Genomic DNA, 57,671 nt, shown 5'->3' on the forward strand with positions numbered 1-57,671 from the left:
CGTATCCACCGTCCACTTCCGGTCCTTTTTGATACGGTAGCGGCGGATATAATCGCTGTCCTGGCTGAACTTGTAATACTTTTCCGTCGCATGCTCCGGGGAAACGGCATAGTCCTCCCAGAAGCTTTTCTGTACCTGAGCCGGGCGGGGCATCAGGCAGTTCATCAGCTTTGTGTCAAAAAGATCCCGGTGTACCACGCTGTCCTCAATGATCCCGCGGCTGCATGCTTCGTCCAGGAGTTCCTTTAAAACATCCTCCAGAACAATCTTGGACAGATCGCAGGTGCTGTCCTCATAATCATTCTCCTGAAAGAGGTCCAGAAGAAGATTCGTTGTATAGATCCGTTCACATTCCGGGGTCAGCCCGGTGTTAATTCCGTATTGAACCAGCTTTTTGATATTTTCATATAATTTCATCATACCGTTCTCCAATCTGTAAGTTATTTCAGTTCGCCTGCGCCTTCCCCGATATCTACGGTATAAAATTCCGCCTCGTGTCCCACCTTTTCCTTGTAGGAAGCTCCGATGGAACGGATGAAATCATCTACCGCGTCATTTTCCACAATGCTCACGGTGCAGCCGCCGAAGCCGCCTCCGGTAATTCTGGATCCGATCACGCCGGGAATCTTCCAGGCCAGATCTACCAGAATATCGATCTCCTCACAGGAAACCTCATAGTCATCCCGCAGGGATACATGAGACTGGTTCATCAGCTCTCCGAACCGCGCGATGTTGTCCGCCTTCAATGCGGCAACCGCCTCAATGGTGCGCTGGTTCTCCGCAACCGCATGCCTTGCCCTCTTTTCCAGGATCGGATCGGTCAGAACATGCTTATATTTCTCAAATTCCTCTACGGTCAGGTCGCCCAGCGTCTTGATGTCCGCAACCGTCTTCAATGCGGCAAGCGCGTCCGTACATTCCTGACGGCGGTCGTTGTACGCAGAATCCACCAGGCTGTGCTTCACCTTGCTGTTCACAATGACGATCCGCGCATCTTTTAGCTTGACAGGCGCATACTCATAATGCAGGGTGCTGGTATCCAGGAAGATAGCATTGTCCTTCTTTCCCATGGCCACCGCAAACTGATCCATGATCCCGCAGTTGCAGCCGTTGAAATGATTTTCCGAATACTGACCGATCAGCGCGATATCTACCATACTCAGATCGGTGATGTGATACAGGCTGCTGAGGATCACGCCGGTCAGCACCTCCAGAGACGCAGAGGACGAAAGTCCGCTTCCGTTGGGAATGTTGCCCCAGATCACCATATCAAAGCCGGTATCCAGCGTATGGCCCTTTTCCTGAAATGCCCACACCACGCCGAGAGGATAATTTGCCCAGCCGTAAGCATCTTTATTGATCAATTCATCCAGAGAAGCTTCTACAACCCCGAAACGATCCAGATTCATCGAGTAAAAATGGATTTTGCGGTCCGTACGCTTCCGCGCAATGCCGTATGTACCAATCGTCAGCGCGCATGGAAATACATGTCCTCCGTTATAATCCGTATGCTCTCCGATCAGATTGACACGCCCCGGAGAAAAATAAAAGCCGACTCCGTCCGCATTTCCAAAGAGTTCCGCAAATTTTTTCAGCAATTTTTCTTTCATGATCATCAAAGTCCTCACTTTCTGGTTTGTTTCCTCAGATTTTATTATAGATGTCCCTACTGTTGAAATCCATATAAAATCCGTGCAAAAATATGCAATTATGTTGCTTTCCGATTGGATGTTTTCTTATGTTCCGTTCTCTTCTTATGCGCTGTCGCTTTTTTCCTTTGGACGGCCCGCTTCTGCTCCGGCGCCTTCTTTTTCACGCTGTAGCCGAAGGTGCCCAGCTTTTTCCCGGCCGCCAGATATTCCCCGTGGGAATACACCAGCAGTCCGGCACGGTTCAGCTCCAGGCGTCCGCTTTTGTCCAGATAAGCTTCGTCTGCATGGACCGCCTTCACTTCCGCCAGAAACATATGGTGGCTGCCCAGCTCCTTCACCTCCGTTACCCGGCATTCCAGATTCACCGGGGATTCCCGGATCAGGGGCGCAAAGTCAAGCGCCTCTGCCTTCCCACTGTGGAGCCTTGTCTCCTTCCACTTGTCCACGTCCCGGCCCGACCGGACGCCGCAGTAATCCGCGGCCCATGCCAGTTTCTCCGTGGTCAGGTTGATGACAAATTCCCCGGTTTCCCGCAGCATTCCGTAAGAATAGCGCTCCGGACGCACGGAGATATATGCCATGGCAGGATTGGTGCAGACAGTCCCGGTCCAGGCTATGGTCAGTATATTGGTGTTTCCTTTTGTATCCCCTGTGCTCACCATCACAGCCGGAAGAGGATACAGCATATTCCCCGGCTTCCATATTTGCTTGCCCATAAATCCATTCCTTCTATAATATAGAATACACCCCCCTGGCGGATACCCAGGGTACTGTATGAACAGTAACGTTCTGTTTATGTATCACTACTGCTGCAGCGCTTCCACCAGAGCGGGTACCAGCTGCTTTTTCCTGGATACGACTCCCTTTAAATGCAGCTCCTCCATCTCCGCGCGCAGGTCGAAGGCGTTGATCAGCTTCTCTCTGGCTTCCGGCCCGGCGCAGAGTAGCTCGGAGGATTCCGTGATAATGTTAGTCAGCATGAAAAAGATCATATTCAGACTGTGGTTGGTCCTTGCCTTTTCCAGATGCGGCATGACCTTTTCCTTGATCTCCGAGAGCTCCTCTTCGCTCATGGAGTTCACCTGCCCCACACCGAATACCATGTCGTTGACCGTAAACTGCTTGAAATCCAAAAAGCAGATCTCCTCCGCCGTCTTTCCTTTCAGGTTGCTGCCTGCGCGGAACATGGCCTGGGCCAGCATCTCGATATCTACCTCTGCCAGCTCCGCAAGCTGCCTTGCGGACTGCTCATCCAGCGGAGTGCAGGTGGGAGACCGAAACATCAGGGTATCCGAAATAATGGCCGCGCACAGAAGCCCGGCAATGGTAGCGGATACCTTCACGCCATTCTCCTGGTACATCTGGTACACGATGGTTGCCGTACATCCTACCGGCTGGTTACGGAAAAAGACCGGCCCCATGGTCTCAATGCTGCTCAGTCTGTGGTGGTCAATGATCTCCAGCACATCCGCCTGTTCGATCCCGTTGACTGCCTGGCTCTTTTCATTGTGGTCCACCAGGATCACCTGCTTCTTCCGGCAGTTTAAAAGTCTCCGTCTGGAAATGAATCCAAGGAATTTGCCCTTATTGTCCAGCACCGGAAAATCGCGGAAACGGTTCCTCATCATGACTTCCTTGACATCATCCACATAATCCCGCATCTTAAAGGAGACCAGCCCGTCCTTGCCGCTCATAAAATGCCGGATCGGAATGCTCTGGTTGATCAGCCTCGCCACGGTAAATGTGTCCTGTTCCGTGGTGATGATCACGATCTCCTTCTCTTTGGCCTGCTCCAGGATACCTTCGTCCAGCTCCGCTCCGGTGGAAACGATCATACAGCTGACCCCCATGTCAATGGCCATCTGCTGTACCTCCTTCCGGTTGCCCAGGATCACCAGGTCTTCCGGCTCCACAAACTCCGCCATCAGCTTCCGGCTGGAGGCCACGATCCCCACCTTACCGTTGGACATATAGCTGTGCGGATTTCCCGTGACGATCTCCCCCTCAATGCAGGTGGCGATGTTGCGGTACTGGGTCCGGGAGGTTGCAAGGATCGTGCTGTCATACACATCCATGTAGGAGGTTGCGATATCTCCGATGGTGATCAACCCCTCCAGCTTGCCGTCCCTCGTCACCGGAAGGGTTTTCAGATTCTCCTCCTTCATCCTGGCCCATGCGGACTTGATGGAGACCGAACCGCGCATCCCTTCCACCTCGCGCATGGCCACATCCTTCACCTGCACCCGCAGGTCTGTCAGCAGTGCGGGGGCCTTTACGTTGAAATAATCCAGCACATACTGGGTCTCTTCATTCAGCTGCCCTGCCCGCCTCGCGTTATGCCGCTCTCCGGTCAGCTCCGTCCGAAGCTGGGCATAGGCGATGGCAGAACAGACGGAGTCCGTATCCGGGTTCTTGTGCCCTACCACATAGATCTTGTTGTTGATTACACCTTTTTCCATAAATTGTACCAAGCCTTTCTATTACTTTTCACAGCCTTTATCTAACAGTGTAACATTATTTTTGAATTTCGTCACTTGAATTTGCAAGATTAGTTGTTTTTTTAGTCAAACATATGTTATACTTGTGCCATAGATATTACAAATTATAGAAAGATACGTTGAGGTGTAACCATGAATGAAGAATTAAAAACCGAAGAAATGACCCCTGAAAATGTACAGCCCGAGGAAGCCGTGAACGGCGGTGCTGCCGAAGAGGCAGCTCAGGCCGCAGAAGCACCTGCCGAGAGCATGGCAGACTATGAGGAACATCTGGATGATGCCAACCCCTGGAATCTGGTCAAGAAGTATATGGAAGAGAAGACCGTCCTCCCGGTAAAGATAGAAGGTGTTGTTAACGGCGGCGTCATCGCCATGGTGGAAGGCCTGCGCGGATTCGTCCCCGCTTCCAAGCTGTCCCTGTCCTATGTGGAGGATCTGGAGGACTACCTGCTCAAGGAGATCGAGGTCCATGTCATCGACGCAGACCAGGCGAACAACCGCCTTGTACTCTCCGCCCGTGATATTTTAAGGGCAAAAGAAAAGAAAGCGCGCCAGGATCAGATCGCCAGCGTCAAGGTAGGCACGGTCATGGACGGTGTTGTGGAGACGCTGCAGAATTACGGTGCGTTCATCAAGCTGGAGAACAATCTTTCCGGCTTGGTACATGTATCCCAGATTTCCCAAAAGCGGGTAAAGACTCCGTCCGATGTGCTGAAGGTGGGCGACGAGGTCAAGGTCAAGGTCATCGGGATCAAGGAAGGCAAGATCAGCCTGAGCATGAAGGCCCTGGAGACCGCCGCGGAGGATGTTTCGGAAAAGGTCGAGATTCCAAAGTCCGAGAATATCGGAACCAGCCTTGGAGATCTGTTCAAAAACCTGAAGCTGTAATGCAGCGGAGTTCTGTTTGATCCATCAAAGGCAGTATGAAAAAAAGTCCTTATGGAGCATGTTTCTCAGCTCCATAAGGACTTCTTCATATTCTAACGCTCTGTCTCACTGTGCCCGCAATGACCGCCGCAGTATTTGCAATCTCCGCCGCAGTGGATGGATTTCCCATTTTTCTTATCGCAGATCATGCTTCGGATGATCAGTGCCACAATCCCAGCCAGGATCAGACCGACCAAAACAGTTCCCATATGCATCCTCTCCTATGATTTTAATCCAATTTACAATGCAGAAAACCTGTCGCCGACAGATTTTCCGCATACGCTGCTGTCCGAAACAGACAGCAGCCAATCCTGTGCTTCTATCCTTGTACTTCTATCTTGCTCCCGCTGCCTTCCGCAGATTCACATGCAGCGAAACGCTTTCCCGGTACGGTCTAAAAAGCAGATAGACAAAACCTGCCGTCAGGACAAATGCGATGATCGTAAAGATTCCGAAGCCTCCGCCTGTCACGAGCATACCGATCTGGTATACGCAGAGCGCCACAGCATAAGCCAGCAGGCACTGGTAACCGATTGCGAACCAGAACCATTTTGCGTTGTTCATCTCCCGCTTGATGGCTCCCATTGCCGCAAAGCAGGGAGCGCAGAGCAGATTGAACACCAGGAAGGAATATCCTGCAAGGGCGGACATGCTTCCCGCAAGGGTGCTCCAAATCTCCGCGCCGTCTTCCGCCACCTCTTCCAGTCCATAGAGGATCCCGAATGTTCCGACTACATTTTCCTTGGCTACCAGCCCTGTGATGGCTGCCACTGCCGCTCTCCAGTCTCCCCATCCCAGAGGTACGAAGATCCACGCGAACAGGTTTCCGATAGAAGCCAGAATGCTGTGATCCAGTTCCATGCCGTCCAGCATCCTAAACTGCCCGTCTACCCATCCAAAGTATGATGCAAACCATACTGCGATCGCAGAAAGCAGGATGATGGTTCCGGCCTTTTTAATGAAGGACCAGCCACGCTCCCACATGCTCCGCAGCACATTGCCCGGGGTGGGCATATGATAGGCCGGAAGTTCCATCACGAAGGGTGCCGGATCTCCCGCGAACATCCTTGTCTTTTTCAAAATGATCCCGGAGCAGATTACAGCCGCAACCCCGAGAAAGTACGCACTCGGCGCTACCCAGGCTGCCCCGCCGAACAACGCCCCGGCGATCAGGGCAATGATCGGCATCTTTGCCCCGCAGGGAATAAATGTGGTGGTAATGACCGTCATCTTCCGGTCCCGGTCATTTTCAATGGTACGGGAAGCCATGATTCCCGGAACCCCGCAGCCCGATCCGATCAGCATAGGGATGAAGGATTTTCCAGAAAGGCCGAATTTGCGGAAGATCCGGTCCATGATAAAGGCAACCCTTGCCATGTACCCGCAGCTTTCCAGAAATGCCAGAAATAAAAACAATACCAGCATCTGGGGAACGAATCCAAGGACGCCGCCTACACCGGCCACGATCCCGTCCAGGATCAGCCCCTGCAGCCAGTCCGCGCAGTTCAAAGCCGTCAGCACACCTTCGATCGCAGGCGGGATAATCTCACCGAACAGCACATCATTCGTCCAGTCTGTCACAAATGCTCCCACGGTTGTAACCGACACATAGTATACCGCAAACATGATCAGGCCGAAGATCGGAAGCGCCAGAAAACGGTTGGTCACAATACGGTCAATCTTATCGGAAGTCGTCAGCTCGCCGCCCGCCGCATGCTTGGTACAGCATTCCCCGATAATGGAAGAAATATACGTATACCGCTCATTGGTGATAATGCTTTCCGTATCATCATCCATCTCTTCTTCAATCTGCGCGATCTCAGCGGAAATATCCGGTACGCTTTGCATCTGCTCTACTATTTTATCATCTTTTTCCAGTAATTTCACTGCAAAAAATCGTTTTTGCGCATCCGGCACTTCGGCTCCCAGTTTGCTTTCTACCGAAGAAAGCACCGCCTCCACATTTTGCGCAAAGGCATGTACCGGCACAGACGGCTTCTTCGCGGATGCTACGAGGACCGCCCTGTCTGCCGCGGCCTGGATTCCGCTGCCTTTCAGCGCGGAGATTTCCACCACCTCACAGCCCAGTTTCTTTGCCAGCTTTTCCACATGGATCCTGTCGCCGTTCTTCTCCACCAGATCCATCATGTTGACTGCCATAACCACCGGGATCCCCAGCTCCATCAGCTGCGTGCTCAGATACAGGTTCCGTTCGATATTGGTCCCGTCCACGATATTCAGGATCGCATCCGGCTTTTCATTGATCAGATAATTTCTCGCGACCACTTCCTCCAGGGTATAGGGAGATAAAGAGTAGATTCCCGGAAGATCCATGATGATCACATCTTTTTTCCCTTTCAGTTTTCCTTCCTTCTTCTCTACCGTAACCCCAGGCCAGTTTCCGACAAACTGGTTGGATCCGGTCAACGCATTAAATAATGTGGTCTTTCCGCTGTTCGGATTTCCCGCCAAAGCAATTTTAATCGCCATTGTTTCCTTCCTCCTACTGATTCTCTAATAAATGATTTAGCGACAGCTATCTTTGTACAGTTTTATCTATTGAAAATTAGTATTAACTAACCACTGTTCAAAAAATAAGACTACTCCACAACGATCATCTCCGCGTCCGCCTTGCGGACAGATAATTCATATCCCCTTACTGTAATCTCCACCGGATCTCCCAAGGGGGCAACCTTTCTTACAAAAACCTGAACTCCCTTTGTAATCCCCATGTCCATGATCCGTCTCTTGACCGGCCCTTCTCCGGTCAGCTTCGCGACTTTTACAGTCTGGCCGCATGGAACTTCTCTCAATGTCATGACCTCTTCTCCTCCTGATCTCTTTTTTCATACAATCCTTTACACGGCTTTCATACAACCATGATCTTGTTTGCCATATCTCTGCCGATCGCCACGCGGGAATCCTTCACATTCACGATCATATTGCCGTCTGTTACCGATACGACTGTCACCTCCGCTCCGGCTACAAACCCAAGGTTCTCAATGAAACGTCTCGTATCTTCCTTTCCGCCGATCCTGTGTATCCTGTTCGGCACCCCCTGCTTCACCATTGATAAAGGCATCATCACTCATCTTCTTTCTGTAATGGATTAATCTGATCACTTACATTGGTTAGTATAATCTAACATTTGATAGTTGTCAAGCACTTTTTTGATTTTTCCAGTGATTCATCAAGCAAAGCCTGTAAGCAACTGCCTGCTGATTTCTACATGTCTGTAAATAAAAAAGCATTTCCTGATATTGGAAATGCTTTTTCAAAATACTGATTCAAAATAATACAAAGGAGTTTTCCGGAAACGCAGAAAAAGCTTCTCCGGAAAAAGCCGAAAATCGGACTCGAACCGACGCCCCCTTCATTACGAGTGAAGTGCTCTACCAACTGAGCTATTTCGGCAAGGCTCAACAAACGAACCTTTACTATTATAACTACTTTTTATACAAATTTCAACTACTTTTTTCAAAAATTCTGAAAAAATCAAAATATCTTGTTACTGTGAGTGCCCGGTCAAGGTATGAACAATAACAATGACTTTTCATAGCATCTCGAATCTTCCGCAGTTCCGCTCAGGCATGAGAACCGGATTCAGCCTTTTCATCCAGATGGACCGTAAGCTGGTTGTATGGGATCACGATTCCTTCCTCATCAAAGGTCAGCTTGATCCGCTCCAGCAGATCCCACCGTGTGGTCCAGTACTCGTCTGTTTTCACCCATCCCCGGATGCCAAGCACCACCGAGCTCTCGCCAAGGGAATCCACGAATACGTAAAGGTTCTCATCCTGCATAATGCTGGGAATTTCCTTGAGCATCTGTTCCAGCAGCTGCTTTGCCTTTTTCAGGTCGGAATCGTAGGAGATTCCGATCCGCAGATCCAGCTGCCGCTCAGCCTTTGCCGTCACATTGGTCAGGCTGTTGTTTGCCAGGATCCCATTGGGGATCACAATGGTTTTATTGTCCACCGTGGTCAGCTTTGTATAAAAGGTCTGGATTTCCTTGACTGTTCCCTCATCCTTGTTGGTGTCTTCGATGATATAGTCTCCCACCACAAAGGGCTTGAGCAGCAAAATCAGCACGCCGCCCGCAAAGTTGGACAGCGTCTGCTGCAGCGACAGGGAGATTCCCACGCCTGCCGACGCAAACAGCATAGAGATCGATGAGATCTCAATCCCCAGATTGGCCGCGACAATCAAAATCAGAACGATATAAAGGGATATTTTCAAAAAAGAATCCGTAAACTGGGTCAATCCCGCATCCGCGCTTGACCGATTCAGAGAATTCCGGATCCGTTTGCGGATCCATTTGATCAAAAGCCGTCCCACGGAAAAGATCAGGACTGCAATCAGCAGCCGGATTCCAAATTCGATAAAATTAGGAATGTGTTCCTGGATAAAAACAACGAAATCATTCATCTGTGTCTGTACCTTTTCTGCCGATTGTTCGGCTGATTCCTGCAGGATCTCCACCGTAGAGTCCACAACTGTAGAATCCATAGTCCGCCTCCCTTCTGCCAGGTACCATCCGCAGCCGCAAAGCGGCATAATTCCTCTTGCGGCTGTTCGCGTCATATGATACTGAATGACATATCTGTCGCTCAGTACAATGCCAAAAATGCTGCCAGGCTCCCCCGCTCATTTCCGGCCGTCCGGTGGGAATATAATATCTCGCTGTTGCAGTGCGTACATACATTCGTCACTGCCGTATGCTCCGGAAGGATCCCGGCCTCCGCAAAGATGATCTCATTCGCCTTCCACAGATCCAGCTGGTATTTTCCGTTTTCCTTCTGATAGAACAGGTCTTTCCAATACTTTTCCGCAAAGCTTTCCCGGAACCGCTCGATCACATCCCCGCTGACCTCATAACAGTCCCTGCAGACAGAAGGGCCCACAGCAGCCAGGATATCGCAAGGTTCACAGCCGTACTGCTGCTGCATCAGCTCTACCGTCACTCTGCCGATCTTTCCCACGGTGCCCCGCCATCCGGAGTGGCTCAGCCCGATCACCTTTTTGACCGGATCTACAAAAAACAGCGGCACACAGTCGGCGTAAAATGTGACCAGACAGATTCCCGGAATATTCGTCACCAGGCCGTCCACCCCTTCCAGCTTCCCGTTTGCCTCCAGCTGAAAGCCCCCGGAAGCACTGCGGCCAGGATTTTCGGATGCCCGTTTGCTGTATTCCATGGAACAGGTCATCCCCATCCCCCGGTCCTCCTCTGTCACCACCCATACATTGGTGGTGTGGGTCTGCCGGGACAGGACCATATCCTCACAACGCACCCCCATGGAAGCCGCGATCCGCCGGAAATTTTCCTGCACCGCTTCTTCCCGGTCCCCCCGGTGGAAGCCCAGATTCAGGGAGGAAAAGCAGCCTTCGCTGACTCCCCCAAGGCGGGTGGAGAACCCATGCCTCACGACACCTGTATCCGCCAGCAGCGGATATTCCAAAAATGGAGTTTCCTTCTCTACTTCTCTGAATATTTTATTCTGATTCTGATATCTTATACCTAAACTCATCCGGTTTCCTTTCTTTTATGAACCGCCCTCAAAGGCATTTTTGATCAGCGTGATCCGGGAACCTTCGATTCCGATCACATCATACCTGCAGGGAATGTCTCCCAGCCGTTTTTCCATCATATAATACCGGGCGCACCGGGAGATCCGGTACTGCTTCCTTGCATCCACAGCTTCCAGAGGATTCCCCCAGCTCCCGCTTCTGCGGTACTTGACCTCGCAGAACACTAGGCAGTCCCCATCCTGCGCGATCAGGTCGATCTCCCCGACACGGCACCTGTAGTTGTACTGGAGGATCACATACCCCTGCTGCTCCAGATAGTATCCCGCCGCCTGTTCATAGGCCGCTCCCGTTTTTCGCTTGTTTTGTGCCATAATCCCCCTGTCTGAAAATCATTCCTGCGTCCATGCCGTTCCCGATACAAACGCGTTCTGATAAAGCGCGCGTTCTGATAACATGCTTTTCATACGATCCCTTTGATAAATGTGTTCCGGTGGACCGGGCACGGGCCGTATGTTTTCAATGCTTCTATATGGGCAGCCGTACCGTATCCCTTATGTACCGCAAACCCATACTGAGGATACATGTTGTCGTACTCTGTCATCAGCCGGTCCCTGGTCACCTTTGCCAGGATGCTGGCCGCGGCGATGGAGACACTCCTGGCATCTCCCTTGATGATAGGCACCTGCTCCAGGTCAAGCTCCGGGATCGTCACCGCGTCATTCAGCAATACCTCCGGCACGATCCCCAGCTTCCCGACCGCCAGACGCATAGCTTCATACGTCGCCTGCAGGATATTGATCTCATCGATCCGGGACGCCTCGACCAGCCCGATGCCTGCGGCAACGGCCTTTTCCAGGATCTCATCATATAATGCTTCCCGGCGTTTTGGGGACAGCTTCTTGGAATCGTTCAGATACAGGATCTCGCAGTCCTTTGGAAGAATCACCGCCGCGGCCGCCACCGGGCCTGCCAGCGGGCCTCTCCCAGCCTCATCAATCCCGCAGATATATGTACAATGTGCATACTGCCGTTCAAATTCCCGCATTGCCTCCATCCGTTTCCGCTCCGCAGAGAGCTTTTCCTCCTGCTTACGGTATTTTTCCAGAAGGCTTTTTACCCCGGCCCTTGTGTCGGAGGCATATTGCTCCAGAAGCCTGCTTCGTTCCTCTTTTTGTGCCTGTTCCAGTTCTTTTCTGATTTCTGCGATCTTCTTATTCATGCTTGATCGCTCCAAACCGCTCAAAAGGCCAGATTCGAATCCAGGCCCTGCCCAGCAGATTCTCCCGCCGAATCACTCCCACGCTGGGATCCCTGCTGTCGGAGCTGTGGTTCCGGTTGTCTCCAAGGACAAAATATTGATCCTCTTCCAGCATCAGCGGCTCCGCGGCAATCCCCGGGTTCTCCATCAGTTCATTTCCATAATGCTCGTCAAGCTGCTCCCCGTCGATATACACATAACCGTCAATCACCTGCACGGTCTCTCCCGGCAGTCCGATGATCCGCTTGATATAATAGGTATTTTCCCTGTACTGGTATGGAAATACGACGATCTCAAACCGCTTCGGATCCCGGAACCGATAAGAAAGCTTATCTACCAGCAGATTGTCGTTATTGTACAGTGTCGTCTCCATGGACTGTCCGTCCACACGGGTGCGCTGTCCCACATAGGTGATGATCACATAGGAAAACACCAATACGAACAGCAGGTACAGCAGCCAGCTCCCCAGCTCCCGCAATATACTTTTCTCATTACTTTCCTCTTTCATATCCTGAATCTCCTCTTTCCGATTCCTTTTCACTTTCGTATTCTTTCCCCCGGCAGGCTTTTACATATCCGTTCCCGACCTGCTGATCCGCGTCCCGCGGTTCAGGCAAATTCTTCCGGATATTCCAGCGTGATCCTTCCAAGCCTGCCGTTCCGGAAATCATCCAGCAATAGCTTTGACGCCTTCTCCAGATCCAATTCATTCCCCTTCAAAAGGCAGTGCCGGCTTTCTGCCACGCCCCGCAGATCTTCAAATCCATCTTCGGATTCCTTGATCCCATACTTTTCTGCCAGGATACCCGGATAGCTTTTCACCAAAAACTGCATCAGTTCCGCCGAAAGCTCCTCCGACTGCAGGATCTCATCCTTGATGGAACCGATAAATGCCAGACGCAGCCCCACGGTCTGATCCTCAAACCTGGGCCACAGAATCCCCGGCGTATCTAACAGCTCCACGTTCTTATTCAGCCGGATCCACTGCTTTCCTTTGGTCACCCCCGGCTTATTCCCGGTCTTTGCGCAGGCTTTTCCAGCCAGGGCATTGATGAATGTGGACTTGCCCACATTGGGGATACCGACCACCATGGCACGCACCGGCCGGTTCAGGATACCGCGCTTTCTGTCTCGCTCCGTCTTTTCCCGGCAGGCCTCCTGGATCACCTCCTGGATGGACTTCATTCCGCCGCCCTTTTTCGAATTGACCTTTACCGCAGAAAATCCTTTTTTCTGAAAATATTCGATCCAGGCCGTGTTCCATTTCTCCTCCGCCAGATCCGCTTTATTCAGCAGGATCAGTCTTGCCTTATTCTTTCCCAGCTCATCAATGTCCGGATTCCGGCTGCTTAAGGGAATCCTGGCATCCACCAGTTCGATGATAAGATCGATCAGCTTGATATTTTCCTGCATCATCCGTTTCGCTTTTGTCATATGACCCGGATACCACTGAAAATGCATGTTCTTTCCTCCTAAATCTGTGCCGCCTGTAACCGCTTCAATCCCTGATCCTTCCGAAATTGTCTCCCGGGCTGATCACGAACCACACCTTTCCGAAAATGTCGCCGCGCTTTACATTTCCCACATCTGCCGTCCGGCTGTCGTCGCTTCCCTCGTGATTATCCCCTATCACGAAGTACTCGTTACTCCCCAGCTCGACAGGCTCCGCGGCAAGTCCGGCGGAGGACAGATCAGAAACATAGATTCCTTCCGTATGCTCCTCCCCGTCAATGTAAATGCTGCCGTTTTTGATCTGGATCGTCTCCCCGGGAAGGGCAGCCACCCGCTTGATCAGATAGTGCGCATTTTCATTTCCGGCCGGCTTGAATACGATGATATCCCCCCGCTTCGGCTTGACCGCATTGTAGATGAGGCGGTCCACCAGCACCACGTCCCCGTTTTTCAGGATGGGGCTCATGGAATCTCCCGCGTTGCTGACCCGCTGCCCGTAGAACAGCACCAGCGAATACGCCAGAAGGCAGGCAGCTCCGATCTCCAGCAGGAGAAGAAACGATTTTTTAACGCGTTCTTTATCGATGTGTATCCCTTCATTCGGGAAATGCAGCTTCGGCTTGCGCTGTGCCTGCTGCTTTGTCCTTTGTCTCCTTCTTTTTTTCCGGATCTCTCTTTTCTTCATTCAATCCTGCCCTCCGTCCTTTTTTCCGTCCCGAAAAGCCGGCTTGCATATATATAGAAAAGGGACAAACTACAAGCTCTGTAATTGTCCCTCACTCTTCCTTACTATTTTACTAACTCTTTTACCTTTGCTCTCTTGCCGACACGGCCGCGCAGGTAGTTCAGCTTTGCTCTCCTTACCTTACCTCTGCGGATCACTTCCACCTTCTCAACATGAGGAGAATGAAGCGGCCAAGTCTTCTCTACGCCGACACCGTTGGAATTCTTTCTCACTGTAAATGTCTCTCTGACACCGCCGCCCTGTCTTTTGAGCACGGTTCCTTCGAACACCTGGATCCTTTCGCGGTTTCCTTCCTTGATCTTTGCGTATACCTTTACCGTATCGCCGACGTGAAACTCGGGAGCATTCTCTTTTAACTGCTCAGCTTCAATATTTTTGATAATATCGTTCATTGTGTGACCTCCTGTTTATTTGACGTTCTTAACACTCCTTTTGGGAAAATTCTCTTTTGATTTCTGTCTCCCTGTGCCAGAGGACCATCGCTCTTCTTTTCACAACTATTGTATGTTATCACATTTTTTCGCAACTTGCAAGCATTTCCGTCACATTTTTCCAATCCAGACTTTTTCCTGTTCCGTCAAAGCACAGCGTTCCAGCAGGTCGGGCCGCCGCTCCTTTGTGCGGAGGATGGACTGCTCCCGCTTCCATTTCAGGATATTGGCGTGATGTCCGGATAAAAGCACCTCCGGTACCCGTTTTCCATGCCACACCTCCGGCCGGGAATACTGGGGATGCTCCAGCAGATTGTCCTGGAACGATTCCGATTCCGCAGACACATCGTTGTGGAGCACTCCCGGCACCAGACGGGAGATCGTATCCACCATGACCATGGCCGGGAGCTCGCCGCCGGTCAGCACATAATCCCCAATGGACACCTGGTCGGTCACGATCTCTTCCAGCACCCGCTCGTCGATCCCCTCATAGTGTCCACAGAGAAAGATCAGGTCCTCTTCCTTTGCCAGCTCATCTGCCATGCACTGATTGAATACCGCTCCCTGGGGAGAAAGGTACACCACTCTGGGCTTCCTCTCCTGCTCCCCGCACCCCTGCCGCCGCGTCCGGATCTCCGCCGCCGCCGCCTCGTATGCCAGGTATACCGGCTCTGCCTGCATCAGCATACCGGCTCCACCTCCGTAGGGGTAATCATCCACACTCTGATGCTTATTAAACGCATAGTCCCGGATATTGACGGTTCGGATAGATAGCAGCCCCCGTCCGGCAGCCCGTCCGATGATGCTGGTATTCAGTCCCTGTGATACCATGTCAGGAAATAATGTCAGTATATAAAAATTCATTCTTTCAGCCCTTCCAATAAATGTACCCGCATGCTTCCCGCTTCCACATCCACGTCCAGGATACAGTCCCGGATCGCGGGGATGAGTACTTCCCCTGATGTTTCAAACTGCACTGCATAGACTTCATTGGCACCGGTCTCGATCACGTCTTTGAGGATTCCCTTCTCCCCGTCATCTGTCACCACATCCATGCCCAGCAGGTCGGCAATATAGTACTCGTCCTTCTCCAGCTTTGCGGCATCCTTCCGGGCTACAAGAAGCTGCCGCCCTTTATATTTTTCCACCTCGTTGATATCATCAATCCCCCGGAACCTTACGATGACAAACTGCTTGGAAAACCGGACGCTCTGAATCTCCAGAGAAACCTGTTCCTTTTCCGAAGCCAGTATCACTTCTTTCAGCTTCCGAAAACGCTGCGGATCACTGGTGGTCGGAAATACCTTGACCTCACCGCGGATCCCGTGTGTGGAGGTAATAACCCCCACTTGAAAAAACTGCTCCATGCCACACTCCTGTTTTATAAAAAAGGGGCTGTCGGAAAACAGCCGTATAACCGCAAGATACTGCTGTGATTTATCATACCGCATAACAATATCTTTTGAGAAATCTGTATTTTCCGACAACCCCCAACTTTACTGCGCTCCTATTGGATAATGTCCACAACCACTCGTTTGTCATCCCTGGCCGCAGCCGCCTTGACAACGGAACGGATCGCCTTGGCAATACGTCCCTGCTTGCCGATGACCTTTCCCATGTCACCGTCCGCAACACGGACCTCCAGGACAGTCGTCCTGCCGTCCTGTCTTTCCGTAACGGTAACGCCGTCCGGGTTGTCCACCAATGCTTTGATGATTACTTCTACTAATTCTTTCATGCGCGCGTACCTCCGCGGATCAGATTCTTTGTCTCTGTTCAGTACAGATTCGATTATTTTTCAATTCCTGCCAGTTTGAACAGCTTGCCTACAACCTCTGTCGGCTGCGCGCCGTTGTTCAGCCACTTCTTGGCCGCGTCTTCATTCACCTTGAACAGGCTGGGCTCCTGGTTCGGGTCGTAGGTTCCGATCTCCTCAATGAACTTGCCGTCTCTCGGGGATCTGGAATCCGCTACAACGATTCTATAAAAAGGAGCCTTCTTCTTTCCCATTCTCTTTAACCTGATCTTTACTGCCATTGTCTTGCACCTCATTCTTTCTTGTTTTTATTTTTGTTTGTCATATTCTTTTTCGATCCGCCGGTCAATTTGACTGCCGGATCATTTATGTGTTAAAAAGGAAGCCGAAACCTGCCTTTTTTACCACCGCCCATAAGTCCCGGAAGCTTCTTCATCATCTTCCGGGTTTCGTTGAACTGCTTCACCATGCGGTTCACCTCTGAGATATCCACTCCGGCGCCCTTTGCGATCCTATGCTTTCTCGGAAGATTGATGAGATCCGGATTGCGCCGTTCCTCCGGCGTCATGGAATAGATCATGGCCTCCATCCTGGCCATCCGCTTCTCATTCTCTTCGGAATCCAGATCCGGCATTTTCGACCTGCCGCCCATGGCTCCTCCCAGCCCCGGCATCATGCTCATGACACCGGAAAGTCCGCCCATTTTCTTCATCTGGTTCATGCTTTCCAGATAGTCCTCATAATCAAACTGGGCTTTCTTCATCTTTTCCGTCATCTTCCGGGCCTTTTCCTCGTCCAGCTCTGCCCCCGCCTTTTCGATCAGCGTCAGGACATCGCCCATGCCCAGGATCCGGGATGCCATCCGATCCGGATAAAACTGCTCCAGGTCAGAAAGCTTCTCGCCCATACCCACATAGAGGATAGGCCTTCCGGTCACGGCCTTGATGGACAGCGCGGCGCCGCCTCGGGTATCGCCGTCCAGCTTGGTGACGATTACGCCATCAATCCCTATCTTTTCATGGAAGCTTTTTGCTACGTTGACCGCATCCTGCCCGGTCATGGCGTCTACCACCAAGATCGTCTGGTGTACGGTGACTGCTTCCTTGATCTCCTGAAGTTCGGCCATCATATCTTCATCGATATGGAGCCGGCCGGCCGTATCCAGAATGATGATGTTGTTGCCGTTCTTTGCTCCATGCTCCAGCGCCGCCTTCGCGATATCCGCAGGCTTCACCTTGTCGCCCATGGAAAAGACCTCTACGCCCTGCTTCTCTCCGTTGATCTGCAGCTGCTTGATAGCGGCGGGCCTGTATACATCGCATGCCACCAGAAGCGGCTTTTTGCCCTTCAGCTTGAACTTGCCCGCAAGCTTTGCCGTGGTAGTCGTCTTACCTGCGCCCTGGAGGCCTGCCATCATGATCACAGTCGCGGCACTCCCCGGCTGCAGCCGGATCTCGGTGGTCTCCGAGCCCATCAGGGACACCAGCTCTTCATTCACGATCTTGATGACCATCTGGCCCGGATTCAGTCCGTTCATCACGTCCTGCCCGATGGCCCTCTCCTGGACATCCTTGACGAATCCCTTGACCACCTTGAAGTTGACATCCGCCTCCAGAAGCGCCATCTTGACTTCCTTTAAGGCCGCCTTTACATCCTCCTCGGTGAGCCGTCCCTTGCTGCGGAGATTTTTAAATACGTTTTGAAGTTTTTCCGTTAAGCTGTCAAATGCCATTGTCCAACTCCTCTGTCATCCTGTCGGATGAACATTTCTATACATGATCAGTCACTGAAATCTTCTGTGTTCCTGCGGTTTCCAGGTTATTGTATGGATCGCGCGGTACATGCAGCATCCTTTTTCCTGACGGGCATGCGGCAATCCTACAGCACTTCCAGGATCGAATCAGAAAGCTCCCGGAACTGCCGCCGCAACTCTCCCTGGTTCTCCTTCGTCAGTTCGGCGGTATCCAGAAGCGTCTCCATCTCACGGACCTTCTCCTTGATGGAGAGGAACCGTCTGACCAGATGCAGCCTGGTCTCATATCCTTCCAAAGCCTTCTGACATCGCTTCACCAGGTCATGAACCCCCTGCCTGCTGATCCCTTCCGCTTCCGCAATCTCGCTTAAGGAAAGATCCTCCAGGATAAACTGCTCATAAATCTCCTTCTGGTGGTCATTGAGAAGCTCTCCATAAAAATCATACAGCAGTGCCTGTTGTAAAATCTCATCCATTGCTCATCACCTCTGCTATCTTAACCGAAAAAAAATGTGTTGTCAAGTCTTTTCTCTTTACAAACTTTTGTTCGTGTAAAGTGAGATTAATCCTTCTGCCACAGGACAGCTGAATATCATCTGGAAACGGCATCAGGTTTATTCCAAACCGGTAAGATTATTTGTGGAGCAGATTCGCAATGCTGTACTAATCGAACAGAATGAAAGCTAAAACGCTCGGGGCTGCGGGGAAATATCATTTCCCCGTAGCACCAACTCAGACTATCATTTTAAATATCTTTATATTAGCATAGCGGATACTTTGCAGTCAGCTCCGCCACCATGGCTTTCGCCTTCTCCACGTTATCTTCGCTCTCGATCACCAGGGAAATGATCTCCGCGATCTTTTCCATATCCTCTTCCACCATGCCGCGGGTCGTCACGGCCGGAGTCCCCAGTCTCACACCGCTTGTCACGAACGGAGAACGGGGGTCATTGGGAATGGTATTCTTATTTGCCGTTACATGGGCATCATCCAGACGCTTCTCCAGCTCTTTTCCGCTGAGATCCTTTTCCGTCAGGTCTACCAGCATCAGGTGGTTGTCCGTATCTCCGGATACGATCTTGATTCCCCGTGCCTGCAGGTTTTTGCACAGTGCCTTCGCATTCTTTACGACCTGTTCCATATAGGCCTTGTATTCCGGCTGCAGCGCCTCCTGGAAGCAGACTGCCTTGGCCGCGATCACATGCATCAGCGGACCTCCCTGTGTTCCCGGGAACACGGCCTTATTAAAGTTGAACTTTTTATTCATCTCCTCGCTGCTCAGGATCATGCCTCCCCTTGGCCCCCGAAGGGTCTTGTGGGTCGTGGTGGTGGTCACATGAGCATAGGGGATCGGGCTTGGATGCAGTCCTGTGGCAACCAGGCCGGCGATATGGGCAATATCCACCATCAGGTAAGCGCCCACTTCATCCGCGATCTCGCGGAACCTTTTGAAGTCAATGGTTCTGGCATATGCGCTGGCCCCCGCCACGATCAGCTTCGGACGGCACTCCTTCGCGATCTTTAATACATTGTCGTAGTCGATTACGCCGTTATCATTTACACCGTAAAAGGTCACGTCAAAATATTTTCCGGACAGGTTCACCGGAGAGCCGTGGGTCAGGTGTCCGCCGTGATCCAGGTTCATTCCCATGATCTTGTCTCCCGGTTCTAACATGGCGAACATGGCCGCCATATTCGCCTGGGCTCCGGAATGGGGCTGCACGTTGACATATTCACAGCCGAACAGCTTCTTTGCCCGCTCCCTGGCGATATCCTCTACCACATCCACGCACTGGCATCCGCCGTAATATCTCTTCCCCGGATAGCCTTCCGCGTATTTGTTGGTCAGGGGGCTTCCCATCGCCGCCATCACAGCCTGGCTTACCCAGTTCTCAGACGCGATCAGCTCGATATGAGAATTCTGACGGTCCATCTCCGCCCGGATGGCATCCGCGATCTCACCGTCTGTTTTCCTGATCTCTTCAAAATCGTACATTCTCGTTTCCTCCACATCTCTCGAATTAGAATCCATATGCAAACATACACTGCATTCCAAAAAATATTGTTGCAGCATTCACATCATATCATTTTACTATCCTGTTTACAAGCCTAAGTTTTTTGTGCAATATCCGGATTCGAGCTTTTTTATGCCAGGTCAAACAACGACAGCTGGTTGCTCTGGGGCAGGTCTCCGAAGAGCCCCAGATCCGACATCAGGTCGATCACGGTCACGCTGACTTTGGTCCGCTCCCGGAAGTCATCCAGAGACAGAAATGCTCCGTCCTTGGCCGCCAGCTCCACCGCTTCCGCCGCTTTTTCCCCCATGCCTTCGATGCTGGCGAAGGAGGGCATCAGCTTCCCGTCCACGATCTGGAACTGCTTCGCCTTGGCCCGGTACAGGTCAATGGGCGTAAAATCCAGCCCCCGGGCATACATTTCCTGCACAAGGCGCATGTCCTTCAAAGTATCCTGCTCCTTGTTGGTCAGTGTATCCGACCGTTTTTTATAATCCTTGATGTAGTAGTTCAGCTTCTCCTTCCCCTGGCACATCAGCTCATAGGAAAAGGCATCCGCCCGGATGCTGAAATACGCCCCGTAATAGGCCAGCGGATAGTTGATCTTGCAGTACGCGATCCGGTACGCCATCATGACATAGGCGGCCGCATGGGCTTTCGGGAACATGTACTTGATCTTTTTGCAGGACCCGATATACCAGTCCGGCACATTTTTTTCCTTCATGGCCGCGATCCATTCGTCTTTGAGCCCCTTTCCCTTCCGGACGCTTTCCATGATGGTAAAGGACAGCGCGCTGTCCACGCCCTGGTTGATCAGGTAGATCATAATATCGTCACGAGTACAGATGGCCGTGGAAATGGTGGCCGTACCGGAACGGATCAGATCCTGGGCATTTCCCAGCCATACGTCGGTTCCGTGGGACAATCCCGCCAGCCGGATCAGATCCGACAGAGACTGGGGATTGGCCTCAATGACCATGCTCATGGCAAAATCGGTTCCAAATTCCGGAATGCCTAAGCACCCCAGCTTGCATCCTTCGATGTCCTCCGGCTTGATCCCCAGGGCCTGGGTGCCGTGGAACAGGGATAATACCTCCTGGTCGTCCAGAGGGATCTGGGTGGCCACAAAGGGGTGCTCCTCATTGTAGTCATTTTCCAGGGATTCCGAGGTAATGTATTCCTCCAGCATCTTGATCATGGTAGGATCATCGTGTCCCAGGATGTCCAGCTTCAGCAGGTTGTGGTCAATGGAATGGTAGTCAAAATGGGTGGTCACGATGTCTGTGGTCACATCATTTGCCGGATGCTGCACCGGAGTAAATTCATTGATATTATGGCCGTGGGGCAGCACCACGATCCCGCCCGGATGCTGGCCCGTGCTTCTGCGCACTCCGGTGCAACCCTGGCTGATCCGCTCGATCTCACATTTCCGCTTCCGCTGGTTCTTCTCCTCATAATACCGGCGTACATATCCATAGGCCGTCTTGTCCGCCAGCGTGCCGATGGTCCCGGCCTTGAAGGTATAGCCTTCCCCGAACAGCACCTCTGTGTACTTGTGGGCCTTGGACTGGTAGTCCCCGGAGAAATTCAGGTCAATATCCGGCTCCTTATCCCCCTTGAAGCCCAGGAACGTCTCGAACGGAATGTCATATCCGTCCTTGACAAGCTTTTCCCCGCAGTCCGGGCAGATCTTATCCGGCATATCAAATCCGCAGCAGCCGGAATAGGCCTTCACTTCCTCCGACTCAAACTCGCTGTAATGGCATTTTTTACAATAATAGTGAGGACTTAAGGGATTTACCTCCGTGATTCCCGCCATGGTGGCTACAAAGGAGGAGCCTACCGATCCCCGGGAGCCCACCAGGTAGCCGTCCGCAACGGATTTCCACACCAGCTTCTGGGCAATGATATACATCACCGCGTAGCCGTTGGAAATGATGGAATTCAATTCTCTTTCCAGCCGGGAGGACACCTGCACCGGCAGATCGTCCCCGTAGACCTCGTGGGCCTTTTTGTAGCAGATATCCCGCAGCTTCTGGTCCGAATCCTGGATGACCGGCGGACACTTGTTGGGGTTCACCGGCGCGATCTTCTCCACCATGGCCGCGATCTTGTTGGAATTTTCCACCACCACCTCATAGGCCTTCGCGGAACCCAGATATTCAAATTCCCCCAGCATTTCCTCGGTTGTCCGCAGATACAGCGGGGCCTGATTGTCTGCGTCGCTGAACCCCTTTCCGGCCATGATGATCCGGCGGTACACCTCGTCCTCCGGATCCAGGAAATGCACGTCGCAGGTGGCCACAACCGGCTTTTTGAACTGGTCTCCCAGCTCCAGGATCTGACGGTTTAAATTTTTCAGATCCTCCTCGGTCTGAATGTCCGGCAGCTTTTCGCTCTCCAGCATGAAATGGTTGTTCCCCAGGGGCTGGATCTCATAATAATCATAAAAATCCGCCAGCTTCGCGATGGTCTCCTGGGATTTTTGATTCAGGATCGCCTGAAACAGTTCTCCGGCCTCGCAGGCGCTTCCGATGATCAGCCCTTCCCTGTGCTGGTTCAGCAGGCTTTTCGGAATCCTGGGCCGACGGGCAAAATATTTCAGGTTGGAGGCAGAGATCAGCTGGTACAGGTTATAACGGCCGATGTCATTTTTCACCAAGATGATAATATGGTAGGTGGGGAGCTTGCGGATCGCGTCCTCGTTGGTATTTCCAAACTGGTTGATGCCTTTCAGGGTGGTAATGTCTCTGTCTTTGAGCATCTGCACGAACTTTACAAAAATCTCTGCCGTAGCTCCCGCGTCGTCCACCGCCCGGTGATGATTTTCCAGGGAAATGTTCAGCGCTTTTGCCACCACGTTCAGCTTATATTTTGATAAAGTGGGCAGCAGTACCCGGGCCAGGGCGACGGTATCCACGGAGATAAAATGGGGCTCAATGTCCTGATACCTGCAGTTCTGCTCGATAAATCCCACGTCAAAACCTGCGTTGTGAGCCACCAGCACCGCGTCCCCCACAAATTCCAGAAATTGGGGCAGAATGGTCTCAATGTCCGGATATTCCATGACCATCTCATCCGTGATACTGGTCAGCTTGGTGATCTCAAAAGGAATGGGCCGCCGTGGATTGACGAAGGTACTGAAAGAATCCACGATCTCTCCTTTAACTACCTTTACCGCCCCGATCTCGATGATCTTGTCCTTGATGGCGCTGAATCCCGTGGTCTCCAGGTCGAATACCACAAAGGTATCATCCAGGCTTTCCTCCCCGGCGCCCACAGCGATCTCGGTCAGGTCGTCCACCACATAGCCTTCCACACCGTAAATGACCTTGAACGGGTCTGCCTTGTCCAATCGCTCGATATAGTGGTTGGCGTCCGGAAATGCCTGGGCAGTCCCATGGTCCGTGACCGCAATGGCAGGATGCCCCCACTTGTGGGCGCGGCCTACGATATCCTTGACCTCGGAGACCCCGTCCATATCGCTCATTTTCGTATGGCAGTGGAGCTCCACGCGCTTAATGGGGCTTAAGTCCTGCCTGGACACGGTAAAATCCCCGGTCTTCTTGATCCCGGTGATGGAGCCGATAGTCAGCTCCCCGTCATATTTGTCAATGGTGGTGATGCCCTTGATCTTCAAAAACGCGCCCTTTTTCAGGTCGCCTAACAACTCTGCAAGCTGTTCGTTGCGGACAAACATTTTCACGGTAATGGTATCCGTAAAATCCGTAATCGAAAAAATGATGATGGTCCGTTCATTCCGGATCTCCCGGGTCTCAAAGCTGATGACCTTGCCGTGGAGAGTAATCTCTCCCATCTCCGTGGCCACCTGATCCAGCCGCAAAGGCTCGTCCTCAAAGTCCCTTCCGTAGATCAGGCCCGGCGCGTCTCCCTGCTTTAAGGGGCGCACATAATCCCTGCCGGAGTCCTTCCGAAAGCCGTTTTTCCCCTGGCCATAGGAAAAGCCGCCTCTGCCCGACGCATTGCTCTTTCCGGCAGCAGCCGCACCAGCGCTTCCATTCCTGCCGGCAGCCGTCCCATTTGCGCTTCCATTTCTTCCGTTTGCATTTCCATTTTTCCCGGCTGCGGCACCATTTGCTGTTCCGTTCTTTCCGGCCGCGGCTCCTGCTGCATTCCAGGCCGTTTTGGTTCCCCTGCCCTGGTCTCCGGCTGCATCCGAGTCGCCCGCCCGGTCTGAGGCAGCACCGGAAACACTGCCAGGTTCCTCCCAGGGCGCCGCAAAATCGCTGCCGTTGGAGGGGTCTCCGGAACCCATCCCGTCAGGATCCATTTCCCCGTGAATACTTTTATTCCTCTGGAAAATGGCGTTGATCTCCCGCTGGATCCGCTGTTCCTCAAACTCCCGTGTCTTACTTTCCTTTTTCTCCCGGTAGGTGACGCGGAACTCAGTCGGAATGCCGCAGCGCCGATTGAACACCTCGTCCAGAAGCTCCAGGATCTGCTCCCGTCTTCCTTCGGATACAATGGTATCCGCCAGCTCCAGACAGCAGATCTGCCCCTCCTCAAATCGAAGCTGTGCCTGGTCGAACATATTGGCCGCCAGCACGCTGCTGTCCCGCAGTTCCTGGGAAATGCTCTCCCGGTACTCCGCCATCAGGGCGGCGGGGGTGTACTGCTCGGACAGGCTGTATTCTTCTTCTATATGAATATGGACCATGGAGGTTCCGAACAGCTGCTCCTTGATCTTGTGCTCCATGTGCCAGATCTGCTTCTTCTGAAACAGATGGCGGCTGAATATGTAAACATGCAGAAAATCCCGTGCGGAATTGGTGGTGATCTTCTTCACTTCCACATCCGAAAACAGCATACGGACAGAGTCCTCCACTTTCAGAGTGGGAAATACATCAAAAAATAATTTTGCGGTTCCTACTTGTTCCAAATTGATCAGCTCCTGTCACTCATTTTCCCAGTTCTGTAATTCCCGGCGCAACGTTTCCAGAAGTTCCTCTTCCTTTACCTTTTTCACGACCTCTCCCTTTTTGATCAGAAGTCCTTCGCCCTTGCCGCCCGCGATCCCGATATCTGCTTCCCGGGCTTCTCCCGGGCCGTTCACGACGCATCCCATGACTGCTACCTTGAGATCCAGCGGAAATTCCTGAACCATCTTCTCCACCTGATTTGCAAGCCCGATCAGGTCGATCTGGGTTCTGCCGCAGGTAGGACAGGATACCACCTCAATACCGCCCTTGCGAAGCCCCAGGGTCTTCAAGATCAGCTTTGCGGATCGGATCTCTTCCGACGGATCGCCGGTCAGGGACACCCGGATCGTGTTTCCGATGCCTTCATAGAGAATGATCCCAAGGCCTATCGAGGATTTGATATTTCCGGAGTAGACCGTCCCTGCCTCCGTGATTCCCACATGCAGCGGATATGGACACTGCTCTGCGATCAACTCGTGGGCTTTCACGCACATCATGACATCGGAGGATTTGATGCTGACCACCAGATTATCATACCCCATCTCCTCAATCATCCGCACCTTATCCAGCGCGCTCTCTACGATTCCTTCGGCCGTCACTGCACCATATTTTTCCAAAAGTGTTTTTTCCAGGGAACCGCTGTTGACGCCGACCCGGATGGGAATCTCATGCTCCTTCGCCTTATCGACGACGGCCCTCAGGCGCTCCTCTCCACCGATATTGCCCGGATTGATCCGAATCTTGTCGGCTCCGTTCTCAATGGCCGCAATCGCCATCCGATAGTCAAAATGGATATCCGCCACCAGAGGGATCTGAATATTTTTTTTGATCTCCCGCAGTGCCTCAGCCGCTTCCAGTGTGGGAACGGTACAGCGCACGATCTCACAGCCTGCCGCCTCCAGCCTGTGGATCTGCTCTATGGTTCCTTTGATATCCTCGGTCTTTGTATTGGTCATAGACTGGATCGCCACCGGATGATTTCCTCCGATCACCACGTCTCCGATCCGGATTTCCTTTGTGTTCTGTCTCAGCATGTTCTATTGTCTCCTTTCCGATATCTTATAAAACAGCCATAAATAGGATGCCTTGAGGTATATTCCATGACACAAAACAGCCCTGCATATCCGGAGCTTCCCGAACATACAAAGCTGTTTATCCCTCCATGCGTTATCCTACTCTTTTTCAAATACCATCTGATCACCATACTCCCGTTCTGTCAGTGTCAATTCTCCCTGTTCCAAGCTGTAGTCATAGCTTCCTTCCATGTTCTCCGCGGCAAAACCGGATTCTGCCGACGTATCATAGACCGCCTGCGAGGTCCCGTTTTCCTCTCCCTGATACAAGGTGAATATTTTGGATTTCAGATCCACATGATACTGCAGTTCTACCGCGCCGTCCGATTCATCCGGCCATTCGATGGACGCAGATCCGTTGCCCTGGATCCGCATGACAAGGCCGCTGCCTTCGTTCACCCATCTTCCCTCCAACGGATTCGAAGTAAAAAGCGTATATCCAAAAAATACGGCGATGACAATGATCAATACCGATGAAACGGTCATCGCAATTCTCCAGAGCTTACTTCTTTTTTTCTCATCATTTTCCGCAATCATGCCGCAACTTCCCTCCCGGCGGAACATTTGGCCGCTGCTTGCCAGAAAACCGGCAATACACGGCAGTTATTCTATATCGTTCCGCGCCGTCTTTACCTTTATTATACGGATATTTCAAACCGGTGTCAACGGGTGGATTTCATCAGCGGATTCCTAACACTATAAGTGTTACTGTTCCTGACCAATCAGCGTGGTGATTGGTCAGGGTGTGACATGTAACGACTTATACAAAAATCCCGCCAAGTACCGCATAAGACAGCACCGTCATCAAAAATGCCGCCACAAACACTCCCAGCACGATCGCCGGAAACGCCTTCCGGAAGCGGATTCCGATTAATGCCGCAATCAGGGAGCCTGTCCAGGCTCCGGTGCCCGGAAGCGGGATCCCCACAAAGGCAACCAGTCCCCAGAACTCATATTTTTCAATGTTGGCGCTCTTGCTCATGGCCTTTTTTTCCAGCTTCTCTACCAGCGGTTTCAGCCGTTTCGTGCCCTTCATCCAGTTAAAGATCCTGGTGATCAAAAGGAGGATGAAGGGGATCGGGATCAGGTTTCCGACGATGCAGATGGGGATCGCTTCCCACATGGGTACGTCCAATACCGCCGGTCCCGCGGCCAAAAGCCCCCCTCGAAGCTCCAGGATCGGAACCATGGAAATGATAAACAAGATCACTTCTTTTCCGACTTTTCCGCCTAAATTATCTATGAACCAACTGATCAGTGCTTCTTTCATCTTCTAAATTCTCTCCTGCTGTTTTTGCTGTTTTATGTCAGATTCAGAAATCGCTGTCTCTGTATGTTTCGAATCCCTTTCCCAAGCAGGAAAAAGCAGAGACTGCGATACGGCATATTATACTGCACGCCAGATAAATCTGCCGCACAGTATAATTGATTCGCACAGCCGCATAAGGAAATATGCCGCTTCGCGGCTGCGGCTGGCGCGATACTCACGGCAGATTTCATCGGCCGTGAGTATAACACATATACGCTCTCAGCGCCGCGAACAGCGCCTCCATCTCTTCCCTGGTTCCCACGGTGATCCGCAGATACTGGCGGATCCGTTCGCTGTCCCAGTGGCGCACATAGATATCCTGTTTCTTCAATGCCTCGAACAGTTCCCCGGCATCATACCGGGGATGTCTTGCAAAGATGAAATTTGCCCTGGAATCTGGAAATTCGAAGCCTAACCTCCGAAGCTCTTCCTTCGCCCATTCCCTGGTTTCCACGATTTTTTTTGTGGTCTTCTCAAAATATGCCCGATCCTTCACCGCCTCCGTTCCGCAGACAATAGACGTCTGATTCATGGTATAGGAATTGAAGGAATATTTCACATCGTTGAGATACCGGATCAGTGCAGGGCTGCTGATCGCATATCCGATCCGCATGCCGGCCATGGAGCGGGCTTTGGAAAAGGTCTGGACAACGATCAGGTTGCTGTATCGGCCGATCAGCTCCAGCGCGGATTTTCCCGCGAAGTCAATATATGCCTCGTCCACGATCACGACCGAATCCGGATTATGGATAAGAATGTCCTCTACGAATCCAAGCTCCTCATAGATAGCCGTAGGCGCATTGGGGTTGGGAAAGATCACCCCGCCGTTTTCCCGGTAATAATCTTCCTTCACGATCCGAAAATTTTCATCCAGCTTCGGGCATTCATAAGGAATCCGATATAATTCTGCCCAGACTTTATAGAAGGAATACGTAATATCCGGGAAAAGTATGGGCTTTTCGGAGTTAAAAAAGGTCAGAAAGCACATGGACAGCACATCGTCCGATCCGACGCCAACAAACACCTGATCCATGCCTACCCCGTAATGCTCCGCCAATGCGGACACCAGGTCATTTGCGGAAGGATCCGGGTATAACCTGAACCTATCCGCATCCATTTCCCGCAGAGCGCGCTCCACCCCAGGGGCGGGCGGATACGGATTTTCGTTGGTATTCAATTTAATCACCTTACGCTGAGGCTGCTCGCCTGGTACATAAGGGTCTACTTTTCGTATATTCTTTATGATTCCGGGATTGGTTTCCACTGATCTCATCTCCTGTTATTCTGTCTGTTTGTGTTGGACTGTCATTCCTTTTCCAGGCAGTCCAAGTCTGGGTGTATCCTGCGGTACGGCTCATATATTGTATCATTCCTTTTCCTGACAGCAGACCTCCAGCTCGTCTGCCATACAGACTATCGCTATCGCGCCGCTTCGCATCGGATCATCTGCAGTCATATTCCTTCGCCAGCTCTGCGAATCTGGGCAGGGAATTTACGATCGTTTCATGGGACACACAATAGGCCAGTCTGACATATCCGGGACATCCAAAGGAGCTTCCCGGAACAATCAGAATATTATATTTTTTTGCCGCCGCGCAGAATGCCTTTTCATCCGTAACCGGAGATTTTACGAAAAGGTAAAACGCTCCCTCCGGCTTGACGCACTCAAAGCCCAGTTCTCTCAGGCCGTTGTATAGTGTCTCCCGGTTCCGGTCATAGAAGGAAATATCCGTCTTTTCGTTCAGGCAGTATTTGACCACCTTCTGCTGCAGTGTCGGCGCATTCACAAATCCCAGGATCCTGGTCGCCACATTGGCCGCGCTGATCAGCGCCTCGCTGTCCGCCGCTTCATCGGGGATCACCAGATATCCGATTCGCTCCCCGGGAAGCGACAGGGATTTGCTGTAGGAATATCCTACCACCGTGTTTGCATAATATTTTGTCAGATAGGGGACCTTTGCACCGTCATATGCAAGCTCCCGGTACGGCTCGTCTGAGATCAGATAGATCTCCGTTCCATATTCCTTTTGCTTTGCTTCCAGAATGGATGCCATCCTCCGGATCGTCTCCTCAGAATAAACGACTCCGGTGGGATTGTTGGGCGTATTGACGATCACGGCCTTTGTCTTTTTCGTGATCTTCTCTTCAAACTCATCCAGCTTGGGCTGGAAATCCACGGTATTGGGAGAGATCTCCACCAGGACGCCGTCGTAATTGCTGGTATAGCTCCGGTATTCTCCGAAATAGGGCGCAAATACAATGACCTCGTCCCCCGGATTCAGCAGGGACTTTAAGATCACATTCAGCCCGCCGGCCGCCCCCACGGTCATGGTAATGTTCTTCGCCGCAAATGCAGTGCCGAACCGCTCATTCAAGGATTGTGCCACAGCCTGTCTCACATCCTCATATCCTGCATTGCTGTTGGTGTAGCCATGAAGCGCCACCGGATCCTCCTCCTGCAGAATCTCCAGGATGGCCTGTTTCACTGCCGCTGGCGCGGGGACATTGGGATTTCCCAGGCTGAAATCATATACGTTTTCCTTGCCGTAGAGCTTTGCAAGGCGGTTGCCCTCTTCGAACATTGCACGGATTGCAGAACTGTTTGCCACCATATTTTCCATCTTTTTTGAAATCATCGTATCTGTCTCCTTTTTCCGCAGGACCGAATCTATTGTTCTCCCGCTCATGATCTGATTCCGATTGCTGAAATTCTATTCCCGGCAGGTGATCTCCCTGTCTCGCGGTCATACCTTATGAAACGGCCGAATGGCTATAATGGGATGCCCTTGGGTATGCCTTCCGGGTCACGATCCCTTTTTCTACAAGAAATGCCGGATGATAGGAAAGCTTGGATTTCCTCAGTCCCTCCGCTCCGGTGTCTTCCTCCCGGTTTACATATTGATACTCCATGCATTCATGCTGTACAAACTGCTGGTTGATCATTGGGTAGGCCCCTTCCACTTCCGCAAACGCTTTCTCCACATGCACTACAAAGGTATCCTCGCAGACCGGCTCTCCGACACAGAAGGCCACCACTTTGCCCTCTACCCGGATCAGGCCGCCCTTCATCCCCAGTTCCTGGAACAGACGCAGGAAATTCAGAGTCACACACATCTCCGCGTTTTTTTCCAGGTCCTCCTCACAGCCGTTCTCGTTACGCCATTCCAGGGCCATCTGAAAGCATTCTTCCGCATTTTTCCCGGTAATCGGCTCATAACTCCAGTCCGGATACAAGGACTTGAACTTATTGATGTGATTGCGTTTGCCGTGCAGCTTCTTTCCCGCCAGGGTGGCAAGCTTCTCCGTCTCATATACATAGTCCGCTTCATCCCGGAGGTACTCGATCTGAAACTGCCCCGGATACCATGCCTCCATCTGGGCAAAATTTTCTTCCGTGACATTGTAAAGTATAAAGGGAGCCTTCTGTTCCTCTGTGTATCGCATCAGGTATTCCAGCGCCCGCTTCACGGCCTCCGGTTCTCCTGCCGGGTAGGCGAACGCAAGCTTCTCTCCGTCATCCCGAAAGACCAGAGCGCCTTCTATGACCGCATATTGTACATGATAGTGCCTGGACCAGAGGTAAACATTCGCAAAGGTCCGCTCACAGCTTCTGCTCGGAGCCTTCTCAAAATACGGGGCAATGATCTCCTGATCCTCCAGTTCCGGCCTTTTAAACAGTATCTCTTCCATTTTTCATTCTCCATCTCTTTTCTGTGCCCCTGCCCCAGAATTTTCCAGCGGGGGGCGGCGCACATTTGTCAGTATAGCATATTCTGTGCGGTTCTGACAAGATTTATCAAAAATCTTATCCTATAGAAAAGTTTTTATGGACTATTGGGGAAAAATTTTATGCTGTTACCTATCTTGACTCTTTATATATTTTTCATTTTGTATATATCAGATTGCTTCTAAGACAGCTTTTTATTATTTTGTGGTAATGTATCCACATCCTGCAGTTCCCCGACATCCAAAATGGGAAAATATAGGATTTGATCCAGATGCTTTTTCAGAACCTTCCGTCCCCCCTGGTCTTCTTTCAATTCCAACAATTCCGGAAAATAGTTTCGGGAAAACCAGGCCGGATTTCCGGTCTGGTCCCCGCATGTCACACAGCCAAGCTCTGCCCGGTTCCTTTCCATATATTCCAAAAAGGCCTCTGCGCTCTCTTCTGCAAAACAGGGCTGGTCCGCCACAAAAAACGCACAGGCCTGTGCATCTGCCGCAGCTTCCAGACCTGCACGGATGGAATAGGATACCCCTTTCTGGCTGTCCGGTGAGAATATGGCACGAATATTTCCCGCGCGTACTTCATCATATATCTGTGGATATTGTGTCACCACGATCACTTCCCAGTCGGCATGTTGCCTGCTGAGGCTGACCAGCCTGTCCAATAAGTGCCGATACAGAGGCCGCCCCTCCAGTTCATACAAAAGCTTGTTGGAACCGAATCGGTGACTGTTCCCAGCCGCCAGATAAATCAAACGTACTTTCATCTTTCCTCCACCAGTTTTCAGGAATTCGCAGTAACAATCACCCGAATCTCCTTCCTGCGATCCATTGCCTCCCAGACTTCCAACGCCGCGTCGCGCCGCTTTCGGGTATCTGCCTTATTCAGGACAACTGCATACCGCATCCCATCCCCTGCCCCTTTCCTTCCCGCCAGCCTGCTCTGTGCAAGAGCCGCAATATCCTGCGTTGTCAGCAGTTCCTCCGGGGACTTCCCCAAAAAATCAGCCAGAAGCTCTGCCCGGAAGCAGACCTCTTTTATTTTTCTTCCGGGTGCGTCCATGCCGCATATGTACAAAATATGGGTGGTCTGCGGCAGAATGACCGGTTCGTGGTCTGCCGGGAATTTCACAGGAAGCATTTTCGCCCCATCCGCTTCGATCAAAACAGGATTCGGAAGCTTTAAAACCGCTTCCAGAACCTCCTCGGGAAGGCTCTTTATCTTTCCATTCCCTGCCTTCCCGCCTGCAAATACACAACCCTCTTTGTCCAGAAGCGCAAGGATCTCCCCCACAGACGGATCTTCCAAAAATAACGGAGAATCTTCTCTAAACAGATGTGTGGTGGTTGTAACAATCGGCTTCCTTCCCATATCTGTATATTCTGCCGCCAGCCGTTTTAATGTAGTGGTTTTCCCGCCTGCACCAACTGCAGAAATTCTCGGAGCCGTTGTCTCTGCAAGATCAAATGCTTCCAACAATGTTTGTTTTGATATCAGATTTCCATATACTATCTCACCAATCATTTGCATACCTCAATCGATTTACCTGCTTATTTGATTATTCTACTATATTTTGATGCGGTTCACAACAAAACATTTCCGCATATTTTTGCTGAATCAACTTTTTGAAAACCGCCGTTTCCATTTCTTTACAGATCTGCTAAAATATCTGTAACCACACAGGAAATCTGCCCCTGCAGCTTTTCCGCATACAATGATATTCAAAGAGACCTACAGTAAAGGAGAGTACACCCATGACCCCAACCGTAAGTATTATTGTTCCTATATACAATGCCGAAAAGCATCTTGCACGCTGCATTGACAGCATCCTGAACCAGGAATATACGGATTTTGAGCTTCTGCTGGTCAATGACGGCAGCACGGATTCCTGCGGCAGCATCTGTGACAGTTACGCCGAACAGGACTCCCGGGTCCGTGTGATCCACAAGGAAAACACCGGAGTATCCGACAGCCGCAACCAGGCCATTGACCGGGCGCGGGGAACCTATCTTCAATTTCTCGACAGCGACGACTGGATCACGCCGGACGCTACCAAGCTGTTCGTGCGTGCCGCCGAGGAGCACTGCTGCGATCTGGTGATCGCTGATTTTTACCGGGTTGTGGGAGAACGTCTGTCCCAGAAAGGGGACATCGAAGAGGATTCCGTAATGACACGAGAGGAGTTTGCGTCGCATATGATGGAAAATCCTGCGGATTTTTATTACGGCGTACTCTGGAACAAGCTGTACCGCAGAGAGATTGTGGAGAAATACCGCCTGCGCATGGATGTGACCATCAGCTGGTGCGAGGATTTTATGTTCAATCTGGAATATATCCGCCATGGGAAAGCCTTCTATGCCCTGCACGCCCCCATTTACTACTATGTCAAGACAAAAGGTTCTCTAGCCAGCCAGGGCGCTAGCATCACCAATACCGTGAGAATGAAGCTGATGGTATTTGAATACTACAATAATTTCTATAAACAAGTTTTTGACGAAACGGATTATGAAAAGAAACGGCTCCAGGTCTACCGCTTTCTTGTGGATGCCGCCGGGGACGGCATGGTTCCTCCTGCCATCCTGCCGGGCAGCAAAAAACTGGGGGAAGAGCACACCAAGGTCTGCAGCGAGGCGATCGCCGGGGAGGGCATCCTGATGGAGGTCTACCGAAATCGGAAGCTTCTGGAATATTATCTGGAAACCGCGGCCCGAAAGAACGGTCTGACCGTAGCCGAGGCCAGCCTGCTTTTCTGCCTGAGCCAGCCTCATCAGATCACCACCCGGGCGGAGCTTGCTGATTTTGCAAATATTTCCCGCAGAGCGCTTTCGCTGACCCTGCAGAAGCTGTCCGCGCGGGGGCTTCTCAAGGTGGAGGAGATCCGGCGGACGGACGGGACCTCCAGGGCAGACCGCATTCCTCCTTCGGATCCTGCGGAAAGCACCGCCGATCCCCAGGCTTTCGGATCTGTTTCCAGATCCCGCCGCAGACAGATCCGGATCACGCTTCTGCCCGAAGCTGACCAGATCATGGAAGATCTGGCCGCTGCACAGAATGACTATGACCATGCCCGTTTTAAGGACTTCAGTGAAGAAGATCTGGTACAGTATGCTCTTTTATCCGAAAAAATGAAGGAAAATATCCAAACTGTATTAGAGCGTGTCTGAACATGCCTTACCGAAAGCGATTTCCAGGCACACATCCGCCGGATCCTTTTACGCAATATCCTTCCTGCAGTACTTCATATATGCCGCCGCAATCCCCGCGGCTCCATATGCCAGCCCCAGCGCGACCAGCCCCCATTCCAGACTCACGCTGGTCACAATATCCGAGCCTTCCGCATACCCGAAGGGTGTGATATACCGTAGAAATTCCGCGCTGTCGGTGATATTGGCGATCAGGTTCAGAAAATACAGGACGGCCGCCGCGCCAAGCCCGATCCCCATACCTCCATGCCTTAGAAAGGCGGAGATCCCGAAGCAGACCGCCGTAATCTCGATCTGCAGCAGCAGATAGGCCAGATGCAGAAGCGACACCTCTTTCCAGGGAATCTCCTCCCCAATCACCGCGATGGAGCCGATGGAAGCCGCATAAATAACCGCATTCAGGATCACAATCTGCAGCCCCGCCGCGACCAGCTTGCAGGTCACGATCCGGGCACGGCTGACCGGATGGGTCAGGAGAAATTCCGCCGTATGGTCTTTTTCCTCCTTTGCCAGTATGGACACCCCGCAGAGCGCCGAGAAAAATGCCCCGCCAAGCCCCAGGATGTTTCCGCATTCTACGGCATAGAACCCGGTCAGCGTGCCGAAGCTGATCTTGTCCATCCCAAATGCCTCGGTAAAGCTCCCCATGGAGGCAAACATATCGCTGACTCCGTCCATCTCTTCCTTCATCTCCGGAAAGATCAGGATGCAGATTACAAGCAGAAAGCCCACTGCCGCCGTCCACGCTGCCAGAGAAATCCTGTTTTGCTTTAATTCATGCCGGATCATGATCATTTTTCCTCACCTCCGTTCATTCCTCTGTCTCCCGCAGGATCCAGATAATAATGCAGAAAGATCTCCTCCAGATCCGGCTCGGATATGGTCAGATCTGTGATGTCCTGCTCTGCCAGCACCCGCAGAAGACTGCGGATCTCTCCGCCGTACAAAAAGCTGATCCCGCTCCCGGTCTGCCGCAGGTCCCGCATCTCTTTCCATTGAGGCAGAGAGAGCTCGCCCTGGACATGAACCCGTTTTGCGCTGGTCCGGGAGAGTGCTTCCACACTGTCGCAGGCGATCAGCTTTCCTTCCCGGATGATCGCTGCCCTGATGCAGTTCCGCTGGATCTCCGAAAGCACATGGGAGGATAAAAAGATGGTGGTTCCCTGGGCATTCCTCTCTTTTAATATCTCGAAAAACTCCCTCTGCATCAGCGGATCCAGACCGCTGGTAGGCTCATCCAGGATGCACAGCCCGGGGTGATGCTGGAGGGCACATACGATGGACACCTTTTTCCGGTTTCCGAATGACAGCTCGTCCACCTTTTTGGATACGTCCAACTCCAGCCGGCTGCATAGCTGCTCCGCCTCCTGCGCACAATCCTTTTTCCGCAAGCCCGCGGAAAGCCGGATCACCTCCCTGACCCGCATTCCCGGATAAAACACGGCTTCCGACGGCATATAGCCCACCTCTGCCAGTATACTGCTTTTCTCTGCCGCAATGTCCTTTCCAAAAATCCGGGCGCTGCCGCCGGAGCTTCGGAGCAGCCCCAGAAGTGTACGGATCGTGGTACTCTTCCCGGCTCCGTTGGGACCGATAAATCCAAAAAATTCTCCCTCCGGAACCGTCAGGTTCAAATCCACGATCCCTCTGGATTTTCCATAGAATTTCGTCAGTCCTTTCATCTCAATCGCGTTCATCTCGCATCTCCTTTCGAATGAATCTTCTTCCTGCGGTACCAGGCTCTGCTTCCTGATGCAGCCTGCCAGCTGCGCATATTCCGGCACACTGTTTTTGCCGAGCCTTCACTCCCTCAGATAGGTCTTCTTCCAAAATTCAAACATTTTCGTAAAATCCGCTTCCATCTGATCCACATCCATCTCCTCATTCTGCATAAATTCCCAGAGATACCCAAGCGATGCCAGATACATTTCCTGATACATCATGGACAAGTCGATCCCTTCCCGAAACTGCTTCGGATCCAGATTGAGAAGAGTGCTGTTTGCTTTGATGTCCTTATACCTTTTGTAGCTCTCCTGGATCTCCGTACTGACCTCCGGATCCCTTTCATAGAACACCTTCATCGCATATTTGCCGATATAGGGATAACGATGCATGAGCCGGATCTTGGCCTGCATCCCCCGATAGAGCATTTCAAAAAGATCCGTCTGTTCGTAGCATCCGTATTGTTCCAGATATCGGATCGTCATCTCTGCGCAGGTGTCCCAGAGAAACAGGTACAGCTCCTTCTTATTGCGGAAATAATGAAACAGCAGGGACTTGCTGATCCCAGCCTCGTCCGCGATCTCACTCATGGGGCTCTTCTTATAAGAATTCTGAGAAAATACACGGTAGCCGGCATTCAGGATTCTCTGCTGTTTTTCTTCCGGCAGCGCAAAAAATTTTTCATTCATGGCAACTCCTCCATTATGTGCAAGCAACCATTACCGCAGATTTAAAATGCGGCAGTCTCTTTTATTGACCATACCGGTTTATATCCATTATACCCCATTGACCATTTTTGAGAAGACCCCTTTTTTGTTTTTCACCTGGTGCTCCGTCCGCGCTATGGGTCACTCTTTGACAACTCATCCATTTAGAACCGGACTCCCGTATTTCCGGACGGAGCAACGGCTTATCCGCGCCACAACACAATAACCCTCCGAACTGCATATATTGATATAGAACATATCTCAAACAGGGGGAATTATGGTTTATATTAAGGCAATGCAGGAAAATGCGGAAAATGACGCGGCAAGGCGTGATCAGATTGAAAGGGGATTGCTGCAGATCAATGTGACCTCGGATGTGGATTCCTATCCCGTGTCCGACGCGGTGATCTCCGTATCCTACACCGGGGTTCCGGACAGCACGCTGGAGGAGCTGAACACAGACAGCTCCGGGCAGACTGAAACCATCGAACTGAACGCGCCTCCGCTGGAATACAGCCTGGACCCGTCCATCGAAGCCCAGCCTTACGCGGAATATACGCTGGATGTACGGGCACCTGGCTTTGAGCCGGTCAGCATTTCCGGAGCCGAGATCCTGCCTGATGTCACGGCAATCCAGAATGTACGGCTCCGTCCGCTGACGCCAGCGGATACAGGAGAAGAGGTCTTTGTCATCCCTGCCCATACCCTGTACGGGGAATATCCCCCGAAAATTGCGGAGGACGAGATCAAGCCCACCAATGAATCCGGGGAGATCGTACTGAGCAGGGTGGTCGTTCCGGAGTATATCGTAGTGCATGACGGTTCGCCCCGGGACACTACGGCACAGAATTATTATGTGAAATATCGGGACTACATCAAAAATGTAGCCTCCTCGGAAATCTACGCCACCTGGCCCGAGGCTTCCATCCGCGCAAATGTGCTGGCGATCATGTCCTTTACCCTGAACCGGGTGTATACGGAATGGTAGCGTGATCAATGCTGATTCATGGTGAAACCTTCTGCGCCTGCGATCATCTTCTTTGCAGCTAAACATTTATACGCCGTCAAATTAACAAGTTCTTTCCTGACAATTCCTTAAAACGGATCCGAATCTGCTCCTGCGTCACCTGGATCCATTCTACCAGCCTTTGAACTAAAATCCGTTTCGTATCGGAATCCGCTTCCTGAAAAATCTGTTTCCAAGGAGGGATTGCTTTCCGGATTTCTTCCCGCTTCCCTGCATTTTCTTCCAGCTTGCTTCGCCTTTCCCTGCTCCTTTGTACCGCCTGCTCCTGCTCCAGCACTTTGTTTCTCTGGCTTCTGACGGCTTCCGCCAGCTCTTCCGCCGTAAATCCGCACTCGCCTGTGATCGCGTCCGGGATCTTTCCTTCCATCACTTCGATCCCTTTTTGCAGTTTTCGCAGTAACGCCTCTTCCTTCTTCCATTCTGCTTCCGCAATTTTTTTCCTGGTTTTCAGCTTTTCAAAAACAGCAGCGTCAGCATCCTCGTTTTCCAGAAGTCTCTCAATATATTCCCCAAGACATTGGAATACCGCCCTTTCCATCCTCTCCGCATGAAACAGTGCTGTCGGATGATCTGCCATTCCATCCCCATTCCGGCATCGGTACATCGGAGTCCTGCTGGATCTCCTTTCCCCGGTACCTTTGATCGTCCAGTAATGGTACCGGCTCCCGTTGATAAGCTTCCCCCCGCAGTATCCGCAGTAACTCACATCAATCAGAGGGAGCATCCCGTCATTCCTTCTGATCACAGAAACCGCCTGGTCCTCCCGCTTCTTTTGGTATCGGTCCGACCTTCTCTTTCTTTTTTCCTGTACCCGGTTCCATATATCCTCCTCAATGATCCGGATTTCCTCATTGGGCGCTTCTGCCCTGATCCAGTCCGACTGGTCCAGACGATGGTATGTTCCATTGATCCGTTCCCGCCTTTTATATGCCGTATAGCCTGCATACACGGGATTGGTCAGAATACTGGTGATCGTTCCGGCCTTCCACACATCCCGGGGCGCAAGCTGTCTGTAACAGGGATCTTCATTTAAAATGTTTGCGATTTTCACAGAGCCGTATTCCTGATTCAAAGACAATGAATAGATGTGCTTTACCGTCTCCGCCTGCCGCGGAACGATCTTCAAGGTGTGCAGGGCACGCCCATGCTTGCTCAGCTCCCCGGACAGTACGAGCTCATATCCGTAAGGCGCCGCCCCGCCCATGAATTTTCCCTTCTGCACCAGCTTCTGGGCCGTATCCTTTACCCGCATCCCGGTATCCGAGCTGCTCTTCTGGGCATTTCCATAGCGGAGGGCCAGTATCATCTGCCCCATAATATCATCCGCCTCCGGGCTGATGCATCCGTCCTTTACCGTATAAACATCTACCCCGCAGCTTTTTAAAGCCATGATATAGGCTCCCATCTCCCACATGCGCCTTCCCACCCGGTCATCCTTATAAGCCGCCAGGATCTCATATTCCCGCTTCCTGGCATCCTCCAGCGCCTCCTGGAGTGTTTCTCTTTTGGAGACCGCATGTTTGTAGCCGCTTCTACTCCCCTCAAAGTATTCTTTTTCATCCGCCACCCAGTCCTCGTGCTGTCCGATATAATCCAGCACGATCTGTCTTTGGACCGACAGGTCCCCGTCTGCTTCCAGCTGCTGATTGGAGCTGACCCGCAGCAGCATTCTGACACGCTTCACAGAACGATCCGCTTCCTTTTCCATCGCTGTTTGGCACAGTGATCCGGTTTCTAATATTCTTATTATTTTGAGGCCTGTCCTATTCCTGAAATGCAATGGCGCAGTCGAAAAATCCACATTTTCCGACTGCACCACCATGAATAGTAACGCAGAAAAATCATAATTTCATTTTTTCCAGCAATACACTGATCAGGATTTTCCGGATTTCCTGTTTCAACTGCTCTTCATCTCCTGACCGGATTCCCGAGCGTTCTCCTTCCTGTCCAGATGGCTGTTCCGCCGGAAATTCCAAAATCACATTGATGCCCTCTACGTCCATGCAAACCTGCCGATATTCATTCTCAGACATAACTTCTCCTGAATCTCCCGCATATCTCTGACAGAGCTTTTCTACTATAACTATTTCCCAAAGCCAGATTCTATTCCTCCTTCTGCAAAGCCAGCTGCCTGAATCAATGTGTTTTACATTTGCGCTTCCTTTTTTTCTTACGGATGCCGGAGCTGGCTGCTCTGCCCTCTGTCGGCCCGATCCTTATGCCGTCTTCTCAAACTGGGAATTATACAACTCCGCATAGAATCCGCCCTTCGCGATCAATTCCTCGTGATTTCCCTGTTCCACGATATCTCCGTCCTTCATGACCAGGATCAGGTCCGCGTCCCGGATGGTGGAGAGCCGATGGGCGATCACAAAGCTGGTCCTTCCCCTCATCAGGGTGTCCATAGCCTTCTGGATCTGGATCTCCGTCCGGGTATCCACGGAGCTGGTGGCCTCATCCAGGATCAGGATCTTCGGATCTGCCAGAATGGCCCTGGCAATGGTCAGGAGCTGCTTCTGTCCCTGGGACACATTGCTGGCTTCCTCATTCAATTCCATATCATACCCGCCCGGCAGAGTCTGTACAAACCGGTGCACTCTGGCTGCCTTCGCCGCCGCGACCACTTCCTCGTCGGTGGCATTCAGCTTCCCATACCGGATATTGTCCCGGATGCTGCCGTGGAACAGCCAGGTATCCTGCAGTACCATACCGAACATCATGCGGAGCTCGCTGCGGTTAAAGTCCCGGACATTGTGGCCGTCAATCAGGATGGCCCCGCTGTTCACATCATAGAACCGCATCAGCAGCTTGATCATGGTGGTCTTTCCGGCTCCGGTGGGGCCTACGATGGCAATCTTCTGCCCTTCCGTGACCTTTGCGGAAAAATCATGGATGATGGTTTTTTCCGGATTATAGCCGAAATGCACATGGGAAAATTCTACATTTCCCAGAAGGCCGTCCACGGATACCGGATCCGGCACGGTCTGGTCCTCCTCCTCTTCCTCCAGAAACGCAAAGACACGCTCCGAAGCCGCCGCGGTGGACTGCAGCATGTTCGCCACCTGTGCCACCTGCTGGATGGGCTGGGTGAAGTTCCGCACATACTGGGTAAAGGACTGGATATCCCCCACCTCAATGGCCTGCTTGATGGCCAGATAGCCGCCCAGGATGGCCACTCCCACATAGCCCAGATTGCCCACAAACTGCATGATTGGCATCATCATGCCAGACAAGAACTGAGATTTCCACGCGGAATCATACAGCTGCTGGTTCGTCTTTTCAAAGGTTTCTATTGTCTCCTCTTCCTTGTTAAACGCCTTGATGATATTGTGGCCCGAATAGACCTCCTCTACCTGGCCGTTTACATTTCCCAGAAACTCCTGCTGTCCCCGGAAATATTTTTGGGATTTGGCCATGATAAGGGAGATCATGGCAACGGAAACCGGCAGCATCAGAAGCGCGACCAGTGTCATCAGCGGACTGATGGAAAGCATCATGATCAGCACGCCCACCATCTGGGTCACGGAGGTGATCATCTGTGTGGCGCTCTGATTCAGGCTCTGCCCCAGCGTATCCACGTCGTTCGTGACCCGGGAAAGGACCTCCCCATAGGTCATTTTGTCAAAGTAACTCATAGGCATCCGGTTGATCTTCTCCGAGATCGCCTTTCGGAAGCGGTAGGTCGTCTTCTGGGAGATCCCGGTCATGATATATCCCTGGATAAAGGAAAATACCGCACTCACCCCATAGAGTCCCAGCGTCAGCAGCAGGATCCGTCCAATCTTTTCAAAATCCATGCCGCCGGTTCCGGATACCCTGCTGACCAGGCCGTTGAAAATCTCTGTCGTCGCCTTCCCCAGGATCTTCGGCCCCAGGATATTGAAGATCGTGCCGCCCACCGCAAAGATCAGTACAAACAGCATCTGAATTTTGTAGATGCTCATGTAGCGGACCAGCTTTTTGATGGTGCCCTTAAAATCCTTCGCTTTTTCTCCCGGCCTCATCCCATGGCCGTGCCCCCGGCCCACAGGCCCTCTTCTCTGCTCTCTACTCATGGGTCAGTTCCTCCTTTCCGGAATTGATTCCTGTTTCGGCAAGCTCCTGTTCCGACAATTGGGATTCCGCAATCTGACGGTATACTTCACAGTCCCTCAAAAGCTCCCTGTGGGTGCCGATCCCCGCCACTTCTCCATCGTCCAGTACAATGATCTGCTCCGCATGGAGAATGGTGCTGATCCGCTGCGCCACGATCAGGACCGTACTGTTTTCTGTCTTTTCCTTCAGAGCCTTCCGCAGTGTCACATCGGTCTTATAGTCCAGCGCGGAAAAGCTGTCGTCAAAAATGAATACATCCGGATGCTTTGCCACCGCTCTCGCGATGGACAGGCGCTGCTTCTGCCCGCCGGAAACATTTGCCCCGCCCTGGGAGATGGAACTTTCAAACCGGTCCGGCTTCGTTTCGATAAATTCCATGGCCTGAGCGATCTCCGCAGCCTCCTGCATTTCCCCGTCGGACCCTTTTTGATTCCCGAACAGGATGTTGGAGCCGATGGTCCCGGAGAACAGCACTCCCTTCTGAGGCACATAGCCCAGCTTTTCCCGCAGATCATGCTGGCGAATCTCCCGGATATCGATGCCGTCCAGGGTGATGGAGCCCTCTGTCACATCGTAAAAACGGGGGATTAGATTAACCAGGGTGGATTTTCCGCTTCCGGTGCTTCCGATGATGGCTGTCGTCTCGCCCGGCTTTGCCGTAAATGTGATATCGTGGAGCACATCCTCATCGGCCCCCGGATACCGGAAGGATACGCGGTCAAAGCGCAGCACTCCTTCTGTTTTTTCCGGAAGCCGCTCAGGTTCCTTCGGATCGTGGATCAACGTCTCGCTGGTCAGCACTTCATCCACACGCTCCGCCGCCACAGCCGCTCTGGGCAGCATTATGGAGATCATGCACAGCATCAGGAAGCTCATGATGATCTGCATGGTGTACTGGATAAATGCCATCATATCCCCGACCTGCATCTGCCCCTCGTTGATTCCGTGTGCCCCGGTCCAGATGATCAGGACTGAGACACCGTTCATAATGATCATCATCAAAGGCATCATAAAGGTCATGGCCCGATTGACAAACAGGTTCGTCCTGGTCAGATCCAGATTCGCCGTGTCAAACCGTTTTTCCTCATGCTTTTCCGTGCTGAATGCCCGGATCACGGAAAGCCCGGTCAGGATCTCCCTTGTCACCAGATTCAGCCGGTCTACCAGCTTCTGCATGATCTTAAACTTGGGCATGGCTACCGTAAAGAGCAGCAGGATCACAAGCCCGATCAGGAGGACTGCCAGCCCAATGATCCAGGACATGGACACATTGGTCCGGAATACCTGGTAGATCCCCCCTGCCGCCAGGATCGGCGCATACAGTACCATGCGCAGCAGCATGACCATGAGCATCTGGATCTGCTGGATATCGTTGGTGCTCCGGGTGATGAGAGAGGCCGTGGAAAACTGGTCAAATTCATTGTTAGAAAAGCCCACCACCTTACGGAATACTTTTCCCCGCAGATCCCGCCCGGAAGCCGCTCCTACTCTGGAGGCCAGAAGTCCTACCATGACGCTGGAGAGCATGCCCAGAAAGGCGAGCCCGATCATCTTCGCTCCGGTCCTTGTGAGATATCCGAGCTGCAGTCGATCCAGATCCATTCCCAGCTCCTGATAGGCTGTTTTCACATAAGAGATGGCCGCCTGCTCCAGGATCGTTTCCGGCATATCCGCCGTCTGGCTTCGGATCTCTTCCAGCATCTGCTCCACCTGCTCTGGAGGGAGCATTCCAAGGATATCGAATAAATCCCCGTCCTCCGGCACCATTTCCGCAGGGATTCCTGCCATAAGCTGTGCCTGGATCTGCTCCGTGGTATCGCTTCCGGAGGAAAAACCCTGAATGAGCATCATAGGCAGGCTCAGGATCTCCGAGAGCTCGTCATAGGCTTCACCACCCTCTTCTGCCTCTTTCTGCATGCTGTCCTTTAAGACAAATGCCGCTTTGTCATAGACATGGGAATCCTCCTCATAGGCATCCCATACCTTCTCCTGGTCCTCCGGATCCGGAAGGAAGATCAGGATCTGTTCCATCCCTTCCCGGGAAACAGCTTTCGGAACCGGCTCACTGATCCCGCCCTGCTGGATGCCCACGTTGACAATGTCCGAGGTGTAGGCCGGCAGGGACAGATCACAATATGCCTGCACGATCAGGATCAGGAACACAAGGAGCACCGTTTTCCAGTACATCCCCATATATTGAAATAATTTTCGCATCGTTCGTCTCCTTTCACAAGTTGGTCACTTCGCGCCATCACATCGGCGGCCGCAAGGCGGAAGGATCCTGACCTTCCATCAGGTTATCCCGGACCTGTACGAGCAGGCGCTTCAGCAGCAGAGTCTCCTCCATACTCATTCCCCGGAACACCATTTCCTCAATCTGTTTCCCTACCCTGCAGATGTCATCAATAAAAGCCTTCCCCTTCTCCGTAACGCAAAGCCGCAGGACCCGCTGATCCTTTTCGTCCGGCTTGCGCCGGATATACTCCAGCTTTTCCATCTTCTGGATGACTGAGGTGATGGTGGGGGGCGTCAGGTTCATCTTTTTGGCAAGCTCTCTCTGGGACAGCTCCCCTTCCTGATTCAATACAAATAATATTCCCGCATGGCCCGGCTTTAAATCATACTTTCCGAACATCTCCTTTGCGTGGCAGCTGCTCAGGTGTGTCACCTGGGCCAGCACTCCCAGAGTCTGCATATGATCCACATTCATATCCATCCTGTCTGTCCTCCTCTCATTTAGTTAGACGTCTAACGGTTATTTTATGTTTATTCACAATATTTGTCAATACAGGACTCTTTATTTCATGATTTTTTTATACTTTTTATCTATAATTTAGTTTGATATCGAATTATGCGCTGTGTTTTTATATTTCCTGCCGGCTTCCGCGTCTCTTACGAATCGCTCTGAGATGCTGCTTTTTTCCGCGCGCTTTCATCAAAAAAGACGCAGCCATGTTCCGGCCGCGCCCTTTCTTTCGTATTCTATTCTGACTTTCCGAACCGGATCACATTCCAGGATGCCTTTTTCAGCACCGTCTCCGCTCTCTGTCCGTCCATCCTGACATTTGTATCCCGGATAGGAGCCACCTTTTCTTCAAACAGGGAGTTCTCCGCCTTCAGATCCTCCGAAACCAGCTCCAGCTTTTCCAAAATCCCATATCCCTCAAAGCTTCTCAGGTCTATACTCATGTGCTGGTCCTCTTCCAGATTCCTGTTCACCGCAAAAACTGTAAGCTCCTCTTTTTCCTCCTGATACACCGCCACGCTGACTACATCGGTCACTGCCCCGTGTCCGCTGGTCTGATGAAGAGGGGTGTCAATGATCGTCTCAATGACCGTTCCCCTGCCATAGGCGGAAGCATGCAGGAAAGGATAAAAAATCGTCTGCTTCCATGCACCGCCCTGCGCGTCGGTCATGATCGGCGCGATGACATTGACAAGCTGCGCCAGACACGCGATCTTTACCCTGTCCGCATGTTTGAGCAGCGTGATCAGCATCAGCCCCACCACCAGCGCGTCTTCAAAGTTATAATGATCCTCCAGGAGACGGGGACCAATCTGCCAGGGATGATTCTGTGTGATGTCCATTTCTTCGTCTTTCGAATGATACCACACGTTCCACTCGTCAAAGCTGAGATTGATCTTCCTGCTGCCGCGTTTTTTTGCCTTCACAAAATCGCAGACCGACACCACCGTATGGATGAATTTCTCCATATCATCCGAAAGAGCCAGAAAATCGGCGCTGTCCTGAGCTTCATTTCCATAATACTGGTGAAGGGAAATATAATCCACATAATCATAATTACATTCCAGCGTGGTGGCCTCCCACTGCGGAAATGTCGGCATTCCCATAAAGGAGCTGCCGCAGGAAACCAGCTCAATGGAAGGATCCATCAGCTTCATGGCTTTGGCCGTTTCCTCCGAGAGCCTTCCGTATTCCTGCATATTCTTGTGGCCCAGCTGCCACTCTCCGTCCATCTCATTTCCCAGGCACCACAGCTTGATGTGATAGGGATCTTCCGCGCCGTGTTTTCTCCGGAGGTCGCTGTATTTTGTCCCGGAAGGGTGATTGCAGTATTCCAGCAGATTGCAGGCATCCTTTGTCCCCCTGGTCCCCAGGTTTACCGCCATCATCACATCCGAACCGGCCTTGCCGGCCCATTTCACAAATTCTCCCAGCCCGAAGGTATTCGGCTCCAGGCTCCTCCAGGCCAGATCCAGCCTGGGCTTGCGTTCCTGGGCCGGCCCGACGCTGTCCTCCCAGAAAAAATTAGACACATAGTTGCCTCCCGGATAGCGCACCACTGGTACGCGCAGTTCCCTCACCAGTTCCAGTACGTCCTGCCGAAACCCATCCCCGTCCGCGCTCACGTGCCCGGGCTGATAGATCCCGCCGTATACGGCTCTGCCCAAATGCTCGATAAAAGAGCCGAAAATTCTAGGATCCACCGGTGAAACCTTGTATGCCTTGTCGATCGTCATCTTTGTTTCTCTCATGCTCGTATCCTCCTGTAGCTTTATTATAGGAAAAAGCGCCCCTTTTTTCAAGAATTTTACAAACTTCTTTCCGGTCCATACCCTGACTGCATGTAAACGAAAACTTTGAAATCACTTTCCGGACGGTTTATGTTACGTTTATGTTGCGGCATTTTCCCATCGCTTTTGGCAGGGATTTTTCTATGGTATTTTGTACTCTTAAAAATATCAGACCGTCTCATTTTTACAACCTTTCGCATACATGAACGTTAGTAAAATCATTGCAAGGTGCTGAAAGTGAGACAAGAAAAAGGAGGATTTATTATGCCAAAACCAAGAACACAGACAGGGGAGAAAAATCTTGTCGGCAAACATCTGATCGAGCTTCGTAAGAAAAGCAATTATTCTCAGCGTGACTTGGCCTACCGGCTTCAGCTTGCCGGATATGATATGGATAAAAATGTGATCACAAGAATTGAAACAAATAAACGGTATGTAACTGATCTGGAATTGAAGGCATTAAAGGAGATCTTCCATGTGTCATACGATTATCTGATCGACGGTGCGGAAGCCTCTGAGGGAACACGGTAGCTGCCGAAAACAGCACTCCACAGAGTGCTCCCTGTAGAATCATCGGTGGTTTCGGGGTACCGGAACCGGGGTTACGATTTCACGATCACCTCTTCTACCGCATTTGACCACAAATGGATCCCGGAGCGGAACTACTTTAATACGATTTCCGTGATCGTGGATGAGCTTTTTGCAAATTATCTGTCCCGGCCCAATGTCCGGCAGCCGATCCTGACCCAGTACTGCGATGGCCAAAGGGTGTCCTGCCCCAACTGGATGCAGCAGTGGGGGTCTATGTCCCTGGGAGAACAGGGCTACTCCGCAATTGAGATCCTGCGGTATTATTATGGGGATAACATGTATATCAATACCGCGCAGGAGATCTCCGGCGTTCCCTCCTCCTGGCCCGGCTATGTGCTGGAAAACGGCTCCAGCGGCGATAAGGTCCGGCAGCTCCAGGAACAGATCAATGTCATCGCCGGGGCATACCCTGCCATACCGAGTATCCAGGTGGATGGAATGTACGGCCCGGCGACTTCGGAAGCCGTCCGGGTATTCCAGTCGGTGTTCGGGCTTCCCCAGACCGGCACGGTAGATTACCGGACCTGGTACAAAATATCGGAAATCTATGTAGGGGTATCCCGGATCGCCGAATTGACCTGAAACAGTTAGATACAGAAAGCCTGCCACTGGCAGCCTTTCTGTATACGATGGTATGAAAAAGTGTGCGTTTTAACGCACACTTGCGCCGAAGCGCGGCTGCATAAGCAGTCATTTTCCTATAGAGCAAAAGATCTGCGCAGCGCTCCCCCGGTTCCCCCCGAAAAGCGCCGCGCAGATCTTTTTCCGACCGTACAGTCGGTTTTTTCATCCGGCTCCTGTCAAGCGTATCCTGTCCTGAGCCGGAAGGCGTGTTAGTCTGCTAATGCATAAATTTTAAGAGCTTCTCTCCGCTCATCCAGATCCATTTTCACAAAATCTGTAAATTCGATATCCACATGATACATGGGCTGGCCGCAGCAAACGGCCCGTGCCTGATTGTTCGTGTAGTGATATCTTTTGCATTTTATGCAGTAAAAAACATGCATCATTTGTTTCACCTCGCAATAACTAAAAAATATGAGGATTTGAAGACAGTCCTCCCCCTCAGATCGGAAAACCATCTCATGGATATAGAATATAACCAAAGAATCGGTTTGTCAATATTATAAATACGGGATCGGTAAAGTGGCCGCAGATCGTAATGATGGGTTTACATTTCAGAAAAGAGACGGTATAATAGGAATTGCGCTGGTGCGCAAGCAGGTCATCAATTTTCTGGCGAAAATTGGTGACAAATTATAAATGAAGCAGAAAACCGTAAAGGAGCTGCAATGAGAAGGAAGAAAAAAAAGCGGATTTTTCCGTTAGTCTTTATGCTGCTGGTCTGTGTTGGATTCTGCATCTGGGGTGCCAGGGAAGCAGCAACCATCTATTTTCAAAAAGTGCCGGAAAATGTTAATATCATCAAAAATGCCGTCTCTCAGACGATCGAAGAATCCATTCCATTTTCCGAGATCGTCATTGAAGAGTCCGAGGTTTCTTCGGGATTTTATTATCAGCTGTTAAGCGACGGACAGCAGCTGATCTACAAAGAGATCCTGCAGGCAGTACGCGGACAGGCCGAAAGCTTCTATATCCATACCGGCGATACCAAAGAATTTTCCATGATCTACGAATATCTCCTGTATGACCGCCCGGAGATCTTCTGGTGTACAGGCAGTACCCAGATCACCAGCTATACCGACTACTCCGAGGTCCGGCCGGCCTATACCTGCCTGGGTGAGGAGCTGCAGCAGCGTCAGGCGCAGATCGACGCCGCGGCAAACGCCTGCCTGGCCGGCATTGCAGTGGATGCCCCGGAATATGACCGGATCCGCTATGTATTCGAATATCTGGTAAATACCGTGGATTATAACCTGGACTCCCCGGACAACCAGAATATTTACAGTTCCCTGGTCAACCGGGTATCTGTCTGTGCCGGCTACTCCCGCGCCGCCCAGTATCTGCTCCAGAGGCTGGGTATTGAATGTATCTACGCCATTGGGACAATCCCCCAGCAGGGCCCCCATGCCTGGAACATCGTGCGCTGCAACGGACAATATTATCATATGGATGTGACCTTCGGCGACCCGGTATTTCTGCAGGAGGAAAATGGGGCCAGCATCCCGTTGGACAGTATCAACTACGGGTATCTGTGCTGTGCGGATTCGGAACTGTACCGAAGCCACACTCCCGAGGCCGGAATCCCCTATCCGGAATGTCCTTCCATGGATCTGGACTACTATGTGCTGAACGGAATGTATTATGAGGGCTACGACAGCTATGTCATGCTGCTGAACATGAATCAGTCCATTTATGAGATGAGACCTTCCTTTTCCTGTAAGTTTTCCTACAATGACCTCTATCTCCAGGCCCATGACGATATCATCAACAACGTGATCCCCCAGGCCGCCCAGACTTTGGCGGTGCACTATGGGCTGGATACGGTGTGGTATACGTATGTGGAGGATCCGATGATGTCGGTGATCACAGTGTATTGGGGGTATCAGTAATGAAAGGGTTCTATGATGGCAAAATATTTTAACGTGACGGGAATCTGTATTCCGGAAAAGCATTATATGGTGGATATCAGCGCAACCGTACGCATGATTACGGAAACGCTGGTGGATCGGGGTGCCTATTTTACGATCAACCGGGCCCGCCAATACGGAAAGACCACCACCCTATATCTGTTGGAAAAAAAGCTCTGCGAGCGCTATCTTGTACTCAGCCTGAGCTTTGAAGCGGCAGACGATCTGTTTGTCTCGGCTTACACCTTTGCCGCGGGCCTTGTCCGAAGGATCGGGAAAAAATTGAGCATGCAGAACATTCCTGCCGGGGTTTTGAATGCATGGAACGCACCGCTGTCGAGAGAATTTGCGCTGGAGGATTTCAGCGACAAGATTACAGAGCTGTGCAGATCCTGTGAAAAAGGCATCGTTATGATGATTGATGAAGTGGACAAAAGTTCTGATAATCAGATATTTTTGTCCTTTCTCGGACTGCTCCGGGCAAAATATCTGGAACAGCAGAAAGGCCAGGATCATACCTTCCAATCCGTGATTTTAGCCGGGGTTTATGATATCAAAAATTTAAAGCTGAAGATACACCCCGGACAGGAAACGAAGTATAACAGCCCCTGGAACATTGCGGCTGATTTTAACATGGATCTGTCCTTGTCCGTTAGCGGAATTGAAGGCATGCTTACTGAATACGAGCACGACCACCACACCGGAATGGATGTCCCGCAAATAGCCCGGGCAATCTATGATTATACTTCCGGCTATCCTTATCTGGTCTCCCGGATCTGCAAGCTGATTGATGAAAATTGCAGCTGGTGCCGGATCGGAGTATCAGAAGCTGTCAGGATGATCTTAAAATCCTCAAATACACTATTTGACGATATGCAGAAAAAAATCCTGGATTATCCGGAACTGAAACGGATGATCTATTCGATTCTGTTCGGAGGGAAAAGTTTTCCATATTATCCTGTCAGCCAGCCTGTGAAGATCGGTGTTTTATTCGGATTCATCAAAGAAGAAGAGGAACGGGCTGTCATTGCCAACCGCATCTTTGAAACCTTTTTCTATGATCTTTTTCTGGCAGAAGATATTCTGGAAAGCAAGACATATGACACGGCTCTGCAGTCTAGGAACCAGTTTGTAAAAAATGGGATTCTGGATATGGAGTTGATCCTGATGAAATTTCTGGAGCATTATCATGAAGTTTATTACGATTGTACGGAAAAATTCGCAGAGGAAAATGGACGGAAGCTGTTTCTTCTATATCTGAAGCCCATCATCAATGGAACCGGAAATTATTATATTGAATCCCGGACAAGAAGTATGGGGCGCACCGATGTGGTGATTGATTATCTTGGGCGGCAGACGGTGGTTGAGCTGAAGATCTGGAGGGGAAATGAATATCATAAACGAGGGGAAGCACAGTTAGTCCGGTATCTGGAGGATTATCATCTGGAGAAGGGGTATTTGCTGAGTTTTTGCTTCAATCAGAAAAAGAAGATTGGGAAAAATGTGATTCAGAGGGAAGGGAAGACGATTGTGGAGGTTGTGGTGTGAGATGGATAGACAGCGTAGAGAGGGTAAGGAGGCAGGTAGCGGCGGCCTCCTTACCCTCTCCTGTCGCTGAAAATTTATGATGTAAATGGCAGGTCAATCATATAGCTGACGGGAGTGTAGAATTACAGTTCCGTTTTGAGCCACGTGCAATTCGATCCTCTGGCGCAATAAATCTGTTCATGATTTAATTCCCAATTGTATCATATTCTGGCAAAGAATCCCCTTCTTCACGGCAGGAATCACATATTTTTTCTAAGCCACGTCCCCAGCTTTCAATTAAGCCTACGAGACAATACACATAAGCTATATAATGAAGCGGTTCAGAAATTTGTAAATTTCTATTCATATTAGCTATTCCATCTTTATTCTATGCATCTCGATATATTGGGTTTCAGATAACCTATTAGTCCCATCGCAAACATGGTTATACTTCCATAAATAAGCTGCATTAAGATAACTGTAGTAAATCCTTCAACAGCACTTCCGTTTGCCCATTTTATCATTGCAAATATCCCCACAAATATTGCAAGCAAAAAAACAGTCCCCCCAGGACTGTAATTACTTGAAGCGGGGCAGACGTAAATGATGTTATATTTCTAATTGCATATTGAGTCAACTTGACAGCCGTCCATTTGGACTCCCCATATGATCTCTTTTGAACCCCATTTCAAGCAGTTTTAATTTTTTTTGTTCTTTTTTTATAACAGTAGCTTTCTCTGGTGTTTAGAAGCCAGAAATTAGAATATTGGATATGGGGGAACGGGCATTTCTTAATCATGCAGAGTAATTCAACATGTTTTTGGACATACCTCCCCCTTTCCCCCATCCGACAGGAAAGGCAACTTATTCGATCAATTCTTCTAAACTTATCTCCATCAAACTTAGCAAAATCCCCACCCTTTCCTTTGTTTCTACACTTACCCACGCATAGCTGTAAACTCCTCTCGTTTCTTTTTCAAAAATAACAGTTCGCGCTATGCTCATACAGCAGTTTATAAGTCGGTCGTTCCAGATTCCTTCCGCCCCAGCCCGCCCGGAGCACTTCCCCTGGGTGTTTCTCCTTAAATTTTTTCAGCCCCTCCCGCATCCTGTACTGGATGATGGCACGTACAAGCAGGGCGAAGGATAACAGCATGCTTAATGCCTGAATCCGTTCGGGATTTTTCAAATAGATCACGGAAGCCATGCTGGGGGATTTTAATTCACGGAAGGAATTCTCGACCACTTGCTGTCCCTTGTATGTCTGCGGCAATTTGCGGTTCCCCGCCACTTCCTCCCCCACGTTGCTTATGAGAACGATGCGGGAATTCTTTCTCAGATCGTATTCTGCCTCTTTTTCTTTTTGGGAAATCGCTTTGGCACGTAAACGATATTTTTCCTCTATTTTAGGGACTGCGCCGGCTTTCCTGCGCCCTCTGGGCCATTTTTCTTTTGTTTCCTTTTCCACGATCCATGAGCATTGGTATAGTTTTGTACAGGGCAGTTTTTCAAACCTCTTTTGTTCTTCCTCCGCATCCGCCTGACACAAAAATACTTTCTTTCCTATCTTTTTAATCTCCGGCTTTAGCATGTCACGGCTTTTTTCCAATGCGGCTGCCGCCTTTTCTTTTAAGGCCAAGCTTTCCAGCACTAGCAGACGCATCGGCGCCCCGCATACTTCCTCCTGAAAACATTGCCCACGGTAAGAAGCCGCTTTTTTCCCTTCCTGGAATGTTCCGAATTCCTCCCAGGAATCTTTTTCATAAGCCCGCAGGATACAGTGCTCCGCCAGCTTCCCTTCAAAGTTTGGCGGGCATCGCAATACAAAGGAAATCCGGCTCCCAGGCTCATTCATGGATTCCACCAGGCTGTGGGTGACCAGCTTGCTATCTGCCACAAAGATCCCGTACTGGAAGCCTTTCCCCTGGATTTCTTTTAAATACGAGACTGCCGCGGCGTTCCAGTTCACATCCGGCGTAGAACCATCTTGGACTTTTTGAAGGATTGGAACTCCGGATTCATTGACAATCTGTCCCACTACCACCTGCTTACATTCCGGCCTGCCATCTTTATTGTACCCACGTTCAATCTGAAGAAGTTCTTCCCGCTCTTCTTTCGTCAGATTTAGCTGTTCCACATCATATTCCCCATAGAAAGAAATGGTCGTAGTATCCACATGGAGCCTTTCCGTAGGGATCCCTGCCTGCGCGACTGCGGAAAGCGCCAGAGTCTCATACATCTTTTCAGGATTTGCTTTTCCAATCCGTTCCAGGGCGCGTCCGGCTTTAAAAGAATTGATAGAAGCGGATCGGGAAGCAGTGCTTAAGAAAAACTCCAGATCAATCCCTTCGAAGCGGTATTCAAGATGTGTGAGCGGTGTCCGTATATCTGAAAATGTAGACAGGACAAGAAGTAACGCCAGGTTTCCAGGCGAAACATCCCAATGGGCAGGATCCCATAAAACGGTATTGTCAATGTATTCTGTTAGCCCTATTTTTTTGATAATGGAATGTGCAAGTGTAAGTATGAGGGGAAGCCTCATTTTACGTTCAAAACCAGATTTCATTTGTAATTTTGCCATATCCTATTCCTCTTTTCGTTATACTTTACTACTTCATAACAGAAAAGACGAAATAAATCAATCTGATTTTTTATCAAACTGCTCGAAAGAGGATTTTTCGGATATTTTTTGTGAATTTCCTTGGAGTTGTATTAGCCTGAATTATTCACGGCGGTATAAGCTCGCATAAAATTCGCCGCAGTTATCGTTACAACCACTCCCAATACCTCACTCTACCACAAAACAGCCTAAAAATGGGCAGACTTCTCCTATGATAGGTTTAAAGATCTATTGTGGCTGTCAAGGTTCGTTAACCGTTGTTATTCCAACTGTGGTTTCAGGTTATGGATGTTTTCCAGTGTCTCGTAGAATTCTTTCTTGTAGGGACAGCTGCTGCACAGTTTGAAATATTTATATCGTGCTGATCTTACCACTCTTGCGGCTATTTTCAGCAACTTTAAACGAATGGTGTCTATACGCTGTTTTCTCATGCTCACAGCGAGCGCCAGACGTCTAAACCAATTGAATAAATTATAAGCTAACGCATGAACCAGAAGGCGGTTCGCGTTTACCAGCTTTGAGGAACTACTTACAGAGGCAAAGTCGAAACCGCTTTTGCCTTCTTTGATGAAATTTTCCATTTTGCCTCTTCCGCAATAGAACTGGATTACCTGATAGGGTTCCATTTCCAGTGTTGTGACAATAAAGGTGTATAGATGGATCATCTGGCCATAGGGTTTTTCGATTTTAAAAACCACTCTGCGAGGATGGCTCCATGAGCCAGCCTGATACAGGAACTCCCCATACTCGACAGCATAGTCCACCTGGTTGGATCTTGTTGCCCGGTACAATGCCTGGTTTTCCTCTTCTGCTAATTCACGGAGCCTTGCGTTCTCCTTGAGCCGGATGGCGTATTTGCAGTTTTTGTCCTCAAGAACTTCATACAGGTCTGGTGACGCAAAACCACTGTCACCCCGAAGGTAAAGTGGCATATCCGGGAAATCGTCGGCGAACTCCTCCAGAAGCGACTTCATAAAAAGGTCCGCCTCCTTGCCGCAGTACATGGTGCCGTCACGGAGCTCTGCTTTCAGAAGATCGCCAGTCAGTCCATCGTAACACAGAAGCGGATGATAACCGTGAGCCTGATAATGATAGTTGAAACCTTCCCCCTCCTGATTCCCGTAGGTATCAAGAAGTGTAGAATCAATATCAAAGAGCATGAATTCCGGTTTTTTTATAGAATAGATGACTTTACGGAGTTCGCGTATGATCTGGCGCAGCTGGCTGAGCGTATCTTCATCCATGCGGTTAAAAAAGCGGGATAGGGTAGGCTGGGATGCCAGAGCTTCTTTTTCTAAAATAGCCGTCATGACAGGTTCGTTTGTCAGTTCGTCCGCACAGTCATCTTCAAAGTAGGAACTGATAATCTGATAAATGACCTGCATCAGGTTCGCGTCATCCTTATGGATGCGGAACCACGCGGTGTCATTGGTTTTAAACATACGATTGACGAGTTTAACTGCTCCAATCTTAAACAGGAACTCTTTGAACAAGAGAAGTCCCGCATCGGAGGATAAATCGCCTCCATCAAAATTTATTTTAATTTGGCTATTGCTTTCTAAGCTTACGGTGTTTAAAATATCCATATAAAGACCCTTTCTTTGGTTTTGATTTGGATTTGACACCTAAATTTTACCATAGATTGAGGTCTTTTTCCATTCACTCAATAAGTGAAAAGCAATATTCAATTAAAATACAGTAACCATGCGGGTTTCAGCAGTTGATGCCGTTATTCCGTGAATAATTCAGGATTAGAATGCAGAATGGAAATGAGTGGGGAAAAAACCATAGTTTTTTCCCCACTCACTGTCGTAAAAAACTGGAAATTCTCAATTCCAGCCTGATATACAGATATGATCTTCTATGCAGTAATTGATCAAAAATGCCTGGCCTCTACTCACTTTTTTCCTGGCTCTTGTCGCCTCCTTGTAGAATTGTCAGGCTGTCAATCTTCCTCAAGGCATCCTCTTTATCTTTACTGCCGTCCACAATCATCCGCACCATTACCATTATTGTTCTGAATTCCTCTCTTGTCATATCTTCCCCTTACTTCCATCATAGTTTAAGCACTCCCGCAAAGTACCTTTCACCATGTATATGTCTGATTCTCTGCGAGTACTCATTTTTCTCCTTAGCATTCAAGGCTTTCCGCTCACAGCAGCTTCACAATATCATTATACATCACCACGACCATCAGCACCATCAGCACGGCCAGCCCCGCAAAATGCACCATTCCTTCCTTTTCCGGCGGAACCCGCTTCCCGCGCACGGCTTCCACGAACAGAAATACCAGCCGTCCTCCGTCCAGAGCCGGAATCGGCAGCAGGTTCATGATCCCCAGATTGGCGGTCAAAAAAATGGCAAAATCCAGCAGATTTAATATCAATATCTTCATCCCCGCAGACCTGGAACTCTGGTAGGTCTCATCTACCGCGTCCACGATCCCTACCGGGCCGGACATATCCTGGATCCCCACCTTACCGCCGATCAGCATTTTCAGGCAGTCAATGGTATAATGGATCCAATATCTGACCGTATAGGCGCCGTACTGCAGGGAACCCAGGAAACCGGGCCTGACCGACTCCGCTGTGCTGGTGATACCCAGCCGTTTATTCATGTCCCCTTCCAGTGCCCGCGGTTCCAGTACGACAGTGGTCTCCTTTCCATCCCGCAGATAAGTGATCTCCATCTCGCCACCTTCACTGTTCATCAGGTTGGCCAGCGTGATCTCATTCCAGAGATGGATCCGTTTCCCGTTGATTCCCGTGATCGTATCCCCGGCCCGAATGCCCTGTTCCTTGGCGGAATATCCGTCCGATACTTCTCCTATAACCGGAGCCCGATATCCGACCCAGGCAACCAGGATCACACAGAAGATCCAGGCCAGGATCAGATTAAAGATGGGACCTGCCGCGATCACGGAGATTCTTGCCCAGACCGACTTGCTGTTAAAGCTGCCTTCATCCGGTTTCGCTGCCGCACCGTCCGCAGATGTTCGGGAGATCGCTTCCCCGCCAAAATCGGATGCCGATCCTTCCATGCCGTACATACCCTGCGCATCCGCACTATGGAGATGAGATTCCATTGGCAAAGGAGCCGGAGTCTCCTCCGCCTCATCCTCTCCCATCATACATGCCCCGCCGAAGGGAAGGAGCTTCAGCGAAAATTTTGTTCCGCCGATCACTTTTCCGAACAAAGTGGGCCCCAGCCCCAGTGAAAATTCATCCACATGTATTTTATTTGCCTTTGCCAGCAAAAAATGCCCCAACTCATGGAAGATTACAATTCCACTGAACAAAAGTATCGCTATGACAATTCCCATTGATATTACCACCTCTTCATTTTTTAACGCTTAGACATTTACGAATCATTTCCTGCACACAAAGGCAAAAACTATTTCCAGTCTCTCCCCGCAATATACGCATACGTCTCCCGCTCTGTCTCCAGAATCTGTTCCACTGTCGGATCCACAATATTCTGATGCCGCTCCATGCAGCAGCGGATCATTTCCGGAATCTGCAGGTACTTGATCTTTCTCTCCAAAAACATAGCCACTGCGGCTTCATTGGCCGCATTCAATACCGTAGGAAGGGAGCCCCCCTTCCTTCCGGCTTCAAAAGCCAGCTTCAGCCCGTAAAAGGTCTCCAGATCCGGCTTCTCGAATGTAATCTGGGAAAGCAGGGAAAAATCCAGCCGCTTTCCGGGCAGATACCGCCGTTCCGGGTAATACAGGGCATACTGGATCGGCAGCTTCATATCCGGTGTCCCCAGCTCCGCAATGATCGCCCCGTCCGCATATTCCACCATAGAATGGATGATGCTCTGGGGCTGCACCACCACCTCCACCTGGTCCACACTGACGCCGAAGAGCCATTTTGCCTCAATGACCTCCAGCCCCTTGTTCACCATGGTAGACGAATCAATGGTGATCTTTTTGCCCATTTCCCAGTTAGGGTGCTTCAAGGCATCCTCCACCTGGATCTCCTCCAGCTCCGCCCGGGTCTTTCCGCGGAAGGGGCCGCCGGAAGCCGTCAGAAGGATCTTA

At 50.9% G+C, this 57,671-nt stretch carries 53 protein-coding genes, 1 tRNA gene and 2 pseudogenes (2 of these 56 only partly in view); 7 read left to right on the forward strand and 49 right to left on the reverse strand.

Going from position 1 to position 57,671, the window contains the following annotated elements:
• The 4 genes from galT to ACTOY7_RS05390 form a co-directional block, all read right to left on the reverse strand.
• Positions 1-417, reverse strand: partial view of a UDP-glucose--hexose-1-phosphate uridylyltransferase gene (galT, locus tag ACTOY7_RS05375; protein WP_160281954.1) — the start only. Its footprint begins 1,077 nt before the window's first position; the window shows 417 of its 1,494 coding nt (coding positions 1-417); its start codon is at positions 415-417; its stop codon lies off the left edge, out of view.
• A gap of 23 nt (positions 418-440) precedes the next feature.
• Positions 441-1,610, reverse strand: a complete 1,170-nt coding sequence (locus ACTOY7_RS05380; protein ID WP_482670747.1) for a galactokinase — start codon at positions 1,608-1,610, stop codon at positions 441-443.
• Between the two features lie 98 nt (positions 1,611-1,708).
• Positions 1,709-2,368 (reverse strand): flavin reductase family protein, encoded by a 660-nt coding sequence (locus ACTOY7_RS05385; protein ID WP_482670748.1) that lies wholly within the window; start codon positions 2,366-2,368, stop codon positions 1,709-1,711.
• Between the two features lie 87 nt (positions 2,369-2,455).
• Positions 2,456-4,111, reverse strand: a complete 1,656-nt coding sequence (locus ACTOY7_RS05390) for a putative manganese-dependent inorganic diphosphatase (protein ID WP_160281922.1) — start codon at positions 4,109-4,111, stop codon at positions 2,456-2,458.
• Positions 4,112-4,282: 171 nt separating this feature from the next.
• Between ACTOY7_RS05390 and ACTOY7_RS05395 the strand changes: the two genes are divergently transcribed.
• A complete protein-coding gene (locus tag ACTOY7_RS05395; protein WP_394684631.1) occupies positions 4,283-5,038 on the forward strand; it encodes a S1 RNA-binding domain-containing protein in 756 nt (251 codons plus the stop codon).
• 92 nt (positions 5,039-5,130) lie between these two features.
• Here the strand turns inward: ACTOY7_RS05395 and ACTOY7_RS05400 are convergent, their stop codons facing one another.
• The 29 genes from ACTOY7_RS05400 to yqeC all read right to left on the reverse strand — a co-directional run bounded on the left by ACTOY7_RS05400 (position 5,131) and on the right by yqeC (position 32,591).
• Positions 5,131-5,286, reverse strand: a complete 156-nt coding sequence (locus ACTOY7_RS05400; RefSeq protein WP_394684632.1) for a FeoB-associated Cys-rich membrane protein — start codon at positions 5,284-5,286, stop codon at positions 5,131-5,133.
• Between the two features lie 124 nt (positions 5,287-5,410).
• Positions 5,411-7,567, reverse strand: coding sequence for a ferrous iron transport protein B (feoB, locus tag ACTOY7_RS05405; RefSeq protein WP_482670749.1), 2,157 nt, complete (start codon positions 7,565-7,567; stop codon positions 5,411-5,413).
• A 110-nt stretch (positions 7,568-7,677) separates the two neighbouring features.
• On the reverse strand, positions 7,678-7,896 hold the full coding sequence (locus ACTOY7_RS05410; RefSeq protein WP_160281919.1) for a FeoA family protein: 219 nt from the start codon (positions 7,894-7,896) through the stop codon (positions 7,678-7,680).
• Between the two features lie 50 nt (positions 7,897-7,946).
• On the reverse strand, positions 7,947-8,162 hold the full coding sequence (locus ACTOY7_RS05415; RefSeq protein ID WP_160281918.1) for a FeoA family protein: 216 nt from the start codon (positions 8,160-8,162) through the stop codon (positions 7,947-7,949).
• A 256-nt stretch (positions 8,163-8,418) separates the two neighbouring features.
• Positions 8,419-8,491 (reverse strand) — tRNA-Thr (locus ACTOY7_RS05420).
• A 170-nt stretch (positions 8,492-8,661) separates the two neighbouring features.
• Positions 8,662-9,585: a mechanosensitive ion channel family protein gene (locus tag ACTOY7_RS05425; protein ID WP_160281917.1), complete on the reverse strand. Its 924-nt coding sequence runs from the start codon at positions 9,583-9,585 to the stop codon at positions 8,662-8,664.
• 101 nt (positions 9,586-9,686) lie between these two features.
• The gene (pgeF, locus tag ACTOY7_RS05430; RefSeq protein ID WP_160281916.1) at positions 9,687-10,607 is read right to left on the reverse strand and encodes a peptidoglycan editing factor PgeF; all 921 of its coding nucleotides are present in this window, start codon (positions 10,605-10,607) and stop codon (positions 9,687-9,689) included.
• Between the two features lie 15 nt (positions 10,608-10,622).
• The gene (locus tag ACTOY7_RS05435) at positions 10,623-10,979 is read right to left on the reverse strand and encodes a YraN family protein (RefSeq protein ID WP_160281915.1); all 357 of its coding nucleotides are present in this window, start codon (positions 10,977-10,979) and stop codon (positions 10,623-10,625) included.
• Between the two features lie 89 nt (positions 10,980-11,068).
• Complete coding sequence (rnhB, locus tag ACTOY7_RS05440; protein ID WP_160281914.1) at positions 11,069-11,827, reverse strand: ribonuclease HII; 759 nt, start codon at positions 11,825-11,827, stop codon at positions 11,069-11,071.
• The gene (lepB, locus tag ACTOY7_RS05445; protein ID WP_160281913.1) at positions 11,820-12,374 is read right to left on the reverse strand and encodes a signal peptidase I; all 555 of its coding nucleotides are present in this window, start codon (positions 12,372-12,374) and stop codon (positions 11,820-11,822) included. Before lepB (ACTOY7_RS05445) ends, rnhB begins: the two co-directional genes overlap by 8 nt.
• 101 nt (positions 12,375-12,475) lie before the next feature.
• Positions 12,476-13,327, reverse strand: coding sequence for a ribosome biogenesis GTPase YlqF (ylqF, locus tag ACTOY7_RS05450; protein WP_160281912.1), 852 nt, complete (start codon positions 13,325-13,327; stop codon positions 12,476-12,478).
• 37 nt (positions 13,328-13,364) lie between these two features.
• A complete protein-coding gene (gene lepB / locus ACTOY7_RS05455) occupies positions 13,365-14,003 on the reverse strand; it encodes a signal peptidase I (protein WP_160281911.1) in 639 nt (212 codons plus the stop codon).
• A gap of 104 nt (positions 14,004-14,107) precedes the next feature.
• Positions 14,108-14,455 carry a 50S ribosomal protein L19 gene (gene rplS, locus ACTOY7_RS05460; RefSeq protein WP_160281910.1) on the reverse strand — a complete coding sequence of 116 codons (348 nt, stop codon included), beginning with the start codon at positions 14,453-14,455 and terminating at the stop codon, positions 14,108-14,110.
• 150 nt (positions 14,456-14,605) lie between these two features.
• Positions 14,606-15,358, reverse strand: coding sequence for a tRNA (guanosine(37)-N1)-methyltransferase TrmD (trmD, locus tag ACTOY7_RS05465; protein ID WP_482670750.1), 753 nt, complete (start codon positions 15,356-15,358; stop codon positions 14,606-14,608).
• Positions 15,355-15,861: a ribosome maturation factor RimM gene (rimM, locus tag ACTOY7_RS05470; RefSeq protein WP_160281908.1), complete on the reverse strand. Its 507-nt coding sequence runs from the start codon at positions 15,859-15,861 to the stop codon at positions 15,355-15,357. Before rimM ends, trmD begins: the two co-directional genes overlap by 4 nt.
• Before the next feature lie 140 nt (positions 15,862-16,001).
• Positions 16,002-16,232, reverse strand: coding sequence for a KH domain-containing protein (locus tag ACTOY7_RS05475; protein ID WP_016293905.1), 231 nt, complete (start codon positions 16,230-16,232; stop codon positions 16,002-16,004).
• A 53-nt stretch (positions 16,233-16,285) separates the two neighbouring features.
• On the reverse strand, positions 16,286-16,531 hold the full coding sequence (gene rpsP / locus ACTOY7_RS05480) for a 30S ribosomal protein S16 (protein WP_016293904.1): 246 nt from the start codon (positions 16,529-16,531) through the stop codon (positions 16,286-16,288).
• Positions 16,532-16,623: 92 nt separating this feature from the next.
• Positions 16,624-17,982, reverse strand: coding sequence for a signal recognition particle protein (gene ffh / locus ACTOY7_RS05485; protein WP_300884519.1), 1,359 nt, complete (start codon positions 17,980-17,982; stop codon positions 16,624-16,626).
• Positions 17,983-18,128: 146 nt separating this feature from the next.
• A complete protein-coding gene (gene ylxM / locus ACTOY7_RS05490) occupies positions 18,129-18,479 on the reverse strand; it encodes a YlxM family DNA-binding protein (RefSeq protein WP_160281906.1) in 351 nt (116 codons plus the stop codon).
• Between the two features lie 284 nt (positions 18,480-18,763).
• Entirely contained in the window at positions 18,764-19,999 is a 1,236-nt protein-coding gene (glyA, locus tag ACTOY7_RS05495) for a serine hydroxymethyltransferase (RefSeq protein WP_160281905.1), read from the reverse strand.
• 149 nt (positions 20,000-20,148) lie between these two features.
• Positions 20,149-24,918, reverse strand: a complete 4,770-nt coding sequence (locus ACTOY7_RS05500) for a PolC-type DNA polymerase III (RefSeq protein ID WP_482670751.1) — start codon at positions 24,916-24,918, stop codon at positions 20,149-20,151.
• 15 nt (positions 24,919-24,933) lie between these two features.
• A complete protein-coding gene (gene ispG, locus ACTOY7_RS05505; protein WP_482670752.1) occupies positions 24,934-25,992 on the reverse strand; it encodes a flavodoxin-dependent (E)-4-hydroxy-3-methylbut-2-enyl-diphosphate synthase in 1,059 nt (352 codons plus the stop codon).
• Positions 25,993-26,130: 138 nt separating this feature from the next.
• Positions 26,131-26,568, reverse strand: a complete 438-nt coding sequence (locus tag ACTOY7_RS05510; protein WP_160281902.1) for a hypothetical protein — start codon at positions 26,566-26,568, stop codon at positions 26,131-26,133.
• Between the two features lie 223 nt (positions 26,569-26,791).
• Positions 26,792-27,301 carry a COG2426 family protein gene (locus ACTOY7_RS05515; protein ID WP_160281901.1) on the reverse strand — a complete coding sequence of 170 codons (510 nt, stop codon included), beginning with the start codon at positions 27,299-27,301 and terminating at the stop codon, positions 26,792-26,794.
• Between the two features lie 226 nt (positions 27,302-27,527).
• The gene (gene hisC / locus ACTOY7_RS05520; RefSeq protein ID WP_300884516.1) at positions 27,528-28,613 is read right to left on the reverse strand and encodes a histidinol-phosphate transaminase; all 1,086 of its coding nucleotides are present in this window, start codon (positions 28,611-28,613) and stop codon (positions 27,528-27,530) included.
• A gap of 169 nt (positions 28,614-28,782) precedes the next feature.
• On the reverse strand, positions 28,783-29,976 hold the full coding sequence (locus ACTOY7_RS05525; protein ID WP_160281899.1) for a pyridoxal phosphate-dependent aminotransferase: 1,194 nt from the start codon (positions 29,974-29,976) through the stop codon (positions 28,783-28,785).
• Between the two features lie 115 nt (positions 29,977-30,091).
• On the reverse strand, positions 30,092-31,030 hold the full coding sequence (locus tag ACTOY7_RS05530; RefSeq protein ID WP_160281898.1) for a DUF2156 domain-containing protein: 939 nt from the start codon (positions 31,028-31,030) through the stop codon (positions 30,092-30,094).
• 218 nt (positions 31,031-31,248) lie between these two features.
• Positions 31,249-31,833 carry a nucleotidyltransferase family protein gene (locus tag ACTOY7_RS05535; RefSeq protein WP_482670753.1) on the reverse strand — a complete coding sequence of 195 codons (585 nt, stop codon included), beginning with the start codon at positions 31,831-31,833 and terminating at the stop codon, positions 31,249-31,251.
• A 17-nt stretch (positions 31,834-31,850) separates the two neighbouring features.
• Entirely contained in the window at positions 31,851-32,591 is a 741-nt protein-coding gene (gene yqeC, locus ACTOY7_RS05540; RefSeq protein WP_482670754.1) for a selenium cofactor biosynthesis protein YqeC, read from the reverse strand.
• Positions 32,592-32,821: 230 nt separating this feature from the next.
• On the opposite strand from yqeC, the gene ACTOY7_RS05545 reads away from it, so the two are divergent.
• On the forward strand, positions 32,822-34,231 hold the full coding sequence (locus tag ACTOY7_RS05545) for a glycosyltransferase (protein ID WP_300884513.1): 1,410 nt from the start codon (positions 32,822-32,824) through the stop codon (positions 34,229-34,231).
• Between the two features lie 48 nt (positions 34,232-34,279).
• On the opposite strand, the gene ACTOY7_RS05550 is transcribed toward ACTOY7_RS05545, so the two are convergent.
• From ACTOY7_RS05550 to ACTOY7_RS05560, 3 genes are all read right to left on the reverse strand, one after another.
• The gene (locus ACTOY7_RS05550; RefSeq protein WP_482672018.1) at positions 34,280-35,059 is read right to left on the reverse strand and encodes an ABC transporter permease subunit; all 780 of its coding nucleotides are present in this window, start codon (positions 35,057-35,059) and stop codon (positions 34,280-34,282) included.
• Between the two features lie 2 nt (positions 35,060-35,061).
• On the reverse strand, positions 35,062-35,967 hold the full coding sequence (locus tag ACTOY7_RS05555; RefSeq protein WP_160281892.1) for an ABC transporter ATP-binding protein: 906 nt from the start codon (positions 35,965-35,967) through the stop codon (positions 35,062-35,064).
• A 105-nt stretch (positions 35,968-36,072) separates the two neighbouring features.
• Complete coding sequence (locus tag ACTOY7_RS05560; RefSeq protein ID WP_394683714.1) at positions 36,073-36,681, reverse strand: TetR/AcrR family transcriptional regulator; 609 nt, start codon at positions 36,679-36,681, stop codon at positions 36,073-36,075.
• Positions 36,682-36,994: 313 nt separating this feature from the next.
• On the opposite strand from ACTOY7_RS05560, the pseudogene ACTOY7_RS05565 reads away from it, so the two are divergent.
• A pseudogene (locus ACTOY7_RS05565) lies at positions 36,995-37,684 on the forward strand (carboxypeptidase-like regulatory domain-containing protein); the annotation flags it as partial.
• A 79-nt stretch (positions 37,685-37,763) separates the two neighbouring features.
• On the opposite strand, the gene ACTOY7_RS05570 reads toward ACTOY7_RS05565, so the two are convergent.
• From ACTOY7_RS05570 to arfA, 6 genes are all read right to left on the reverse strand, one after another.
• Positions 37,764-39,410 (reverse strand): recombinase family protein, encoded by a 1,647-nt coding sequence (locus ACTOY7_RS05570; protein WP_482672019.1) that lies wholly within the window; start codon positions 39,408-39,410, stop codon positions 37,764-37,766.
• A gap of 157 nt (positions 39,411-39,567) precedes the next feature.
• Positions 39,568-39,759, reverse strand: a complete 192-nt coding sequence (locus ACTOY7_RS05575) for a hypothetical protein (protein ID WP_482671556.1) — start codon at positions 39,757-39,759, stop codon at positions 39,568-39,570.
• Positions 39,760-39,942: 183 nt separating this feature from the next.
• A complete protein-coding gene (locus ACTOY7_RS05580; RefSeq protein WP_482671555.1) occupies positions 39,943-41,781 on the reverse strand; it encodes an ABC transporter ATP-binding protein in 1,839 nt (612 codons plus the stop codon).
• Positions 41,774-44,035, reverse strand: a complete 2,262-nt coding sequence (locus tag ACTOY7_RS05585; RefSeq protein WP_160281886.1) for an ABC transporter ATP-binding protein — start codon at positions 44,033-44,035, stop codon at positions 41,774-41,776. The genes ACTOY7_RS05580 and ACTOY7_RS05585 overlap by 8 nt, the downstream gene beginning before the upstream one ends.
• 37 nt (positions 44,036-44,072) lie before the next feature.
• Complete coding sequence (locus ACTOY7_RS05590; RefSeq protein WP_160281885.1) at positions 44,073-44,537, reverse strand: MarR family winged helix-turn-helix transcriptional regulator; 465 nt, start codon at positions 44,535-44,537, stop codon at positions 44,073-44,075.
• A gap of 266 nt (positions 44,538-44,803) precedes the next feature.
• Positions 44,804-46,318 carry an arabinosylfuranosidase ArfA gene (arfA, locus tag ACTOY7_RS05595; RefSeq protein WP_160281884.1) on the reverse strand — a complete coding sequence of 505 codons (1,515 nt, stop codon included), beginning with the start codon at positions 46,316-46,318 and terminating at the stop codon, positions 44,804-44,806.
• 303 nt (positions 46,319-46,621) lie between these two features.
• Between arfA and ACTOY7_RS05600 the strand changes: the two genes are divergently transcribed.
• Positions 46,622-46,888 carry a helix-turn-helix domain-containing protein gene (locus ACTOY7_RS05600; RefSeq protein ID WP_160281883.1) on the forward strand — a complete coding sequence of 89 codons (267 nt, stop codon included), beginning with the start codon at positions 46,622-46,624 and terminating at the stop codon, positions 46,886-46,888.
• Positions 46,889-46,945: 57 nt separating this feature from the next.
• Positions 46,946-47,530: pseudogene (locus ACTOY7_RS05605) on the forward strand (peptidoglycan-binding domain-containing protein); the annotation flags it as partial.
• A 251-nt stretch (positions 47,531-47,781) separates the two neighbouring features.
• Here the strand turns inward: ACTOY7_RS05605 and ACTOY7_RS05610 are convergent.
• Complete coding sequence (locus tag ACTOY7_RS05610) at positions 47,782-47,958, reverse strand: hypothetical protein (protein WP_302143585.1); 177 nt, start codon at positions 47,956-47,958, stop codon at positions 47,782-47,784.
• A gap of 282 nt (positions 47,959-48,240) precedes the next feature.
• On the opposite strand from ACTOY7_RS05610, the gene ACTOY7_RS05615 reads away from it, so the two are divergent.
• Positions 48,241-49,461 carry a transglutaminase domain-containing protein gene (locus tag ACTOY7_RS05615; RefSeq protein ID WP_160280756.1) on the forward strand — a complete coding sequence of 407 codons (1,221 nt, stop codon included), beginning with the start codon at positions 48,241-48,243 and terminating at the stop codon, positions 49,459-49,461.
• Positions 49,462-49,473: 12 nt separating this feature from the next.
• A complete protein-coding gene (locus ACTOY7_RS05620; RefSeq protein ID WP_330690738.1) occupies positions 49,474-51,027 on the forward strand; it encodes an AAA-like domain-containing protein in 1,554 nt (517 codons plus the stop codon).
• Between the two features lie 184 nt (positions 51,028-51,211).
• On the opposite strand, the gene ACTOY7_RS05625 is transcribed toward ACTOY7_RS05620, so the two are convergent.
• The 6 genes from ACTOY7_RS05625 to dxr all read right to left on the reverse strand — a co-directional run.
• Positions 51,212-51,373: a hypothetical protein gene (locus ACTOY7_RS05625; protein ID WP_482596050.1), complete on the reverse strand. Its 162-nt coding sequence runs from the start codon at positions 51,371-51,373 to the stop codon at positions 51,212-51,214.
• Positions 51,374-51,982: 609 nt separating this feature from the next.
• The gene (locus tag ACTOY7_RS05630) at positions 51,983-53,587 is read right to left on the reverse strand and encodes an IS1634 family transposase (RefSeq protein WP_482596051.1); all 1,605 of its coding nucleotides are present in this window, start codon (positions 53,585-53,587) and stop codon (positions 51,983-51,985) included.
• Between the two features lie 299 nt (positions 53,588-53,886).
• Positions 53,887-55,212, reverse strand: coding sequence for an IS1380 family transposase (locus ACTOY7_RS05635; RefSeq protein ID WP_482672411.1), 1,326 nt, complete (start codon positions 55,210-55,212; stop codon positions 53,887-53,889).
• 307 nt (positions 55,213-55,519) lie between these two features.
• Positions 55,520-55,663, reverse strand: coding sequence for a hypothetical protein (locus tag ACTOY7_RS05640; protein ID WP_482671602.1), 144 nt, complete (start codon positions 55,661-55,663; stop codon positions 55,520-55,522).
• A gap of 115 nt (positions 55,664-55,778) precedes the next feature.
• Entirely contained in the window at positions 55,779-56,948 is a 1,170-nt protein-coding gene (gene rseP / locus ACTOY7_RS05645; RefSeq protein ID WP_482671603.1) for an RIP metalloprotease RseP, read from the reverse strand.
• A 71-nt stretch (positions 56,949-57,019) separates the two neighbouring features.
• A protein-coding gene (gene dxr, locus ACTOY7_RS05650) for a 1-deoxy-D-xylulose-5-phosphate reductoisomerase (RefSeq protein ID WP_482671606.1) crosses the window boundary here: on the reverse strand, positions 57,020-57,671 show its 3' portion. 497 nt of this gene lie beyond the right edge of the window; 652 of the gene's 1,149 nt are visible here — the last part of the coding sequence; its start codon lies off the right edge, out of view; the stop codon is at positions 57,020-57,022.

The organism is Schaedlerella sp., from assembly GCF_056796775.1.

Excerpts from the sequence above, each read along its gene's own strand:
- ACTOY7_RS05380 (WP_482670747.1), bottom strand. The coding sequence starts at position 1,610 with ATGAAAGAAAAATTGCTGAAAAAATTTGCGGAACTCTTTGGAAATGCG.
- ACTOY7_RS05385 (WP_482670748.1), bottom strand. The coding sequence starts at position 2,368 with ATGGGCAAGCAAATATGGAAGCCGGGGAATATGCTGTATCCTCTTCCG.
- ACTOY7_RS05390 (WP_160281922.1), bottom strand. The coding sequence starts at position 4,111 with ATGGAAAAAGGTGTAATCAACAACAAGATCTATGTGGTAGGGCACAAG.
- ACTOY7_RS05395 (WP_394684631.1), top strand. The coding sequence starts at position 4,283 with ATGAATGAAGAATTAAAAACCGAAGAAATGACCCCTGAAAATGTACAG.
- ACTOY7_RS05400 (WP_394684632.1), bottom strand. The coding sequence starts at position 5,286 with ATGGGAACTGTTTTGGTCGGTCTGATCCTGGCTGGGATTGTGGCACTG.
- feoB (WP_482670749.1), bottom strand. The coding sequence starts at position 7,567 with ATGGCGATTAAAATTGCTTTGGCGGGAAATCCGAACAGCGGAAAGACC.
- ACTOY7_RS05410 (WP_160281919.1), bottom strand. The coding sequence starts at position 7,896 with ATGACATTGAGAGAAGTTCCATGCGGCCAGACTGTAAAAGTCGCGAAG.
- ACTOY7_RS05415 (WP_160281918.1), bottom strand. The coding sequence starts at position 8,162 with ATGATGCCTTTATCAATGGTGAAGCAGGGGGTGCCGAACAGGATACAC.
- ACTOY7_RS05425 (WP_160281917.1), bottom strand. The coding sequence starts at position 9,585 with ATGGATTCTACAGTTGTGGACTCTACGGTGGAGATCCTGCAGGAATCA.
- pgeF (WP_160281916.1), bottom strand. The coding sequence starts at position 10,607 with ATGAGTTTAGGTATAAGATATCAGAATCAGAATAAAATATTCAGAGAA.
- ACTOY7_RS05435 (WP_160281915.1), bottom strand. The coding sequence starts at position 10,979 with ATGGCACAAAACAAGCGAAAAACGGGAGCGGCCTATGAACAGGCGGCG.
- rnhB (WP_160281914.1), bottom strand. The coding sequence starts at position 11,827 with ATGAATAAGAAGATCGCAGAAATCAGAAAAGAACTGGAACAGGCACAA.
- lepB (WP_160281913.1), bottom strand. The coding sequence starts at position 12,374 with ATGAAAGAGGAAAGTAATGAGAAAAGTATATTGCGGGAGCTGGGGAGC.
- ylqF (WP_160281912.1), bottom strand. The coding sequence starts at position 13,327 with ATGCATTTTCAGTGGTATCCGGGTCATATGACAAAAGCGAAACGGATG.
- lepB (WP_160281911.1), bottom strand. The coding sequence starts at position 14,003 with ATGAAGAAAAGAGAGATCCGGAAAAAAAGAAGGAGACAAAGGACAAAG.
- rplS (WP_160281910.1), bottom strand. The coding sequence starts at position 14,455 with ATGAACGATATTATCAAAAATATTGAAGCTGAGCAGTTAAAAGAGAAT.
- trmD (WP_482670750.1), bottom strand. The coding sequence starts at position 15,358 with ATGAATTTTTATATACTGACATTATTTCCTGACATGGTATCACAGGGA.
- rimM (WP_160281908.1), bottom strand. The coding sequence starts at position 15,861 with ATGGAGCAGTTTTTTCAAGTGGGGGTTATTACCTCCACACACGGGATC.
- ACTOY7_RS05475 (WP_016293905.1), bottom strand. The coding sequence starts at position 16,232 with ATGAAAGAATTAGTAGAAGTAATCATCAAAGCATTGGTGGACAACCCG.
- rpsP (WP_016293904.1), bottom strand. The coding sequence starts at position 16,531 with ATGGCAGTAAAGATCAGGTTAAAGAGAATGGGAAAGAAGAAGGCTCCT.
- ffh (WP_300884519.1), bottom strand. The coding sequence starts at position 17,982 with ATGGCATTTGACAGCTTAACGGAAAAACTTCAAAACGTATTTAAAAAT.
- ylxM (WP_160281906.1), bottom strand. The coding sequence starts at position 18,479 with ATGGATGAGATTTTACAACAGGCACTGCTGTATGATTTTTATGGAGAG.
- glyA (WP_160281905.1), bottom strand. The coding sequence starts at position 19,999 with ATGTACGATTTTGAAGAGATCAGGAAAACAGACGGTGAGATCGCGGAT.
- ispG (WP_482670752.1), bottom strand. The coding sequence starts at position 25,992 with ATGCTGAGACAGAACACAAAGGAAATCCGGATCGGAGACGTGGTGATC.
- ACTOY7_RS05510 (WP_160281902.1), bottom strand. The coding sequence starts at position 26,568 with ATGATTGCGGAAAATGATGAGAAAAAAAGAAGTAAGCTCTGGAGAATT.
- ACTOY7_RS05515 (WP_160281901.1), bottom strand. The coding sequence starts at position 27,301 with ATGAAAGAAGCACTGATCAGTTGGTTCATAGATAATTTAGGCGGAAAA.
- hisC (WP_300884516.1), bottom strand. The coding sequence starts at position 28,613 with ATGAGATCAGTGGAAACCAATCCCGGAATCATAAAGAATATACGAAAA.
- ACTOY7_RS05525 (WP_160281899.1), bottom strand. The coding sequence starts at position 29,976 with ATGATTTCAAAAAAGATGGAAAATATGGTGGCAAACAGTTCTGCAATC.
- ACTOY7_RS05530 (WP_160281898.1), bottom strand. The coding sequence starts at position 31,030 with ATGGAAGAGATACTGTTTAAAAGGCCGGAACTGGAGGATCAGGAGATC.
- ACTOY7_RS05535 (WP_482670753.1), bottom strand. The coding sequence starts at position 31,833 with ATGAAAGTACGTTTGATTTATCTGGCGGCTGGGAACAGTCACCGATTC.
- yqeC (WP_482670754.1), bottom strand. The coding sequence starts at position 32,591 with ATGATTGGTGAGATAGTATATGGAAATCTGATATCAAAACAAACATTG.
- ACTOY7_RS05545 (WP_300884513.1), top strand. The coding sequence starts at position 32,822 with ATGACCCCAACCGTAAGTATTATTGTTCCTATATACAATGCCGAAAAG.
- ACTOY7_RS05550 (WP_482672018.1), bottom strand. The coding sequence starts at position 35,059 with ATGATCCGGCATGAATTAAAGCAAAACAGGATTTCTCTGGCAGCGTGG.
- ACTOY7_RS05555 (WP_160281892.1), bottom strand. The coding sequence starts at position 35,967 with ATGAACGCGATTGAGATGAAAGGACTGACGAAATTCTATGGAAAATCC.
- ACTOY7_RS05560 (WP_394683714.1), bottom strand. The coding sequence starts at position 36,681 with ATGAATGAAAAATTTTTTGCGCTGCCGGAAGAAAAACAGCAGAGAATC.
- ACTOY7_RS05575 (WP_482671556.1), bottom strand. The coding sequence starts at position 39,759 with ATGTCTGAGAATGAATATCGGCAGGTTTGCATGGACGTAGAGGGCATC.
- ACTOY7_RS05580 (WP_482671555.1), bottom strand. The coding sequence starts at position 41,781 with ATGAGTAGAGAGCAGAGAAGAGGGCCTGTGGGCCGGGGGCACGGCCAT.
- ACTOY7_RS05585 (WP_160281886.1), bottom strand. The coding sequence starts at position 44,035 with ATGCGAAAATTATTTCAATATATGGGGATGTACTGGAAAACGGTGCTC.
- ACTOY7_RS05590 (WP_160281885.1), bottom strand. The coding sequence starts at position 44,537 with ATGGATATGAATGTGGATCATATGCAGACTCTGGGAGTGCTGGCCCAG.
- arfA (WP_160281884.1), bottom strand. The coding sequence starts at position 46,318 with ATGAGAGAAACAAAGATGACGATCGACAAGGCATACAAGGTTTCACCG.
- ACTOY7_RS05600 (WP_160281883.1), top strand. The coding sequence starts at position 46,622 with ATGCCAAAACCAAGAACACAGACAGGGGAGAAAAATCTTGTCGGCAAA.
- ACTOY7_RS05610 (WP_302143585.1), bottom strand. The coding sequence starts at position 47,958 with ATGATGCATGTTTTTTACTGCATAAAATGCAAAAGATATCACTACACG.
- ACTOY7_RS05615 (WP_160280756.1), top strand. The coding sequence starts at position 48,241 with ATGAGAAGGAAGAAAAAAAAGCGGATTTTTCCGTTAGTCTTTATGCTG.
- ACTOY7_RS05620 (WP_330690738.1), top strand. The coding sequence starts at position 49,474 with ATGATGGCAAAATATTTTAACGTGACGGGAATCTGTATTCCGGAAAAG.
- ACTOY7_RS05625 (WP_482596050.1), bottom strand. The coding sequence starts at position 51,373 with ATGAATAGAAATTTACAAATTTCTGAACCGCTTCATTATATAGCTTAT.
- ACTOY7_RS05630 (WP_482596051.1), bottom strand. The coding sequence starts at position 53,587 with ATGGCAAAATTACAAATGAAATCTGGTTTTGAACGTAAAATGAGGCTT.
- ACTOY7_RS05635 (WP_482672411.1), bottom strand. The coding sequence starts at position 55,212 with ATGGATATTTTAAACACCGTAAGCTTAGAAAGCAATAGCCAAATTAAA.
- ACTOY7_RS05640 (WP_482671602.1), bottom strand. The coding sequence starts at position 55,663 with ATGACAAGAGAGGAATTCAGAACAATAATGGTAATGGTGCGGATGATT.
- rseP (WP_482671603.1), bottom strand. The coding sequence starts at position 56,948 with ATGGGAATTGTCATAGCGATACTTTTGTTCAGTGGAATTGTAATCTTC.